Source organism: Rhodohalobacter sp. 614A (assembly GCF_021462415.1).
GTDB lineage: Bacteria > Bacteroidota > Rhodothermia > Balneolales > Balneolaceae > Rhodohalobacter.
The window spans coordinates 1-57,671 of the sequence record NZ_JAKEDS010000004.1; the positions used below are offsets into that span (position 1 = coordinate 1).

Consider the following 57,671-nt stretch of genomic DNA (forward strand, 5'->3'; position numbering starts at 1 on the left):
TGCTGGCAGGCTGCCATGGACATTACTAACAAAGCGAAAAGCAATGAGAACAGATGTTTTGATTGAATCTTCATTTTAACAATTCTTCGAGTTGTGTTTAGTTTCTAATAAGTTAAGAATAGAAAGTAAACAATTTGATTTAAGATTATATTATGAATTCTATATGGTTTCATGAACCTGTTTTTAAAAAGAAAATAATTTAGTTCGCCAAATGTGAAGAAACTTTCAACCAAACAGATCCTCGCTCAAAACCAGGAACGTACTTCGCCTATGCGGAATCGTTTCATTCTCTGGCTTCATGATATCCGAAGTCTTCATAATGTAGGCGCCGCTTTCCGTAACGCCGATGCGTTTGGAATTTCCCAGTTATGGTTTTCTGGATTTACTCCAACCCCGCCCCGGCCAGAAATCACAAAAACAGCTATTGGGGCCGAAGATCATGTAAAATGGAGAAAAATTGAACATGAAATTGAAGCCATTCATCAACTAAAAAAAGAAGGATATACAATCCTTGCCCTCGAACAAACCGACCAAAGTGTTCCGATCCACGAATATAAACTCTCCGAAAAACCCATCTGCCTGATTCTTGGAAACGAGGTTACCGGGGTTGATGAAAAACTTCTCTCTGAAATTGATACCGCTGTTGAGATTCCACAGTTTGGAATGAAGCACTCGCTGAATGTATCCGTCGCTTCGGGTGTTGCTTTGTATGCATTCTGTGAAAAGTTACTATAACCCGTCTTGATGAGTTGGCTCACGAATAACTTTAAATTTCGACCTTAATCCTGAAATCCCAAACTAACAACTGCAACTTGTCTGTTGAATTGGTAATTTTGAGGGCGCAATCATAAATTCAGCCGCTTAGAAAACTGACCGAAAATATTTTATGTCGAAACGAATTTTAGTTACTTCGGCTCTGCCTTATGCCAATGGTCCCATTCACCTTGGGCATCTTGCCGGCGCCTATCTGCCTGCTGATCTTTTTACAAGATATCAGCGTTTGAAGGGGAAGGATATCATCCACATTTGCGGATCGGATGAAAATGGCGTGCCTATTACTATTGCCGCTGAAAAAGAAGGAGTGAGTCCGCAGGAAATTGTAGACCGTTATCATACGCGAAACAAAGATGTATTCCGAAAATTCGGGATTGATTTTGACTACTACGGACGCACCAGTTCGGAGACTCACAAAAAAACCTCCCAGGATTTTTTCCTGAATTTGTATGATCAGGATATCTTCACCAAACAAAAACAGGAGCAGTTTTTTGATGAAGAAGCAAATATGTTTCTTCCCGACCGTTATGTGAAAGGAACCTGCCCAAACTGTGGCCATCCGGAAGCATATGGCGACCAATGCGAGAAATGTGGAACGTCTCTCTCTCCGACAGACCTGATTGACCCGGTCAGCGCACTCACCGGAAATAAACCGATTGTAAAAGAAACCGAACATTGGTTTATACCACTTGGAAATTACCAAGAGTGGCTGGAGGAATGGATTGGATCGCGTGAAAACTGGAAACCAAATGTTGTGGGGCAATGCAAAAGCTGGCTGGATACCGGCCTGGGCGACCGCGCCGTAACCCGGGATCTGAGTTGGGGTGTTCCCGTCCCTCTCAAAGAAGGCGAAGGCAAAGTACTTTATGTGTGGTTTGATGCGCCTATCGGTTACATCTCGGCAACAAAAGAGTGGGCCAAAATTCAGGGTGATCCCGATCGCTGGAAAACATACTGGCAGGATGAAGAGACAACGCTCATTCACTTTATCGGGAAAGATAATATCGTGTTTCACTGCATCATGTTTCCCGCTATGCTGAAACAGCATGGAGATTTTGTACTGCCGGAAAACGTTCCGGCTAATGAATTTTTAAACCTGGAGGGCCGAAAACTTTCTACTTCTAAAGGATGGGCGGTTTGGCTGGAAGAGTATCTTGAAGAATTCCAGGCCGATTTGCTTCGTTATGTTTTGGGAACCACACTTCCTGAAACCAAAGATTCCGATTTTTCCTGGAAAGATTTCCAAAGCCGGGTGAACAGCGAACTGGCAGACATCCTCGGAAATTTTGTATTCCGAACAACCAGTTTTACCCAACGATTTTTTGAAGGAGCCGTACCTGAACTTTCCAATCCCACTGACCTTGATATAAAAACGTTAGAAAAGATTTCTGATCAGAAAGAAAAAATTGAGAAAGCGTACGAATCCTTCAAATTTCGTGAAGCCATTTACGAAACCATGGAACTGGCCCGAATCGGAAACCGCTACTTTACAGAAACCGAGCCGTGGAAAACGCGCAAGGAAAATCCTGAGGCTTGTGGTAATACGCTGTATGTTTGTCTGCAAATCAGTGCGGCCCTTTCCGTGCTTTTTGAACCCATCCTTCCTCAAAAAATGCATCAGCTTCGCCAACAGCTTGGCGTGCCGGAAAGTATCGCATGGAATATGGTGGACGATCACATCCTCTCCGCAGGCCAGTTAATTGAAGAAGGAGAAATTCTTTTTGAAAAAATTGAAGACGAAACGGTAGAAAAACAGGTTGAAAAACTGAAACAACGGGCTGCCGATAAAGGATCTTCTGAAAAGAATTTCACTCCGCTTAAAGATGAAATTGAGTTTAACAATTTTGCTTCTCTTGATCTCAGGGCAGGAAAAATTATCGCCGCGAAAAAAGTTAAAAAATCAAATAAACTAATCCAGATAACCGTTGATCTTGGGTTTGAAAAACGAACCATACTCTCAGGAATCGCCGAATTTTTCGACCCGGATGAGATTGTCGGGCAGTCCGTTTGTGTGGTAGCAAATCTAGCACCTAAAAAAATGATGGGTATTGAAAGCAATGGAATGATCCTGATGGGCGAAGACACCGAAGGAACACTTCATTTCGTTGAAACCGATGCCGAACCCGGAAGTCCTGTTACCTGATGATATCAAATACAAGAAGTGGTACCCAAACTATGTTGGGGTGCGTAGTGTCCGACGACTCTACAAAATTTGGATTTTACTGCCCGAAAGCTACATCTGTTACCTGCATTATTTTCGATCATTATGATGACGAAGAAGGGGCCGAACATCCGATGAATAAGGGTGAAAACGGATCGTGGACACTTACCATTGAAGAAAATCTTTCTGAAAAGTGGTATGGATACAGGGCCAAATTCAAGAAATCGGATCAACCCAAATCACCTTACAGAGATGCATTCTTTGCCGATCCTTACAGCAAACATGTGACGGTTAAAAACACCTATCAGCAGGATGCGAAATCTTATATTTTTGATCACCATTTTGATTGGGAAGATACCGGCCATTGTTTCCCCAAAGATCCCCGAGACCTGGTTATTTATGAAACGCATCTGAAAGATCTCACAGCTCATAAGAGCAGCGGAAGTGAGGCTATGGGATCCTACAAAATGTTTATTGATTCAAATCAGCGTGGAGGCATCAATCACCTGAAGAAACTTGGCGTGAATTGCGTGGAGTTTTTACCGTTGCAGAAATTTGCTCCCGTTGAACCTCCTTATGGCGTAAAAACAGACGAGGGATTTCACAATAGCTGGAATGTGTACGAGGCCAACTATTGGGGATATATGACCTCCTTCTTTTTCGCTCCGGAAAATGCCTACGCATCCGACAGAAGCAACCGGCATTCGGGCAAAACAACAGCGGCTGTTGATGAATTCAAACAGGTCGTCAAAAAATTACACTCCGAAGGAATTACAGTTTTGATGGATGTGGTGTATAATCACACCTCATTATTTGACAAAAATCCACATACCCATCTCCTCCCGGATGTTTTTCTCCGAAGAGATGGAAACGGAAACCTTCTAAACCGAAGCGGAACCGGTAACGAGTACAAATCAGAAGAACCGGCTGCGAGGCAACTCATCATCGATTCACTTTTGTACTGGATGGATGAGTATAAAATTGACGGTTTCCGGTTTGATTTGGCTGCACTTTTGGATGAAGAAACCTGGGATATCATTAAAGCCGAAATCCAAAAGAAATACCCGAAAGCAGTATTGATTGCCGAACCGTGGGGCGGTAACTATTCGCCGCATCGTTTTTCCGATCACGGTTGGGCGTCCTGGAATGACCGGATCAGAAACAGTTTTAAGGGAGCTGATCCCCAACACGACCGGGGGTTTATTTTTTCAGACTGGCAGCACGAAACCCGTCGTCAGCGTCTCGAAAATATTCTGCGGGGTACGTTAAATCATGGCGAGGGCGGCCTGTTTCATACATCGGCCCACAGCGTAAATTACCTGGAAAGCCATGATGGATATACGCTTGGGGATTTCATACGCATTGGGCTGAATCCTGAAATTCATGACCAGGTGATCGAAAACCTGTATGAGCATAAAAAACTGAATGATGATGAAATGCGCCTTTCCAAACTGGCGGCGCTCTCTCTTTTTGTGGCACAGGGAATAACCATGATTCATGCCGGACAGGAATTTGCACGCTCAAAAGTAATTGCAAAAACGCCTGTTAACGATCCGGACGAAGGAAAAATCGATCACAACAGCTATCAAAAAAATAATGAGACAAACTGGATCAATTTTGATGATATTGATCTAAACCGCGACCTTTACGAATATTACAGGGGACTGATTGACATCCGTAAAAAATCGCCCGCATTGCGAAAGTGTAATCCCGATGAAATTCATTTTGATTACTATGGAAACCCGTTATTGTTGAGTTTTTATATAAACGGAAATTCAACCGGAGACATGTACGACTACTACGTGATATTAAATGGAAATTCGTACCCATATGAAAATCATGAACTGCCGGGCGGTGCATGGGAGGTTATTGCAGATCATGAAATCACTTCGTCTCATGTGATAAATATTGCGAGCGGAAGTATAAACATACCACCTCAAAGCGGTATATTGTTTCGAAAGTTGCGTCATTAATTTTCAGAGAATATTTTAATTGCGTTCAAATTAACCTAAAACTCTCTTTCACTTGGCTACATCAACTGCTTCGACCCGAGGTACATGGAACTCTAAACTTGGATTTATTCTTGCTGCAGCCGGATCTGCTGTTGGCCTTGGTAATATTTGGGCTTTTCCTACAAAAGTAGCAACCGAAGGAGGAGCCGCCTACCTGTTAATCTATTTGCTCTGTACATTTGCGATTGGCTTCCCGGTTATGGCTGCCGAGATAACCATTGGACGCAGGGCCGGCAAAAATCCCGTTGGCGCTTTTAAAGCCATCAGTAACAATACGTTCTTTCCATTGGTAGGTATTTGGGGAGTCATTTGTGGTGTAATGATACTCTCTTTTTACACGGTCATTGCCGGTTGGGCATTTGGTTTTGCATTCGAAGAGATTTTCTACTTTTTTGGTTGGGCTGAAGCCGCCGAATGGCTTACCGATACCGGCAACGGTTTTAAAAATGCACTCATTGCTGCCGTATTCATGCTGGGAACCATTAAAATCATTACCGGAGGCGTGAGTGAAGGTATTGAGCGGGCAACAAAAGCCATGATGCCGATGCTTATTACCATCATTGTTGTGATGATTATTTATGTTCTTTCGCAACCCGGCAGTAGTGAAGGAATCAGCGCCTACCTCCTTCCGGATTTCAGTAAAATCAATGCAGGACTGATCTTTTCTGCGATGGGTCAGGCATTTTTCTCACTGTCTTTGGGAATGGGAGCATTAATCACATATGGATCGTATCTGAGCAAAAGGGAAAACATTCCTCAGGCCGCAGCATTTGTAACCATTGCAGATGTCGGCATTGCTTTCCTGGCAGGACTTTTGATAGTTCCTGCCATGTACCTTGCCCAAAGCCAGGGGATTAATATTAATGTTGGAGGATCACTGGCCTCAAGTACCGATCTTGTATTCCAGATTCTGCCCGCACTTTTCCATTCCATTGGAGGCGGCATTGGTTTGATTCTGGGGGTTACCTTTTTCCTGCTCCTGAGTATTGCCGCACTTACCTCAACCATTTCCCTTCTGGAAGTTCCCGTTTCCTATGTGATCGATGAATTTGAAGTAAAGCGTAAAAAAGCAGCGTGGTCGGTCGGTCTGTTTATCTTTGTGATTTCTGCTGCTGTGGCTTACTTCCCGGCATTAATCGGCTGGTTTGATTACCTGTTTAGCAGTATTGGCCTGCCGTTGGGAGGATTTCTGATCTGTATTTTTGTAGGATATTTTTGGAAAACCGACCAGGCTATCGCCGAAATGGAAAACGGTTATTCCAACATCCGAAATAGCCTCTTTGCAAAAGCCTGGCCTATATTTATTAAGTTTATCTGTCCTGCTGCCATTCTGTATAATCTTCTTTCTAATTTTCTGTAATCTTTTTGTTATCAAAGCAAGCTCGTAGTATTTTTCAGTTGTCGATTAGAACACAAAAAAAAATATGTCAAAAGTATCTACCTCAGATTTCCGCACTGGATTGAATATCCTTGTAGACGGCGAAATCTACAATATTATTGATTTTCAGCATGTTAAACCGGGAAAAGGCGGCGCATTTGTCCGAACAAAACTAAAGGGCGTCGTGAATGAAAAAAATATTGAAAAGACGTACCGTTCGGGCGAAACAGTAGAAGCCGTGCGCGTGGAACGCCAACCTTACCAGTTTTTGTACGCTGATGGCGACCTTTTCTTTTTTATGCATCAGGAAACGTACGAACAGATTCCACTCGAACAGTCACGGGTTGAAAAATCCGAGTTTATCTCTGATGGAATGGTCTGCACGCTCGTGGTTGATGTGGATAATGAAAACATTCTTTACGCCGAACCACCAGATCATATTGATTCTGAAGTTATTGAAACAGATCCCGGCCTGAAGGGCGATACCGCTCAGGGCGGCAGTAAACCGGCAACCATTGCCGGGGGCGCCGTTGTACAAGTACCGCTTTTTATAAATAAAGGCGACATGATTCGAGTGGATACCCGAACCAGCGAATATGTTGAAAGAGTAAAAACCGATTAAATCGGAACACAAGCTAATACTTAAAAGTTAATAGAAGCAGGTATTTGGGGCTATAAGCCTGCATTTGAAATTAATTTTAAACCAAAATAGAGTAATGGATTTAAAACTTGTCAAAAAATTACTGGACCTGATCTCTGAAAGTGAAGTAGATGAAGTTTCAATCGAGGAAGGAGATTTTAAAATTAAGGTTAAAAAAACCTCTGATGTGCCATCACCGGCTCCCGTGCAGTATCAAATTCCTCAGCAGCCGCAAACGCCGCAACAACCGGTACCCCCTCAGGCTGGTGGGGCAGCAACTTCAGCGGCAACCGAAGAGACCAAAAAAGAAGAATCCAAGCCCGATGGAGAAGTTGTAAAATCTCCGATTGTCGGAACCTATTACGAAGCTCCCTCTCCCGATTCTGATCCGTTTTTAAAAGTGGGAGACCATGTAGATGCAGGACAGACACTTTGTATTGTGGAAGCGATGAAAATCATGAACGAAATTGAAGCTGAATTTGCAGGAACCGTTCAAAAAATTATGGTGAGCAATGCTTCTCCTGTGGAATTCGACCAGCCACTATTTATCATTAAAAAAGATTAAATCCCAGTATGTTTAAGAAGATACTGATTGCTAACCGTGGTGAAATTGCGCTCAGAGTCATTCGTACATGCAAAGAGATGGGAATTAAGTCTGTTGCGGTTTACTCGACGGCAGATGAAAACAGTCTTCATGTAAAATTTGCTGATGAGGCGGTTTGTATTGGACCGCCTGCCAGTAAAGAAAGTTACCTGAAAATTCCCTCCATTCTTGCTGCTGCAGAAATTACCAACGCCGAAGCAATTCATCCGGGTTATGGTTTTCTCGCCGAAAACGCAGAATTCAGCCGGATTTGCAGCGAGCACGACATTAAGTTTATAGGGCCATCTCCTGAAATGATCAGCACCATGGGAGACAAGGCCACTGCAAAGGCCACAATGATCAAAAACAACGTACCTGTGGTCCCCGGCTCAGATGGAATTGTTGAGTCTCTCGAAAAAGCTGAAAAGCTCGCAAAAGAAATTGGTTTTCCATTGATTATTAAAGCTACTGCAGGCGGTGGCGGACGTGGAATGAGAGTTGTAAATGATCCCGAGAACTTCAAAAATGCTTATAAAACCTGCCGAAATGAAGCAGAAGCAGCCTTTGGAAATGCCGAGGTTTACATTGAGAAGTTTATCGAAAATCCGCGCCATATTGAGATTCAGATCTTAGGTGACCAGCACGGAAATGTTGTTCATCTTGGTGAACGTGAATGTTCCTTACAGCGCCGGCATCAAAAAATTCTTGAGGAAGCTCCCTCTCCTGTTATGACACCCGAAGTACGTGAAAAAATGGGAGAAGCAGCCGTGAATGCCGGTAAAGCCATCAATTATGAAGGCGCCGGAACCGTTGAGTTTATCGTGGATAAAGACCTCAATTTCTATTTTATGGAGATGAATACCCGAATACAGGTTGAGCATCCCATAACCGAAGAAATTACCTTTACAGATCTTGTACAACACCAAATTCTTGCCGCAACCGGAGAAAAGCTCAACGCCAAATCATTCAAATTTCGTGGGCACGCCATAGAGTGCAGAATCAATGCAGAAGACCCGGAACATAACTTTCGGCCAACAGCCGGGACTATCACTACCTTTAATATTCCCGGCGGGCGAAGTGTAAGGGTTGATACACATGCCTATGCGGGATATAAAGTTCCGCCGTATTATGATTCAATGATTGCCAAATTAATCGTAAGTGCTTCGAACCGGCAAGAAGCCATTAAAAGAATGAAGCGAGCACTTGAAGAATTTGTGATTGAGGGAATCAAAACAACCATTCCCTACCATCTGCAACTAATGGAAGATCCCAATTTTATTAACGGGGACTTTAATACTCAGTACCTTGAAAAATCATTTACCTTTAATCCTGATAAAAATTAACTACGATTATGAAATTCCCCGAAGATCTGAAGTATACAAAAGAGCATGAGTGGGTCCGTGATAATGGCGACGGAACAGCAACAATCGGTATTACAGATTTTGCCCAGGGAGAGTTGGGAGACATTGTATTTGTAGAACTGGAACCAGAAGGAACCGAGTTTGAGCAAGACGAAGTCTTTGGTACCGTTGAAGCGGTAAAAACGGTTTCAGAACTTTTTTGCCCGGTGGCCGGAGAAATTACAGAACTGAACGAGGAGCTGGAAGATGATCCGGAACTGGTAAACACCGATCCTTATGGCAAAGGATGGATGGTAAAAATTAAGATTAGTGACCATTCAGAACTGGATTCCCTCCTCTCCGTTGACGAGTATAAAGAAATTGTTGAATAAAGGGGTTTAGCAGATAAAACTGCTCAGATCTTTTTATATTCACACTTCATTTAAAACCCGCGCAGTTTTTCTTAGGATAAAAAATAAGTGAAACTTCGCGGGTTTCATGTAAATGCTTATTCTAAAAATTGAAACATGTATACTCATCATGATGAGTGGATTCTCATCCTTGATTTTGGCTCTCAATACACCCAATTAATTGCCCGGCGGATTCGCGAATTAAATGTTTACTGCGAAATCCATCCTTTCAATGTCTCACCTCAACAATTTAATGATCACCCGCCTAAAGGCATCGTTCTTTCCGGCGGTCCTAAAAGTGTTTATGATGAAGACGCTCCGGTTCTAAACCTTGACTTTTTTGATTATGGAAAACCGGTTTTGGGCGTATGTTACGGACTTCAGTCACTGGCTCATTCCCTGGTTCCCGGCAGTGTAGAGCGGGCCGAAAAGAGAGAGTTTGGCCGTGCAAAACTGATAATTGATGACGATTCTGGCCTCCTCAAAAATGTACCTGATGATTCCGTTGTTTGGATGAGCCATGGCGATCATATCAATAAATTGCCGGAACCTTATAAAGTTATTGCTCACACATCGAACGCACCGGTTGCGGCTGTTCGCCATAAAGAGAAAGATATTTTTGGTGTTCAGTTTCATCCCGAAGTTGTACATACCGAAAAGGGCAAAGAGATTCTTCAAAATTTTGTGATCCACATCTGCAAATGCCAGGGTCAGTGGACGGCTTCTTCGTTCATCGAAACTGAGATCGAAAGCATTCGTGAACTCGTGGGAGACAATAAAGTTATTTGTGCTCTTTCTGGCGGGGTGGATTCCACGGTAGTTGCCACTCTCATCCATAAAGCGATTGGAGACCAGCTTCTTTGCGTTTTTGTAGATAACGGACTACTCCGAAAAAATGAATTCAATGAAGTTCTGGATACATATAAAGAGCATTTACATTTACCCGTTATTGGCGTTGACGCTTCAGAGAAATTTTTAAAAAATCTTGAAGGTGTGGCTGATCCCGAGGAAAAACGCATCATTATTGGAAATACATTTATTGAAGTATTTGATGAATCGATTTCTGATCAAGAGGATTTTAAATACCTGGCGCAGGGAACCTTATATCCGGATGTAATTGAGAGCGTTTCATTTAAAGGGCCTTCCGCTACGATCAAATCTCACCACAATGTGGGCGGTTTGCCAGAAAAAATGCATCTTGATTTAATTGAGCCTGTTCGGGAACTCTTTAAAGACGAAGTTCGAAGTGTTGGCCGTGAACTTGGTATCCCCGATTCATTTATTGGAAGACATCCATTTCCCGGTCCCGGACTCGGAATTCGCGTTTTGGGAGAACTTTCCAAAGAGAAACTCGATCTTCTGCGGGAAGCCGATTCAATTTTCATCCATGCTCTGCGGGAATACGGATTATATGATAAAGTCTGGCAAGCACTGGCTGTGCTTCTACCGGTTCAGTCTGTTGGAGTGATGGGCGATGAACGAACCTACGAATACACAATCGCACTGCGGGCCGTGACCAGTGTGGATGGAATGACAGCCGACTGGGCCCGTTTACCCTACGAATTTCTATCCGAAGTCAGTAACCGAATTATCAATGAAGTTCGGGGAGTAAACAGGGTTGTATATGATGTGAGTTCGAAACCTCCGGCAACTATTGAGTGGGAATAAAAAAGGAACAAACCGATACAGATTAGCTATATGAAAATGCATGTTACACCCGACTCTTTTATGAAAGCATTTCTAATCTCAATTTTTCTTCTTTTAACGGTCCAATCACAAATTTTTGCCCAATCTTTTAGCCAGGCAATGGAGCACTATCGAGCCGAAGAATACCAGGAAGCCGCTGAACTTTTCCTGAATTCTGACGATGAACGGTCTCAACTTTTTGCGGGAAAAAGTTTCCTGGCGCTGGCTGATTATTCAAAGGCGATCAGACATCTGCAGAGCGCCCTGGAAAGTAATCGTGAGAATGTTCGGCAGGAAGCAAAATATTCCCTGGCAATGGCGCATTTTGGCCTGCAAAACTATGATGTGAGCCTTCAACATCTCTATGATCTGGCCAATGGTTTTAATCAAACTGGGTTACGATCTGATGCACAGCGGTTTTATAACCAGATACTCAATTATCTGAGCATTAATGACCGATATGAAACCCTCTACAGGTTAACTTCAACCTCCGTTCAATACGACCTTGTAAATAGTTCAAAACCATTTTTAGATGAAGATGCCTACAGGATTCTGGTTGATGAACTTGTACGCTTAACAGGGGATACATTTTCACAAAGACAAATTGAACAGCTTCTCACCAATTTGAGATCACAAACCAGACGTGATCAGTATCCCTCTGCACCCGAAGGTATTGTATATAACATCGGCGTAATTCTGCCCACTTTTGATGAAAATGACCCCGATTTTACAATTCCCCGAAATCTTTATTACGGAATGGTTTTGGCAGCAGACGATTTTAACGGCAGAAATAGTAATCAAAAAGTAAACCTGATTTTCAGAAACTCGAATGAAAATGTAGATTCAACGGCTGCCGCTTTTTCAGAACTTGCGTGGACAAAAAAAGTGGATGCAGTTATTGGCCCTCTTTTTTCTGAGCCAGCCACTCGCATGGCCCAACTTTCCGAAGAATTCAGAATTCCCATGTTGGCTCCACTCGCCAATTCCGACAGCCTGAACCTCGATTACAATTATACATTCCAGATGAATCCTACCTTTGAAGTACATGGGAAAAAAATGGCTCAATATGCGGTTCAGGAATTGAATTTAAACTCTTTTGCAATCATTACTGAAGAGGGTTCGCTGGGGCGTACATCTGCACTGGCTTTTCGCCACGAAGCTGAACGGCTGGGCGCGAATGTTTCCTATTATATTGAAGAAGATTTTGCAGCAACAGGTTATGATTTCAATCAACTCACAGAAATTTTTTCTTCTGATGCTGCCCTTATCGATTCTTTAGGCATTGAGCCATCAGATGCAATTTATGCGCCATTTACAGGAGAAGCATCAACTACGATGATGAATCTGTTGATGAACAACCTCGAAGCCATGAATAGTGATATTACCATTTTGGGATCAGAAGAGTGGGAGTATGCTACGCTTACAGATTACCAAAGACGCTATTTTGATATTTACTACTCACAGTCGTATGTCGAAAATCCGGATACAGATGCCATCGATTATTTCATTGAGGATTATGAAACAAGATTTGGATCTCAACCCGACCAATTTTCAAGGATTGGCTACGACACTGCAAACTTCCTGCTGCAATCCCTGGAAACAGCCGGTAACCCGGATTACCTGAGCCAAGCTATGAGGAGCCGGTCTATGTATGATGGGCTCGCATTTCATGTCTACTTTAATGGAGGAAGAATCAATCAGAATGTATTCATCCGATCGCTGAGTCTTCCCTAATCAGACAGGCGAAAGTTTTTAGAACTCTTTTATCTTTACAGGTTTGATGAAGAGGAATGTTCTTCCCTTTCGCGCCGAATTCTGTACTGTTCTCTGATCCATTCTCTCCATTCTGCGCTTGCCTGCTGGTGTTCGCTATAGGTTTCTGAAAAACGGTGCCCTCCCTGAGGCGTAGCAACCATATAAATGTAATCGTGATTTTCTGGATTTAAGACCGCTCTGATTGAGTTCAAATCGGGATTTGTAATTGGCCCCGGAGGCAAGCCTTGAATCTTGTAAGTATTGTAAGGATGATCTAACTCATAATCGGCGTATAAAAGACGTCTTCTTTCACCCAAAGCATAGATCACAGTTGGATCTGCCTGTAGCAGCATACCCCGATCCAGTCGGTTTAAATACAGTCCGCTGATTTTAGGTTTCTCTTCATTAAGCTGAGCTTCCCCTTCTACAATTGAGGCAAGCGTTATGATTTCGTTCAGGCTGAGTGGGTTTTCATCAATTTCATTCTTATACGAATCAATAACGGCTGATTCAAACTCGGAATGCAATCGCCGGACTACGCTTTCGGGGGATGAAGTCCAATACATTTGATACGTGTCAGGAAGCATTCTGGCGAAGAGTTCTTCTCCACTTAAACCGAGTTCCAAAGCAACGGAAGAACTGTCTTCAAATAATTCTCTGAATGATAAGCTATCTGCCCGAAGCTGCTCGGACAATCTCTTAGCCAAACGTTCGCGATCTATTCCGGGTAATACGGTAACAGCTCCCGGATCCTGAATGCCCCGGCCCATTTTTGACAAAAACGAAGAGTACGAATCTTCACCGGTAATTACATATCGTCCGGGTTGATAATTTCTCCAGCCCAGCGTATTGGCCGCCCAAATCAATTCCTGCGTATTGTACTCAACCCTCAGGCTGTCCAGCTGATTTGTTAACCCTTCTACGTTGGTTCTCTCATAGAGTAAAAGTTCTATAGAGTCATCCGTATTCAGTGCTGTTCCCTGATAAAGCCTGGCCGTTCTGGAAAAAAATGTAGCAGTGAAAACGACAATGAACAGAAGAACCAACATTGTCATTTCTTTTTTAGAAAAATGATTCATACAGATATTTCTTTAAAAATGAACTTCGAAAATATAACGTTTACAGATCAATTTTATCTCTGAATCTATCTACCCTTATGATATTCTATTCTCCCCTTGTTTGTTCCAAATAGTAATTTCAACGGCATTTGTGGAGGATGGCGTTCGTTTTGAACTTTTCAAAATCCGCAACAAATAAAAAAAGTGGACGTATATCCTCAGGACACGATTTTTGGCGACCGAAAGGTGCCAAATGCCCTAAAGAACAGTCTCAGATCCTGACCGGTCTGAGGCTTTTTTATGGCTTAAATACAGGGATAAACTATTAAAAGGTAGGATTAAAGCGAATCCAGAAAGCGGGTGAACTGTCAAAGGTTTTTAGCGGCCATGCCAGTTCGAAACGAAAAGCACCTGAGCCAATACCAAATCCGGCATCATGCTGCATATCTGAAATCGAAAAACGGTGAAATCCTTCAAATGGATTTGTTGATTCTCTCAGCTCAGGCGTCTGTGCCACCCATCCTGAATCCAGAAATAAAAGAATGTGCAGATTGTAGTCAGTCAGCCATTCACTTGAGTAATGGGAGGGCCTTCCAAATTTCACTTCAAGATTACTCAATATCATCTGGTTCCCCTGGAAGATCTTGAACGGAGAACCTCTGAGAGTACCAATCCCCCCCAAATAGAAGTCTTTGAAATCGGGAGCATTTCCCGTGATACTTCCCGCCTGCAATCTCCATTTTAACACGGAACCAGGTTCAAAGTTGTAATACATTCTGAACTCGGAACGATATTTATTGAAGCGGTAATCTTCATCACTATCACTGTTATCCGCCAGTTCTGCTTGTATTGATCCCGCCATCGTAAACCTGTTGGCAAGAAGTACATTTCTGGGATTTAGCGAAAGTGAAAGAGTATAAATGTCTAAATCAATTTCGTCCGCGTCTGAATCTATCGCTGGATTCGGCCGGTATGTGCTCGCCTTGCCAAATAATGAATAGCTTGTATTCTGTTCCAGTGAACTAAATCTGTCACTATTGAATGAAAATCCGGTTTCCAGCCATCGGTGGGTTCGGAAAAGGGCATACGCTCCAAATCCCTCCATTTTGTAATAATCCAGAAAATCATAACCTGCAAAAAAGGATGTGATGGAAGATTCAACAAGCCCAACCCGTTTATAATCCTCCGTAGCTGTTGCATTATGATATTCACCCCCGATCAAAAAGCGTCTGTTCTCGCCAATAAGCTTCTCTAAACCAAGTGTGTATTCCCAATCTTTTGAGGCGGTTCCCCATCCTATCAATCCATGTGGCTGAATTTGTGGGATGTCGAGAAAAGAATTATATCGATGCCACTGCATCCGTTCCTTTCTAAGCCCCAAAAAGAGACCGTTTACCCTGTTAAAATGTATTGTTGGGAGATTTGGATATTGGCTATACAGATCACTGCTAAAATAAGGCCCGGCTTCAAGCCCTCCTCCTAAATCAATGCCATCCTGCGAAAGCCGGCGAACGGCTCCATCAAAATCATCATTGTAATGATCCATCTCTTCTTCCTCGTCACCGAACTCATCATCTTTTTCATTGTCGAATAATTCATCAATCGACTTGCTGAAAATGGGGTCTCTTTCAAATGGATCATCGGGATCGGATTGCTGTGCAAACAACCAGAGCGGAGCAAGCAAAAAACAGAGTAAGAGGATTAAATATTTAGCCATACCGAACAATTTCTATTCACTACGAAGTGACCTGATTTGTGTTTCAGAAATCAATAAATCTGTTAGTCAAATTTCAGCCTGAAAAAGTTATTCCTGCATTTTTAATACCATGATGGTAATGTCATCATGCGGTTCTTTTCCGCCCGACCACGTATTCATCAATTGTGTAAGCTGATTAACAATATCATTTGCGCTCAATCCGTCTGCATTCGACAATACATCTTCCACTTTCGTGAGGCCTAACATTTTTTTCTCCGAATCAAACAATTCTGTCAGACCGTCACTCATCATAAGCAGAATATCACCGGCATTAAGCTGGAAGCATTGATTTTCGTAGGGATACTGAACGCTGCTTCCTAAAGGTAACCCTTTCAGCGTAATTCGTTGAACTGAATTCGTCTCTTTTTTAAAATGGAGGGCCGGTGGCATTCCTGCAGTTGCAATATCTACTTCCTTTCCTCTGCATCGAACCAGCATCAATCCCATGTACATCATCTTCATGTTCATGTTGCGAAGACCGGATGAGATTCTTTCCAGCATGGTAAGATTATTCATTTCATGAACAAGTGTATGAAAATAACTTTTTGCCGCAGCAACCATGATACCAGCCTTCATGCCATGGCCGGTAGCATCTCCCAAAGCCAGCACTAACGTCCCATCCGGCGCCACGCTGTAGTCGTAATAATCTCCGCCTACTTCTGTAGCTGTTTCCATAAAAACAGCCATATCGTAACTGGGTAAGGAAGGCATTTTCTTCGGCAACATGGAGAGCTGAAGCGTACGTGCTTCTTCCAGTTCTTTGGTTTTTCGTTTATTCTCAACTTCAAGCAATCGCTTTTCAATCTCACGTTCTTTGTTGACTCTTTCTTGATCTAAAGACCTTTTTGAAAGATGTTTTACTTCGATCAACTTCTGTTCAAGTCTTCGTTGAGTGATTGCAAAATCCCGGGAAAGAAATACAGACATGGATAAAACCAGGAACCCGGAACCTACCATATTTGCCATTTGTACACTTCCGGAAAGAATTTCAAAATTGATCATGATATTATAGATCAACGAGAAAACATAGACCAAAACACCAACGCCCAACATCCAGACACCTCCACGGTTCCTGTAAAACATCATGATTACCGTTCGAAATATTTCTGCTACAAAAACCAGGACCGCGAGCTCTTTGAGCCACGTAAGTTTTCCGGGATAGAACCAAATCAGAATTCCAACTACAAAACCCGACAACACAAGAAGGTTCGAATAAAACGGGGTATTCTTTTTGTCAATACTATGCGTAAAACGGGTTGCAAAGGCTAAAACCAGCACTTCAATAACGAACAGAAATTTCAGAAAAAGTAATGTGCCGTTTGTATTCTCTGTCAATTCCACTTTGTACAGCAAGTAGGATAAAATGGCCAGAAACCCTACAAAAACTGCGAAATAGAGATTTCGTTTTTCAGCCGGATAAAAAATAAACAGTAGAAAATGAATGATCCCGAATGCAAGAAGTGCCCCGATGTAAAACAGATTTCTCCCGGTCCACCGGGAGAGAAATGAAAATGTTTGAGCCTGATGAGTTGCCCAGTCTCCCATCAAAAATCGGAAACCATTATAACCCATAATTAACTCCGTTTCCGAATAATTCGGATTTATGAAGCGAACCGCGATGGTTTGAATCTCCTCATCAGAAAAAACAATAGCCAACGGATTGTTGCTGTTATAACTGACAACGGATTCCGGATCGGTTGAAAAATCTCCAAGTTCGTAAATTCTTTCCCCGTTCAAATATACTTCAGAAGCCCCGAGGTGCCGTTCTACCAATAAGGCAATGGGTTTACCCCGCAAATTGGGGTGAACCTTGAATTGTTTGCGGAACCATCCGATGCCGGCCCATTCCACAAAAGAAAGATCGGCTGGAGATAAATTCGTGCTCAAATAATCCCATCCCGCATCATCATACTCCGGATTGGACCATGCCAGGCTGTCTCCTACGTGAAACTTCCACATATCCTGAATGTAGATGATCTTGCTGTCATTGAGCATCATATCCGGTGTAATTTCCTCAACCTCGGGTTCAGGAAATTGAAAAATATCTTCGTCCTGAGCTGATACCCCATCAACCCCTGCAAGTAATATGCCCCAAAAAATAATATTTAGTATTCCTAACCTATACACTTTTCTCTAAATCTATTCCTGAGATTCCGCTACCCGAACCCTGCCCGACATCGTTGTAACATGGACAGGTAATCCACCCTCTCTAATGACGACGTTCAGCTGTCGATGGTTTTGATGCCTTTCAGAAATTATTTCATCATCAAAGCCAACAAAATCATAACTCATGGCACTTCCTTCAATATTGTAACCGTCAGATCTTGGCAAAAGAAGATCAATGTCACCACTGACAGTCTCCAGGTAAATGGCTTTGGATACATTCCTGAAATCGGCAAAAATACTACCACTTGTAGTGGCAGACACCAGCGTACCATTTATATCAGAAGCAATAATATTACCGGATACCGAACGAACCCGAACCTCGCCAGAGTTGGATAGTACATTAACACTTCCATTTACTGTTTTAGCCCAAATGTTGCCGTTCAGGTTTTCCAACCCAATATTTCCCAGTGTGGATACAACCCTTATCTCCCCCGAAGCATTAATAATATTTACATTGCCGGATTGATTTTGAACGTAATGATACCCTTCTACATTTTCGAGAAAAATATCTCCATCTAAAGTGCGAAGGTTGCTTGAAATATTAGCCGGGGTCTGAACTACAAAGTGAAATTTGATATCACTGTTTACGGAAACCGAGCCTGATTTTTTGTCCTCTACAGAGGCGATAATATGATCTCCCTGCTGTTGTAAAATAATGCGGTAGTTGTCGAGACTTCTTCTGCCCGACCAAAGTGAAAAGCTACGCTCCAGGTACAAATCCACCATCACGCCATCGATCTCTGAATTTTGAAAAACCTCGATATTTCCGGTTGTGGTGTGAACGGTAACTTTGGGCGTGCCCCTGACATGGAAAAACTCAGATTTATAGGGTTTATCCTGAGTTTTTTCAAGGGTTGAACTCGATTTGCTAACCACGCTATACGCCGCCTGTTGAGCAATAACCGGGCGTGAAATGCCTGTTATCAGCAAGAACAGAACGATAAGAGAAGATATGGATTTAAATACTTTCATACGCTGCAAATGGTTACGGTAATTCATCAATAAAACAGTCGATGGCTACATTTCGGAGTAGCTACACCATTTACTTTCATTACGCCTGTAAAACGGCCCGGGTTGCAAATTCCTAATAACTTTTATCTTTAAACACTTCAATCAAAAAAAGTATATGATCAGACAATTCTTTATTGATTAACTCAACTCCTTTTTGAATATCGTCCCGGGACACATTTGCAGCAAACCGCTTATCCTTTAGTTTTTTTCTCACGGATTTTACTTTCATATCTGCAAATCCATTCGGTCTCATCAAGGAAACTGCATTCAAAAATCCTGAAATTTCATCGCAGGCAAATAGATAACGCTCTATTTCGCTTTCGGGCTCTTTGCCGGTTCTCTCCGGTGCATGAGCTTTTATAGCGGATATAACATCTGCGGGATATCCCATAGGTGGTAATATTGTTGTAACTGCCCTGTTGGGATGTTCATCCGGAAACTTTTCCCAATCAAGATCATGCAGTAATCCTGCCGTCCACCAATCCTCCGTTTCATTGTCTGGCTTGCTCAGCTTATTTGCATATGCTTCCATTGCATCAGCAACCATACGCGAGTGTATTCTCAGGCTCTCTGATTCTATATACTCTTTGAGGAGTTCTTCGGATTTTTCCCGGTTTGGTTTTGCATTCACCATCAGTTGAAATCCTTTAGAAGGTCTTGAGCAATTTTTCTGTTATACTCAAAAGCGAAATTTTTGTAGTTAATCATATCCACAATTGTACCGATAAAGCAAAGTCCGCACGTCAATAAATAAAGAATTCCCATGCCGATATGGCCTACAAAAAACCTGTGGATTCCGGCAACTCCAAAAAGTCCGATCAGTGCCAATACCAAAAGAAGAATGGGATCCTTTCTCCTGGATCTATAGATATTTGAAAACATTTTAGCTTCCTCTTCGGGCATATCTTCAATAATGCGGCCAATATATTCGGATTCATCTCCTTCAAGCTCGGGCAGATATTCAAATATTTTCTTCATTTTTCTCAGTTCTTTTGAATTCATAATTTCGACGAAGAATTGAACCTATTCTCGCCAGAATGATCAGTATTGCAAACAATCCTAACGGGTGCGATTGAAAGGATGCCGACAGATTACCGCGTGCAGCAAATGCTATCGACTTACCCAATCCGCATCCCGGACAAAAATCAAATCCAAGTCTGTCAATCGGACATATAGATGGTGCTTGACTGAAAGGATCCAAAAAAGCCATTAATAACAAGCCGGATATTAGTGCTATCCATTCAAAATGCAAAAAAAAGTAATATTTGAATGGTTCTCTGCCAGACATGATTATATTTAATGCGCAATATTTTTATTTAAAATAATACAGGATTAATGCATTCTTCAATACGAATTACAAACAGAATTGTTTGTCTTATTTTTTTAATCATTTTGGCTTCACCCTATGTTAGTGTCGCACAAATAGTATCGAGTGATACTTTATCTGCAGAGCTTGAGGAAATTCGTGTTGAAGCTGCCCACTCTTCCATCACAATCGGGAAAGCTCCGATGGCTCTTTCATACCTGATTCGAGGCTCGGGCGATCTTGCCTCCAGACCGGCCGCCACGATGGACGAACTCACGCATACCATTCCGGGAATTTTCATCAGCAACCGGGAAAATTATGCTTTAGGTGAACGCCTGACAATTCGTGGTTTAGGCTGGAGAACCCAATTTGGAGTACGCGGAACCCAGGTTATTTTGGATAACATTCCACTCACCGTTGCCGACGGACAGACAATTATGAACATGATTGATCCATCCATGGTTCAGAGAATTGAATTACTCCGCGGACCTGCAGCAACTTTTTGGGGAAACTCCAGCGGTGGAGTCCTTGCATTATCAACAAAACCGCCGGCTGACGCACCCTCCGTTCGATATCGGGGATATGGCGGGTCCTTCAGCACGATTAAACAAGAGCTGGAACTAAACAGTACAATTGGAAATACCCGTGTGTATGGATATGGTACTTATTTCGAAACCAACGGCTATCGAAACCACAGCGCAGCCCGACTTTACCGTGGCAGTTTGGGTTTTGAAAGGCCAATTTCTGATAACGGAAATTTTACTCTCCGGGTAGCATATACCGGAATGCCAAAAGCTCAGCACCCAGGATCGCTGACTAAAGAGGATGCCGAAGACACTCCACGCAATGCAACCCCTAATTTTGTTGAGAATAAAGCGGGAAAACAGTTCGATCAGGCAATGATCGGCACATCCTATATTCACCAATTCAGTTCCGGTATTCTGGATGTTTCTGCCCATGGAACTTACCGCGATCTTCAAAATCCGCTGACTTTCGGAGTCGTCAATCTGGAGCGGTATGCAGGTGGTATACGGTCTACTTACCAGTTTAACACGCTGCCGTTTGATTTTCAGATTGGCGCTGAGATGAAAATTCAAAATGATGACCGGCTCGAAACAAACAATGTGAATGGGGAGTCCGGCAATGAGATAACACTTCAACAAGAAGAGCAGGTATTTAACCGGGCTTTATCAACAAGAGTTTCCATTCCTTTGAGTGAAGTCTTTTCAGTAAGTGCAGGGGCACGCGCGGATTGGCTGGATTTTGAAACGCCAAAATCTCTTGATGATGACCAAACAGGGTCACGTACTTTCTTTGCGATCAATCCAAGTATAGGACTGTTGTACTACCAGAATAATACTTCTCTTTATGCTAATTTGAGTACCTCTTTTGAATCACCAACCACTACAGAATTGGTCAACCGGCCCGAGGGAGGAGCCGGTTTTAATCAATCTATAGAGCCGGAAAAAACAATAAGCCTGGAATCGGGTATTCGCGGAAGGACGCCCCGCTTAAGCTACGATGTGGCTATGTATGGAATGAGAGTGGATAATATTTTGGTACCCAGCGAACTCCCAAACGGGGCTGTTTACTATCAAAATGAAGGGCAAACCATTCATTATGGTACGGAAATGGGGCTCGCATATAATAGCAATAAGAACATTGGCGTACGTCTCATGCTTAATTTATTGACAGCCACATTTGACGGCGGCGAATATGACGGCAATCAGCTTCCCGGTGTTGCACCATTCCGCGCTGGCGTAACGTTGAATTATACTCCGGGTGATCATCATTTCAGCATTGACAGCGAATGGGTAAGCAAATACTATGCAGACAGTGGGAATACTTCTTCTAATAGTGGATATGGTCTGTTCCATTTTCGCTGGACGTTGCAGGTCCCACAAGTCTTTGAATCGGGAACCATCCGGCCATTTATCGCTGTCAACAACATATTGAATACGCGATATAACAGCTCTGTTTTTGTGAATGCATTTGGCAGCAGATACTTTGAACCGGGCAGCAGCCGTAACTTCAGAGCTGGTATCCAGTTAAGCTTTAATTAAAAAATGCCGGACTGGTCCATCTATCGATACTTCATTTTCAATCATAAATCCCTTTTTTTCCGCTCAAAGTCCATCAAAACAACTGCAAAAATTTACCTATTTTAACACTTACTTTACATCAATTTAACTCATTTCTCATTGTATTTTCTGAACTTACGATGATTATTGCGAAATAGGTTCTAACAAAGTATTTTAGCGATTGATGGTTTTGGTTTCACAAAATGAAATCAAGCTGTTGTAACTATCAATGGGAACTTAGTTAGATGGGATTTATTTATGGAAAACCGTGAAGTAGGAACTGTTAAATGGTTTCATAATGGTAAAGGTTATGGGTTCATAACCAGGGAAGATGGTGAAGACGTATTCGTGCACTATTCAGAGATCCAAAGCGATGGATTCAGAAAGCTGACCGAAGGAGAAAAAGTTGAATTTACAATTGCTGATGGCGAGAAAGGCCTGCAGGCTAAAGAAGTTATTCAACTCCAACAGTAGTTTTTTGAAGATACGCCTGTTATTTGATTTTATTCTCACCTATTTGTGATGCAGTGGCTTAAACACATTACTGTAGATTTGATTGCCACAATAGTCATTGCTATTGTTGTTTTTTTTGAAGAAACAATTGCGTTGGAATATGTGCTGTATGTATATACCGGCCTAATGGTACTGGCTCGTGCATTTACATTATTTAATCAAAATTTCAGGTCTATTACGAAAAGAAAAACCGAAAGTGCACCGGCGTGGATGTATCACGTACTCTATTTTTTAAATGTTGCATTCCTGGCCTATGGGATGTATTACATCACCGCCGGTGGATGGGTTTTTATATGGGGTGTTGCCTATTATGTTAATAGGCAACAATCTTAATGGTTAGCATTCTTTTCTTTCTGCAAATCATAACAAGTCTGTAACATTTATCGCGCAAGCGTACGATTCTGCCTATAAATAAGTTCATAATCAGTAGATTAGTCACGCGTTGAATTAACAGACAATCTTTCCCTCGTGAATGCAATTTAAACCGGTTTTGTTCTGGCCGCAACAAACGTCAAACATCGAATTATGAAATTACCTCACATATTCTTTCTCTCATTTCTTGTTCTCCTCTTTTTTCTTTCCTGGACCTCATTGGGGCAAAGTCAGGAAGTAAATGAGGAAGGACACAAACATTTTTTGAATAGCATAACATATACCGAAGCGATGAGCGAATCATACGACAAAGATAAAGTGGTACGATCGGAAGATGAATGGAAAAATAGACTCTCTTCAGAAGAATTCAGAATATTACGGAAAAAAGGTACCGAAATTCCCTTCATTAATGAACATAACGGCAATTACGAAACCGGAGTTTATCTTTGCAAGGCTTGTGGACAACCTCTTTTTCACTCCGAAACCAAATACAAAAGCGGAACCGGCTGGCCAAGCTTTTACGCCCCTGTTGAGGAAGATGCGGTTGAGGAAAAAGAAGACAACAGCTTTTTTATGACGCGAACTGAAATTGTCTGTAGTCGTTGCGATTCACATATCGGTCATGTTTTTGACGATGGCCCCAAACCAACAGGCCTTCGATATTGCATGAATTCAGCTGCTTTACATTTTGTGCCGAAAGACTCAGAAAAAACAGCTCAGAGCAACCACTAATCTGATTCTCGATTACTACAGCTTAGAAAATAATTCAAGGCTATCGAGCATTATCGGTAGCCTTTTTTGTTGTACTTGTCTACAAGATTCTATTCTTTTGATGGACATCAAATAACATTGATATAAATTTTATGGACAAACAATTATCCAATGTAAAGGCCCGAACTCTTGTAGAAGCTCAATTCAATCCGCGGATCAAAACATATATCAATATCTCGGTTATCCTGATCTGCTGTCTGACCATCATTGGGATTATCATTATTCCTTTTTGGCTGATCTTTGGAAGAATGTATTTGAAACGCTATTTCAACAGCCTTTTTTGTGAACTGACCACCCGGTCTTTGAAGTTCAAGAAAGGAGTCCTTTTCCAGGTAGAACGCACTATTCCTCTCGATAAAATCCAGGATTTAACCTTTCGCGAAGGTCCTCTTCTCCGATACTTTGGTTTGAGTACTTTGAAAATAGAAACAGCGGGACAAAGTGCCCAGGGAGGCACAGACATGTCTCTGATTGGCATTGTGGATGCGAGGGAATTCAGAGAACAAGTGATTGATCAGCGGGACAGAATTACCGATTTGGGATCGTCTTCATCATCAAAAAAATTAACCACTACTCCGAAGGACAGCGACTCAGATGATACCCTGAAAGCCATTCTCGAAACGCTTCAAAGAATAGAGAAGAAAATTCAGTAAGCTTAGCCAACCAATGCGTAGATATGATTAAAGGATGACTACTTTAATTCAGAATCGTTTTATCAGCAATTTTTGAATTGTAAAGTTTGAATAGAAGCATCACTACTCCCCACTGAACAAAAACGGTAGCTACTGAAAACGGACTGAGCGGATTGTACCAGGTATCCGGCGCATATACGGCCGCACTTAGATAAATCCACCAAACAAGAAGCGTTACCACTTCCACAGGTATCACATATTTGATAATGAAGGTCCACCAATACCCCAGTTTCACTCGGCTTTCCGCGGTATTAACAAGTGTATTTCTGAATTCATTAGCCCCAAAGCGGATCACGGCAAACGAAATAAATCCGCCGGAAATCATCAAACCTACGCCCCAAACAAAGTCTTGATTGGCGAGAATATCTACAGAAATGGCTGAAGGCAATCCAAATAAAAATCCTACAATACATACTCCAATTGTAGCTTTTTTCCGTGTTATACCCATATCGATAAACACTTTTGTGGCGAGTTCAATCATTGAAATGAGTGAACTGAATGCCGCGAACGTGAGCCCAAGAAAAAAGAGAATCGCAAAAATACGCCCGCCAGTCATTTCATTAAAAAGCTGTGGCATCCACATGAACGTAAGACCTGTTGAAGCTGGTCCCGACGTTCTCATGACTTCCAGAATTTCTCCGTCACTCATTTGAGATCCCAGTGTGCCGAAAACTGTTGAAAATATAATGACAGCAGCCATCAATGATATCAGGTTGTTCCCGATACCGGTTTGAAAAGCGCTAATGGTAATATCATCCTGTTTCCGCATATAGGCCCCGTACGTAAGGATTAATCCCCAGGCGGCACCGGTATCCCAGGCATTTTGTGTAAGAGCCTCAAGCCAAACACCGGGTTCTTTCAATGTTGACCAATCGGGCGTAAACAGATAAGCAATCCCGGCACCACTTCCTGATAATGTGAGAGCTTTAATCAAAGAAATGATTAATACCACCAGAAGAGACGGAATCAAAATCATGTTAATTCGCTCAATGCTCTTCACTCCTTTTAAAATGACCAGTCCTCCCAGAAATATCATCAGTGCATGCAAAATGGATGGAAGTGTTGAGCTTTGAAAACCCGACCAAACCATATCCGCATGTTCAACAGAGTCCGGAAGTACAGAGAAAACGGATTCGATCAGGTAATAGACACACCATCCGGCAACTACGCTGTAGTAAAACATAATGGCTGTGGCTACAAACCCAATAAAACTTCCCATCCAGGCAGAGTTCTTGCCAACCATTTTAATATAGGATCCGATAACTCCTTTCCGTCCATTTCTACCCATTCCATATTCGGCAATGATCAGAGGAATCGACCAGATGAAAAGAAATGTAATCCAGGCAATCAGGAAGGCACCGGCTCCGGTATCGCCCCCATTTTGAGCTGCAATGCGGGGAAATCGCCAAATATTACCCGTACCAACTGCGATTCCCAAAACGCTTAAAATCAGTCCCCATTTAGTGGAAAAACGTTCTTTCGGAAGATTACTGCCCTTTGCTTGCAAATCCATGTAAATTTATAAAATTAAGTAACACGATTGGGTTGATAATCATTTTTTAAGTCTTTGGCAAATGGCGGCCGATTATTGTTAAAAAATTATGCAAACCGAGCAAGATTCTATCAAAAAAATCATCAGATGAGTGTTGAAACCCGTTATCATATTCTCAGCACATCTACTTATCCGCTGACTGGATTTGGAATTTTCAATTGTGCTTTCAAGAGTTGATTCGGTATCTTTGCCAGTTCAGTCAATCGTTTAAAGTTTTAATGTAAGATATTTACAATTATCGTGTTGGCTGTCTCGTTATGACTTATTCAAAAAAATGCAGATCGTAAAACTAAAGCAACCATAAATCAGTCTATGGATTTCTCTTCAATTTTCGCTACTCACAGAAAGCGAAACATTTTCTTTGCATCTATCAGCTTTATCTATGCTTTTTTTGTCTACTTCCTGACTGTGGCACCTACCACGTCATTTTGGGATCCCGCTGAATATATTGCCATTGCACATACATTGCAGGTAGCCCATCCTCCGGGTTCACCCTTCTTTGCCCTTGTGGGACGAATTGTATCGATGTTCATGCCTACGGAGTATGTCGCTTTAAGCATCAATATGATCAGCGTGGTTGCATCGGCATTTACAATCATGCTTCTTTATCTGATTATTGTTCGCTTGATTGAAGAGTGGCGCGGCCCTGCTGAAGAGATGGATTTTATGGACCAGGTGAGTACTTACGGGGGGGCACTTCTGGGAGCACTCACCTTCACAGTGAGCCACACACAATGGTTTAATGCGGTTGAGGCAGAAATGTATGCCTCGTCCATGTGTTTAACTGCACTTGTGGTTTGGCTTTCTTTGAAATGGTCTGCTAACCACGATCAACCTTATGCCGAACGCTGGCTGATACTCATTGCATATCTTTTCGGAATTGGAATCGGTGTTCACCTTCTCAACTTACTCGCTTTGTTCTTTGTAGCAATGATTATTTACTACAAGAAAGTCGAGTTTTCTATTCCTTCTTTTTTAATGATGGCCGGGATTGCCGTTCTCGGATTTTTATCGGTTTATCCAGGCATTGTTATCTGGCTTCCTAATCTTGCCGGACAGATTGGCCCGGCCACCTATGACCTGATTGGACCGATCACTTTTATTGTGATTGTTGTAGCAGCACTGGCATATGGCATTTATTATACGCATACACACGGTCATCGCCTGATAAATATGATTCTCCTGGCATATGCCATGATTATTATCGGCTATTCCAGTTATGCACTGGTTATTATCCGTTCGCAGGCCGGTCCGCCTATTGATGAAAATGACCCCTCAACCGTTGAAGCATTTGTGAGTTATCTCAGCCGGGATCAGTATGGGCAGTCTCCCCTTTTGATGGGTAATACTTTCGACAATTCCATCGGAGCGATCGACCGTGAAGATGAAGTGCTCTTCCCACGACGGCATTCAGCACAGCCGCAGCACATGCAGTACTACTCCAATTTTGATTCCGACCTGGACTATTTCCTCGGTTACCAGGTTAACCACATGTATGTGCGATACTTTAACTGGAATTTCATTGGGCGCGAAGCCGATATTCAGGATACCGGTTGGTACTCGGGATTTTCAGAAACCAGGCATTCCAACAATCCCGCTAACTCCGGCTATTTCTATCTGCCGCTCCTGATTGGCCTTTTCGGCTTCCTTTATCATTTCCGGAATGACTGGAAACGGGCGCTCTCCATTCTCGCACTGTTTCTGCTTACGGGCCTAGCGATCATTTTTTATCTAAATCAAACGCCTTATGAACCGCGCGAGCGGGACTACGCATATGTAGGTTCGTTTTTTGCATTTACAATATGGGTAGGGTTGGGAGCCGCCGGGATCATCGAAATGATTAAAGACGCTGTCGGGAACAGTAAACCTGTTGTTTTTCTTTCTATTGGAGTGATGTTTCTGGCCGTTCCCGGCTGGATGCTTGTTGAAAACTGGCCGAGCCATGACCGAAGTGAACTTTATGTGGCACGGGATTACGCTTACAATCTTCTGCAATCTCTTGAAGAAAATGCCATCGTTTTTACAAACGGAGACAACGACACCTTCCCTCTTTGGTACTTACAGGAAGTGGAAGGGGTTCGTACGGATGTACGGGTTGTTAACCTGAGCCTCCTCAATACCGATTGGTACATCAAACAACTTCGCGACCGGCAAACACACGAATCTCTGCCTCTCCCAATTAATCTTTCCGATCAGGAAATTGAAGAGATGACATCTCAGCTTGAACTTTTCAATCCACAGGAGATTGTCATCCCGGTAGATAAGGATTTGCTATCCTCCGTATTTGAAGCCAATCCCGACCAGCTTGAGGATTCAACCAGCCAGTTCTTCAGAGGTGGTGGACTGCCTGAGGATGTTGAACTCACTCCCATGCTGTATAATCAGTTGAGGATGGCAAAAGACTATTCCATCTCCGTTGATGAAATGGATGATGAAGTTCGATGGTATTTGGAAGGACGCTCCGCCGGACGCGACAGCCAAGGCAACGAACGGTTTTACCTGCAAACGCAGGATAAAATGATCCTCCACATTTTACAAAATAACCAATGGATACGACCAGTTTACTTTGCGAATACAGTTTCGAATTCGGGACAGTTAGGACTCCAGAATTTCTTTCAGTTTGAAGGAAAAGCATTCCGGATTGTACCAAAACAAAGGGAAGTCGGACCGTTCGGTTATGTTGATCCCGAAGTACATGCCGACAGGCTTGAAAAATTCCGGTTTGAAAACTGGGATTCTCCCGACGCCTATTTCAATGAGAATATTCGCCGGATGCTTGGAAACTATCGCTATGGATTTACACAGCTTGCCGATGCATATATGGAACGCGGTGATACAACCAGCGCCGCCCAGTGGCTGAAGTTTGGAGAAGATAAAATTCCGGTGCGCGAAATCGAGCATGACTGGACAATTCCAACGCTCTATGCTTACAGGTATATGCGAACCGGCGAAACAGATCGGGCCAACGATCTTTCAATGTTTATAAGCGATCAGCTTCAGCGCGAACTTCGCTATGACATGCAGGAACTCGACGACCTTGAAAGCCAGTTAACCAGTCTTGAACAAGATATACAAATGGCACGCTCCAGAGCCCGAACAGACGAAGCCCAACAGCTGCGAAGCAGGCTCCAAAGGCTGGCTAACACACGGGAATCACTCGTTCAGAATATCAGCTTTTCGGTAAGCAGGCTAACAATTCTTCAGAATATTTTTTATGAAAATGATGAACTTGAAGCAGCCGATTTACTGCGAATGGAGGTAAATTCAATTACAGATGGACGGTTGGCATTGCCCGATTCCATAGGAGAAAGCCGTCAGCGAATAAGCCAGTTTGGTCTGAATTGATCATAAAATTTAAAATGATTCTTTCAGATCGTATATTACGTGATAAATCAGGTTACAATTGAGCATTTTATGATACACGAATTTACGGAAGAAAATATCTTATCGATTGGGAAAGTACTTGAGTCCACTCCCAAAAAACTGGGTGCTGATGTATACCGGCTTGAAATGGAAAACCAGGAAGATAACCGGAAACTGGCATTTGAAATTCACCTTGGTCTTGAGGTGAATCATAAACGAATGAACATGGTATCCGTTTATTCCGGCAGCACATTTATGCAACTCCATAATTGCACAGCGTTCATTGCCAGTGATATTTTAAAACAGGTAACCTTTTTCGGGAAACAAAACGGCATCACTTCTGGCTTGATCATTGAGCAAGGCGCCGGATGCAGCCTGTATTCTAATGTGGATGATTCCGTTCTGACTGGCGATTTCACAAAACTTCCGGAAGATATGATGATGTGCGGTGTTGCACTTTCACTGACCGACACACTGGATATCGACGACTTTTCTTTCGACGATGACAACGTTTCCTGATTTCCCGGCCAAATCGAACGAGTCGGTTTTATCTGTTCATAATCCTTCCCAATTTAATCTTCCGGTCAACGAACCGGCTCTTGAGAGGCTTCTTCAAATCATAGAGAAGGAAGAGAATAGCAGTTTTTCCTTCGTAGAAGTTGTTTATGTTGATGAGGAAGGAATTATCGAAATCAACAAAGAGTATTTAGACAGAGATTATGTAACCGATATCATTTCGTTCAATTACGAGGATGATCCCGAAGAAGGAATTGAAGGTACGCTCTATTGCTGTGCTCCCAGAATCGCCGAACAAAGCAGGGAATTGGAATCTGATCCGGAGCAAGAATTTTATCGTATATTTATCCATGGTTTACTCCATCTTGTGGGGTATGAAGACTCGACAACCGAAGAGAAAGAAGCCATGACAAAGCTCGAAAATCACTACCTGGAATATTTGAGCAACTGATTATGGACACATCTGTCTATACACTGCTCATTGTTGAATCTCCTACAATTGCCGGCATTATTCAGAAAATGTGTCCGCCATCGGTCTATGTAATCTCCACAGATGGATTCTGCTGGCGGCCCAGGTACGATGTTCATGAACATCAAATAAAAGCCATTGCCGATCCCGATAAATTACCGATCAGAAATGAACTGAAGGAACAGGCAAAAATAGCCGGTACCATTGTTATTGCCGTAGACTCGGATGCTTCCGGTGATTTTATCGCATGGTCGGTTAACCGATTCATTCAATCATCCAACATTAAACGTGGACAACTGCAAAGCCTCAGCAAAAAGAGTATCTATACTATGCTGAGTGAAACTACCGAACTGGATGAAGCACACCTCGAAGCACGTTTAAAAAACCAATTTCTCATTCAGAAATTATGGTCGAAATATGCTGAAATTCCTGATATGCAGCTTGCAGGATTGATTTCCATTCTTGGAGCCAACACACATTTTCATTCTTTTTTGGATGAAAATCATTCCCTTTATCGCAGCAACAAACCGGTTCAATCTCATTTTGATGAATGGATCAATTTGAGGCCGGCCCAGAATCATGATCAGTTTCGGGTTCAAAAACCACTTTCTACATTTGATGTTTTAGAGTTTATCCAATCTGAAAAGCTTTCTCCCACTTTCCATGATGGTCAGTTGTTGCTAAATCAGCTATTCCAGACTGTGCTTCCCTTTTCAGAGGAATCACTTATCAGTTATCCGAGAACATCCGCCCAGGCATTTTATAGCGACACCTGGGCACACATGCGTCAGCAGTATCTTAATATCGGTTCGGTTAATCATTTGAAGCCGACCTATTTGCAGGAAATTGCAGACAATGAGGATCCCCATGAAAGCATCCATCCTATTGATCTTTCCATTGAACCGGATTCCGTTGCCGGTGAGCTTCCAAAAAACATCGGCAAACTCTACCGCTGGATATACAATCAAACTCTTGAAAGCCTTTCTATGCCAAAGCTCCTGGAAAAGAGTTTGATAAGTGATCTGAATCCGGATGTGATTTTTTATCCTGATTCAGACAATATTTTCAACAGCATTCAATCTATTTATCCGTGCTTAACTTTGAGTGAGCTTGGAATTAAAATGAATGAACTGGGCATCGCAAAATCCTCAAAGTTTGGAAAAACGGTTGACGAATGGATTTCTAAAGGATGGATACATCTGAACAATCGCACCGTTACACCCGGAAAGAAAGTTGTAAAATACCTGGACGAGGCAAATTCACTTCACAAAAAATTACTGGAAGTAAATCGCCTGAAAGAAAATCGCACCCTCAAACCTGAAACCGTAAAGGAGATCATAACGTCTTAAAGAATGATCATTCCTTCTTTGCAAGGAGTAACCTGAATTCAACGGTTGTTAATTGAAGTTTGAAAATCCATGGAAATAGAAGAAAAAGAACCACTGACTCCCAAAACCGTGGGCAAAAAAAGCGAAGAAAGTCACTTCAAAAAACTTGGGCAAATTCTTTCTAAATACCTGGAGTTCGATTCTGACGGAGACTCCAAAAAGGTACAAGTTCAGGCCGCTCCAGAAATTTCAAAGCTGCCGATTCTTCAATTTCTCAAACCCATTCCATGGATTTTATGTGTCCTGTTTCTGTTCTCATTTCTCTGGGATTTTGAGGGAATGGGAGTCGAAATTTTTGGAATGTCTCTTCAGTTTGATGGATTAATACGAATCATTTCTGTAAGCGGATTGATTGGCTACCTGACGAACTGGATTGCCATAACAATGCTTTTCAAGCCGGTAAAAAAACGTCCTCTATTGGGACAAGGACTTGTTCCTGCTCACAAAAACCGCATCGCTTACAGGCTTTCTCATGCCGTATCCGACGATCTTATCAATCCCGAATTAATCAAACAAAAAATCCGGGAATCGAAAGCCATCAGCCGTTACCGGTTGCAGGCTATTGAGCACATGCAGGAGATTACCGAGCGTGAAGATTTTCGTGAAGATCTGAAAGAGTGGATTTTAAATTATGTGGATTCGATTGTCCAAAACCCGGAATTCAGAAAGAAAGTCTCCGATCATATCCTGCTGGAAATTGAGGATGCTCTTCAAAACAAGGCTTTTGAAAAAGTAGCTTTAAAAACCTATTCATTTCTCAGCGGCCAGACGCTCCAGGAATTCATTGAAAATCTTCTGGAGAGATTACCGGTTACGGCTGAGAGAAATATCGGATACATTGAAGAATATCTGGATGAATTTCCCGATAAAATTCACCGAAACAGTGACAAAATTGACGAGCTGATTACACAGCTTCTTTACAAACTTATCAACCAATTGAATGTTCAGACACTGGTTGAAGAAAATTTGAAGAAGTACGATGAGCAGCGCCTCGAATCCATGATCCGGAACGCAACAAACGAACAGCTCAAAACGATTCAGTATCTTGGAGCTGTTCTGGGAACAATAGGCGGATTTGTAATTTGGGAACCGATCCTGAGCCTGATTGGCCTCACACTCATTTTTGGAACGATTTACTTGATCGACCGGCAGTTGTATCAGCAGTAAGACTGAAGAAATCCGCGAAATCTTTAAAGATCTCGCGGATCTAAACTATTCTTCTATAATTCGAATTTTCTCAATCCGGTCTCCCTGCCTGATCTCATCAATTACATCCAAGCCCTTCACAACTTTACCAAAAACAGTATGATTCCTGTCTAGATGAGCCGTATTCTTCCGACTGTGACAAATAAAAAACTGAGAGCCTCCCGTGTTTCTACCGGCATGGGCCATCGATAAAACTCCGCGATCGTGGTATTGGTTGTCGCCATCCAGCTCGCAATCAATTTTATAACCGGGTCCACCACTTCCGTCTCCTTTTGGACAACCGCCCTGAATCACAAAATCAGGAATCACCCGGTGAAAAGTCAGTCCGTCATAAAACCCTTTTTTAGAGAGTGATAAAAAATTATCAACGGTGTTTGGAGCATCCTCTGAAAAGAATTCAACTTCCATATTCCCTTTTTCGGTCTCAATAATTGCTTTTTCCATTACGATATGAATCTTTACTTTAATTTCGTTTTATTTTTGCGGTTGAAAATATACATCAATTAATCGAATTAATTCGTTGTGATTTCTCCAAACACATCAGATGAACGAAACAGAGTTTTATCAAATTTACTTCTATTCCATTGGTTTATACATCTCGTTTTATTGGGAACTGAATTTCATAACTGCCGTACAAATACAATTGGCAGGCTTCATTTATCTACAGCTTTGTAATGGAACAACTCAAACATATTCTTAGAAAAATAAAGAACAACATCACCAAAACGCATATTTGGATTTTAATATGTGTATTCCCCTTTATTTTAGCCTATCTCTTTATTATTTCAGTATGGCTCGGTTTTTGGGGACCTGTTCCCGGTACGGATGAATTGACGACGATTCAAAATCACGAAGCGTCCCAGCTATATTCCTCTGATGGAAAACTTCTGGGAACGTATTACCTGCAGAATCGAAATGAAGTCACACTGGATGAAATTAATCCGGCTATGACGCGCGCGCTCATTGCCGTTGAAGACGCCCGCTTTTATGAACATAACGGTGTGGATACAAGAGCTCTTGTACGGGTGGCTGTTAAGACCATTCTCTTAGGACAGGACACCGGGGGTGGAAGTACTATTACTCAACAGCTTGCCAAGAATATTTATCCGCGGGAAGGAAGCGGCTTGATACATTTAGTAGCCGATAAATTACGGGAAATGATGATCGCCCGGCGGCTTGAACGCGCATATGATAAAGACAAAATCCTTGAACTTTACCTGAATAGTGTTTCGTTTGGCGAGGAAGTTTTTGGGGTTGAAATGGCCGCTCAAAGATTTTTCAGCAAAGATGCTTCCGAATTGAATATCCAGGAAGCCGCAACCCTTGCCGGCATGTTGAAAGCCACTTCATGGTACAATCCCAGAAACCATCCCGAACGCGCAAAACAGAGACGAAATGTGGTACTACTTCAAATGGAACGGTTTGGAAGCATGCAGGCCGGTGTTGCGGACTCCGTGATGGCTTTACCATTAGAAGTCAACTACAACCGGTTATCGGCTGATAATGGCCCGGCCTCCTATTTTAGTGAGCATATCCGGCAGGAAATGTTGAATCTTTTAAAGTCCGAACCCTCTCTTGATGGAAATCAATATAATCTCTATACGGATGGACTCATTATTAATACCAGCGTTGATTCCAGGGTACAAAATGCAGCCGAAAAAGCTGTATCAGCTCAGATGAAGGAATTACAGGCGGCTCTTGATCGTCAAATTGAACGAGTTCCAATTTTTGATGATAAGAACGATTCAGACATCCAATACGCCTGGCGACAATCCGGCCACTATAAAAAGTTAAAGAATTCAGGGATGTCTGAAGCCAAAATCGACAGCATTCTCCATCAACCTGTAGAAATGGAATTGTTTACCTGGGATGGATATGAACAAAAATCCGTCACACCTTACGATTCGCTCCGCCACTACCTTACATTCTTAAATTCCGGATTCATAGCGATGAATCCGCACGATGGTCAGGTCCTTGCCTGGGTTGGCGGTATCAATCATAAACACTTCAAGTACGACCATGTAAAATCAAAACGCCAGGTCGGTTCTGCTTTTAAACCGATTGTTTATGCTGCCGCACTTGAGTCCGGAATGAGGCCCTGCGATTACCGCAGAAATGTACTGACAACCTATGAGCAATACGAAGAGTGGACGCCCAGAAACCACGCCGATGAATACGGCGGACGGTATTCTCTTTCTGCTGCTCTGGCTCATTCTTACAATACCATTGCTGTAGATCTGCTTATGGAGACAGGCATTTCCAGGGTACAGGAAACAGCTTACAGAATGGGAATTGAATCTAACATACCGGCAGAACCCTCCATTGCTTTGGGAACAGCCGAAGTTTCTTTGATAGAATTGGTTACAGCTTACTCCTCTTTTTTAAATGAAGGAAAACCGGCAAAACCGCAATTAATTACCACTGTTTACAACTCGAGTGGTGAATTAATTTATGATTTCCGTCCTGAAGAATCTGAGTCACCTGAAAGTGTAGAGGCGCAGGAATCCATCTCGCCTCGTACCGCATCAACAATGGTGAAAATGCTGGAAAAAGTAGTAAACGAAGGTACGGGATACCGGCTTCGGACAATTTATGGCATTAATCACGCCCTTGCAGGTAAAACAGGAACCACCCAGGATTATACGGATGGCTGGTTTGTTGGAATGACACCGGACATGGTTTTCGGATCATGGGTCGGCGGTTGGAACTACCGCATCCGGTTTACAGGAAATATGGGATACGCTTCTCAAACAGCACTCCCGATTGTTGGGCGCTTCCTTCAAAATCTTCAGCAATATCCTGCTTATGAACAGCCTACCCGTTTTCATGATAATCAAACGAATCTTTCATACCGCTTAAATTGTCCTGACTTCAGGCCCGACAAATTTAGTGACCGGCTCCGCGATTTCTTCTCCGGAAGAGATGACGACGAAGCAGAAATGGAAAACGGAGACCGCGAAAAGGAAGGTCTTTTTGGTCGGATCCGAAGTATTTTTTCAAGAGAGAGAAATAACGACAATGATGACAATCAGGATAACTGATTTTAGCGCCTAACCTACTATTTTAATTGCCTTTCCGTCAGGATCTGTTAAATTGGAACAGACAGTACCGGTTATCATTGGTAGGATCGTGAGAGTGTAACTATATCCCAATTCTTTAGAACAAACTTCCTGAATCTGATTTGAGTTGAGATATAAAAAACTTCGGATAAGCCTTCAGGGTATTCTCACTTTAGTTCTGAAGCGTAAGACGATATTCTTACTTTGATATGAACTCCGTTTTCTTCATGTTATCCTCATTATTTTAAGAATAACGTGAAGAAAACTTGTGTACGAAGTAATGATAACCTGAATAGCATTGGTCATATGCCAATGTTGTGTGCAAGCTGAAAAACGAAAACTAAACAATGAATAAAATTATAACTTTCTTGACCATTTCCGTAATCTTGACAAGTTGTCAAACACAAAAACAAAGTTCGAATATTGTTACTTCAGATATAAAAAACTTTTGGGAAGCCTACGACAAAGTCACTTCGACACAAGATTCGATTTTGCAAAACAAATATCTCGACAGTCTGTATCTTAAAAAAGGAACTGATGGATTAAAAGCAATCCGACAAGCAAGAAATTATACGCCCCAAGAGTACATTTCTGCAATCAATAATTATCCTAAATTTTGGACTTCAATTAGAGAAAATACATTGAAAGCAGACCAATACAGTTCCGAATTGGAGAAAGGAATTAAAAACTTAAAAGAAATTTACCCAAACATAAAACCTGCTAAAATATATTTTACGATTGGTGCTTTAAGAACAAACGGTACAACTTTAGACAGTTTAGTTCTAATTGGTTCGGAATTGGCTCTGGCAGATAAGAAAACGCCAACAAATGAATTTCCTGAAAATTTATCGCACTTACGGAATTATTTTGATTCTGAACCCAGCAAGAACATTGTATTTTTAAATATTCACGAATATGTTCACACGCAACAAAAAACAACTATTGGAAATAGCTTATTAGCACAAACCGTTTTGGAAGGCGTTGCAGAGTTCGTTGCTGAAAAGGCATTGGAAACAAAGTCACCAAACCCGCAAATTGAATTTGGCAGAAACAACGATGCTAAAATTAAAGCCAAATTTGAATTGGAAATGTTCTCACCAAATCTATACAACTGGATTTGGAACAGTTCGGATAACGAGTTTGGAATGCGTGATTTGGCATACTACGTTGGTTATAAGATTTGTGAAGATTATTACAACATATCAACGGACAAACAACAAGCAATTAAGGAAATGATAGAACTTGATTACAATAATGAACGTGAGCTAATCAAATTCGTAGAAAAATCAGAGCATTTTGACAAACCTTTAAACTCATATAAAGAAGCATTTGAAAGAAGCAGACCTAAAGTTGAAAGTGTAGATAAAATTCAAAACAAAAGCACCAACGTACAAACTGACATTGATGTATTGACAATTCATTTTTCTCAAAAAATGGATACACGTTTTCGTAATTTTCAATTAGGTTCTCTTGGAGAAGAAAACGTTATTCGAATTAAAGATTTTCAAGGTTTTTCAGAAGACGGAAAATCCGTAAGTTTTGGCATAGAAAAATTAGAACCATCAAAAAAATATCAAATTGTTGTTGGTTCTGGATTTAGAAATACAGAAGGTATTCCATTAATCCCATATTTGATTGAATTTGAAACAACTGAATAATAAAAGCCTGCACACAACAATGGCTATAAACAATTGGGGCTAAAGTGGTAAAACGGAAATATAAACATAAAACAAAGGTCGGTGCCAAACCGAACAGTTAGGGCATAAAATCCCCAACTGTTCATACCCGAAACCGTTGAACTAACTACTCTGTGACCGATTAATCACATTTCCATCTTCATCCCATTCTGCCAGGATGTACCTCTCTTCTTCTTTGATATATTTATCCATCATTTCTTCATCATAAGAAAGGCCGTGCTTATCAAGGACTTCCTGTGGAACGCCATCCCAAAAACCGGGATTATTTCCTTCGTATCCAAGATAGTCAACTCCCATTCTGGTTGTGAAGAAACCGGTTGCCGTCAGATCCCGCATCCGGTTAAAGAAGCGAACACCGTACATCATATCCGGTTCAGCATTATCCGGCCAGGCGATCAGTTCTACCATTTCAATTCGCTCTTCTTCTGAACAATCCACGAAATTTTTACCAAAGCGTTTATTGCATTGGCCATCCAGCCACATCAGTCCACCGCGTGTAGGATCCTGAAACGGAGGATAATCTTTCATCATAAACTCTATGAAGTCGGGAACGCCGGCATCGGTTGCACTTCCTGATTCTTCATCAGCCGGAATAATGATATCTGCCAGTACAGCCACCGTTGCCAGTTCATGCTCCGTAAAAAACGTTTGGGATCGTAATTGGGCATCGCGGGCTGTCTCTTCTTCGGTTCGACCATAGCCATAGGTGGGTTCACCGCCATTTTCCGCAATAATATTCTCGCTTTGTTTGCGATCTTCCTCCGTACATCCGGTTGAAAGAAAAAGGGCCGCTCCGGCTCCACCTGCCAATAATAATTTAAGATGTTCTCTTCTGTCCATATTCGTAGTCTTTTTAGAGGTTTCCTTTTTCCATTTGATCAACGATGTAATCCGATGTACGCCATGAAAGCGCCATAATTGTCCATGTAGGGTTTTTATCTGCCTGAGACACAAAACTTCCGGCATCCACCACAAAGAGGTTTTCGCATTCGTGAGCCTGTGAATAACTGTTTAATACGGAAGTAGACGGATCATCACCCATTCGCGTGGTTCCCACCTCGTGGATAATTCTTCCCGGTGCTGCCAATCCATAATCCGTATCCGGCCCCGGTTTGTCTCCGAGTAAAATGGCTCCCATATTTGTCAGGATTTCTTCAAATGTATCCTGCATATGTTTCGCCTGATTTATTTCGTGCTCGCTCCAGGTATAGTTAAATCGCAGTACCGGAATTCCATACTTGTCCACCGTATCGGGATCGATTTCACAGTAGTTATCGTATCGAGCGATACACTCACCCCGTCCGGACATACCCACCGAAGAGCCGTATAATCTTCTGATATCCTGCTTCAGGCTTTTTCCATATCCTCCATTGGGCGATGGATTTCCAAACTCATCTTTGACGTACTGACGGGCGCTGTCCATTCCAAAACCTGTTCCGTACATCGGCATACCCATCCCTCCCCAATATTCTATGTGATACCCTCGGGGAAAATCGAGCTTGGAATTATCGCCCCACCAGGGCGTATAAACGTGAAGGCCGCCAACGCCATCTTCATTATACCTCTGGCGGTCAATCATCTCAGGCATAATTGCAGATCTTGAAGCACCCGTTGAATCATGAAGATAACGCCCTACAACGCCGCTGCCATTTGCCAGTCCATCCGGATGTTGGGTTGATTTAGAGTTCAATAAAATTCGAGCGGTCTCACATGCAGAAGCTCCCAGAACAACAGTTCGGGCTTTTACCTGATACTCCTTCATGTCTTCCTTGTTGATGTAGATCACACCCGTAGCCAGTCCGTCACCGTTTGTGGTTACTTCGCGGACCATAGCATTTGTGTAGAGCTCTACTTTGCCACGTTCCATTGCAGGCTGAACAAGACACGTTCCTGCAGAAAAATCGGCATATGCATTGCAAGCCCGGTTACACTGACTGCAATAAAAACAAGCTCCCCTTCTGTCACTTACACGCCGGGTAAGTATCGACAATCGTGAAGGAATAACCGGTATACCTACCCCTCGTGCGGCTTTTTGTACATACAATTCATGAAGCCTCGGTTTTGGCGGAGGGAGAAAAAACCCATCCGGGTCATTTGGAAGACCTTCGTTTGTACCAAAAACCCCGATCATTTTATCTACCTGGTCATAATACGGACTAATATCATCGTAGCTGATCGGCCAGTTTTCGCCCAATCCGTCAACGTCTTTCTTTTTGAAATCCATCGGGCCAAAACGGAGTGAAATTCTTCCCCAGTGATTTGTTCTTCCTCCCAGCATCCGGGACCGGAACCAATCGAATTGAGTTCCATTTTTCCGGGTATAAGGTTCCCCGTCAATTTCCCATCCACCCCAGGCTGCATCAAAATCGCCAAAATCACGAACAGTGCTGGCTCCCCGCCGGGGAGATTCCCACGGCCATCTCAATTGTGTTCTGTATTCTTCCTGGGCGGGATCAAAATAACCGCCGGCTTCCAAAACGGCGACAGACAGTCCGGCCTCGGCTAAAATTCGCGCGGCCATCCCTCCTCCGGCCCCCGATCCTACTATTGCTACATCATATTTATCTCCGGAAGACTGGATTTGAAAACTCATAAGAACTGTCCTTGAATTAATTTCTGATAACAATATCTGACACGCCCGACACATTACAATTTTTTCGCTAAAAACTGAAACCGTTTTCAGAAAAATGGAAGCGGTACCTGTTTGGAGTTGTCGCAAAGATGTTTTGCAGCTTTTTTCCTAAGACTATTGACTCATCACAATATGATCTCTATTTTTAATCGTAAAATTACGATATACGATTATGGCGATTACAAAAGCACAACTTTTTAACGAAAACCAGATTAAAACGGCCGAGTTTGCAAAAGCTCTCGGGCATCCAGCCCGAATTGCTATACTTGAAATACTTGCCAAACGCGATACTTGTATTTGCGGCGATATCACCGATCAACTTCCCCTCGCCCAATCTACAGTGTCCCAACATCTGAAAGCACTGAAATCTGCCGGCATTATTAAGGGTGAAATTGATGGCGTACGAACCTGTTATTGTTTGGATGAAGAAAACCTGGCCGGACTAAAAACCATTTTAGAAACTTTTTTAACAAATTTAACCACTCAAAATTCAAGCTGCTGTTAATATGAAAACAAGACCCAAATCTCCGGAAGAACTCAAAGAAACCGTTCGACAAAAGTACAGTCAGATCAGTGATCAGGGGAAAGACTACAACGCCCGAAGCTGTTGTGGTGCAGGCGGTGAATCTACAAAAGTGTACAACATCATGACGGATGATTACAGTGAACTGGAGGGATATAATGCCGATGCTGATCTTGGCCTTGGATGCGGACTCCCGACCCAGTTTGCAAAAATCAAAAAGGGAGATACGGTCATAGATCTTGGATCAGGAGCCGGTAATGATTGCTTTGTAGCCCGGCACGAAACAGGCTCTGAGGGAAAAGTTATCGGGATTGATTTCACAGAACCGATGATTCATAAAGCCCGGCAAAATGCCGAAAAGCTTGGCTTTAACAACGTGGAGTTTCGCTTTGGGGATATTGAAGACATGCCGGTTTCTGATAACATAGCTGATGTTATTGTAAGTAATTGTGTGCTGAACCTGGTACCTAATAAGCCGAAGGTATTCTCTGAAATGCACCGTGTGTTAAAGCCCGGCGGACATTTCAGCATCTCCGATATTGTATTGGAAGGAGATCTTCCCGCAGCCCTGCAAAATGATGCAGAAATGTACGCCGGATGTGTGGCCGGAGCGATTCAAAAAGACGAGTATCTTGGGCTTATCCGTAATGCAGGTTTTGAAAATATCACCCTTCAAAAAGAGAAACCGATTGAACTTCCGGAGGATATTCTCAGCCAATACCTGGATGAAGATGAAATCGCGGAGTTTAATACGGGCAGTGTTGGCATCTACAGTATCACCGTGTTTGCACAAAAATCCGGATCATCGGAGCGATTCGCCCTAAAAGATGAGGCTGAGGTTTCGGCGGATTCAGAATCAGGCTGCTGTACTCCCGGTTCCGGTTGCTGCTAAAATCCAATCCACAAAACATTCCGATATGGCAGGGACAATTCATGGATTGCCCCTGCCATGAATTGCTTCCAACACAAACATGTATCAAAAATTAAAAGCATATATCTCAGAATTGGAATCCGGTTTTGATTCCATTCCAACATCCCGGAAGGAAGAATTGAAGAAAACGGCTGATTATATCCACAGCAAATTAGAAGATCATAAAACCGCAAAACTTAACTTTATCTGTACCCATAACAGCCGGAGGAGTCACCTCGCCCAGATTTGGACAGCTGTTGCGGCATCTCAATACGGCATTGGAAATGTTGAAACATTCTCCGGGGGAACGGAAGCCACTGCCTTTAACCCGAGAGCTGTGGCGGCTTTGGAACGCGCCGGCTTCAGGGTAGAAAACCCGGGAGGAGACAATCCTGAATACCAAGTGTATTTTCACGAAAAAGCTGAACCGTTGACCTGTTTTTCCAAGACATTTGACGATCCGCTAAATCCCCAAAAAGAATTTGCCGCTGTGATGACCTGCTCCGATGCCGACGAGAATTGTCCGTTTGTGCCGGGAGCAGAATTTCGAATTCCGATTACTTACCGAGATCCCAAAGAATCAGACGGAACAGAACAGGAAACAGACATCTATGATGAACGCTGTAAACAGATTGCGGCAGAAATGTTTTATATGATGAGCCTGGTCAACTGAATTAAAACCGATAGTTTACAAGCCAAGTATGAATATCAAGAATGAATTGGTTCCCTGCGGTTAAACAATTGTAACAAACGTGAATACTTTATCGAGCTTTTAAATATTTATGATGGCTGAATCAAAAAAACGGATGGACTTTTTTGAAAGGTATCTCACGCTATGGGTGCTTCTCTGTATCGGAATTGGAATTGGAGTGGGTTTTTTAGCGGAAGATTCCATTGAATTCATCAGCCACTGGGAGATCTACAGAGTCAATATTCCGGTAGCCATTCTAATCTGGCTGATGATTTACCCGATGATGTTACAGGTCGATTTCGCCTCCTTAAAGGAGATTGGAAAATCTCCAAAAGGAGTTGTCTGGACCGTAATTATCAACTGGGCTATCAAGCCTTTTACAATGGCCTTTTTTGCATGGATCTTTTTTCAGCAAATCTATTCGGCCTGGCTGAGCCCTGAAATGGCCGATCAGTATATTGCAGGAGCCATTTTATTGGGCGCCGCACCTTGTACAGCCATGGTGTTCGTCTGGTCATATTTATCGGACGGCGACCCCAACTACACGCTTGTCCAAGTATCGGTTAATGACTTATTAATTCTTATTCTGTTTATCCCGATTGTAGGATTACTATTGGGCATCACAGATATTACCATTCCCTACGAAACCCTGGCGGTTTCAGTCATTGTCTTTGTGGTAATTCCGCTTGTAGCCGGGTATATCACACACAAAATTGCCATAAACCGTAAAGGCGAGGAGTGGTATACAAAAACATTTCTGCCCAAATTTAAGCCGGTTTCCATTTCTGCATTACTCATCACCCTGATCCTTCTGTTTGCATACCAGGGCGAACGTATTATTGCTCAGCCTATGGATATTGTACTGATTGCCATCCCTCTCATGATTCAGACGTATTTCATATTTGTCTTAGCCTGGTATGGCGGACGATGGATTGGGTTGCCCTACCAAGTGTGTGCCCCGGGTTCTATGATTGGGGCCAGCAACTTTTTCGAGCTTGCCGTTGCCGTGGCTATTGCACTGTTCGGGCTACAATCGGGAGCCGCGTTGGTAACCGTGGTTGGAGTGCTAATTGAAGTCCCGGTGATGCTTTCTCTTGTCCGATTCGCTAATCATCAGAGAGCATCTTACAATTAAAAAAGAAGGTACAATCCCGCGGCAAGAGCGGCACCCACAATCGGCGCTATAACCGGAACCCATGCATAGGCCCAATCGCTGTTTCCTTTATGAGGAAGCGGCAGAATGGCGTGGGCAATGCGCGGCCCGAGATCCCGTGCCGGATTGATGGCATAGCCTGTGGGACCTCCCAAAGCCAAACCTATTCCCAACACCAGGAGCCCCACCGGAAGTGCAGAAAGAGCGCCGAGTCCAAAACCAACTTCTTGTCCCTCAATCACAATTGAAGAGAGTAACTCTCCATTCACATCCACAAAACCGGGAGATGCCAGATAAAGTATTGCGTAAATAAGAATGAATGTTCCGATAACCTCCGTTACAAAATTCCAGGAGTAATTCCTGATTTCAGGAGCCGTGGAAAAAACAGCCAGGTTCAGGCCTTCATCATCGGTAGCCGCAAAATGATCTTTGTAAGCCAGCCAAACCAATACAGCGCCTAAAAAAGCGCCCACAGTTTGTGCAAGGATGTAGGGGATGACCAATCCCCACTCAAATAATCCCGCAATAGCCAAACCAACCGTAACTGCCGGATTGATATGAGCTCCGCTGAATTGCCCCATGGTAAATACGGCGATAAAAACTCCCATACCCCAACCCCAGGTGATGACAATCCAGCCGCTGCCGTTTCCCTTTGTTTTGTTGAGTATTACATTGGCAACAACACCGCCTCCAAATAATATGAGTATTGCCGTTCCGATAATTTCTGCAATGATAGGTGACATAGTCGATTCATTAAGTTTTGTGGTCCATCAAACCGGAGCAACCATTCTATAACATTCAAAAAACTTGTTATCAGTCATCATTCAGAAAATCCTTTCTGATCGGCTCCTTGTTCTGTTATGGTATTTTTGAACATGAAATAAAAAAGCAGAAAAAACCGTGAATAGCAATAGAGGAAGTGACCTAAATCCCTCCCTATTTCATTGAAAAAGAACCAATGAACAAGGAGGGACTTCTAATACTCCCCTTCTTTATGTCGATCTTTTACGGCATAGGGAAGAGGCCGGGGGATGGGTCCTTACCTTTAATTTTAGTCATCAAATCATCCAGTTCATGTTGATGAATCAGATGGGATTTCGGATTCGGGATTGATTCACGCATCATTCGATATCTTTCAAGATTTCGTTGAAAAAATCCGGACAAAATTTCTGTACTCTCATCTAAAAATGTTTTTGTAAAAAGAGAATCATCTGCTATGGAAATCCTTGTCCGTAAATAATCGACAATTTCGAATGAATCTCCCAGGAACCAATCATTCAGCATATCTGTCAGTTGATCTTTTTTCAGGGATGATTTCTCAGAAACAGGAAAATAAAACCGCATCGGAGTCAGATTTCTACTTAACTGGACCGGAAGATAATGGGGTGAGACGGATTCATATTCTGCCATCCAAAGTAGTTGGAGCAATGCTCCCAAAGAGGTTCGGACAATTCTGTGGCCTTTAAAACAGCCATAAATCTTCTTCTCCACATTTTGTTCAAAAGGTGGATGCAGTTCCCGATAAAGTGGTTTATCAGAATCAGGGTAAAGATTACCCGACGGATTCATAGAAAGCCCAAACGTCAATCCAGATTGATGTTCCTGAATTGTAATGAAATAGTAGGTTTCCGTATGCTTATTGGCATAATTGAATTCCGGACGATGTTCGCGAATCCAGTAATTTTCGCACAGAATTGCTTCGTGTTCTGACTCCAGGATGTCATATTCAATCCGATGAATCTTGCTGATCATGGCCGCTTCTTTCCGGGAGGTTTTACCAGGTTTGGCCCGTTTATAGGAGAATAGCCGCCGTCTGAGATTTTTGGCTTTGCCCACGTACAGAAGCAACTCATTCTCATCATAGAATCGATAAATGCCAGGCTCCTGCGGAATATCCTCAAAAATTTCTGGTCCTAGTTTTCGCTCCAGGAAAGGAAAGGTGTCAAAAAGGTCAGAAATATGCATGCATTATGAATTTGTTCGAGCTTTCTGAGAATAATAAAAGAGAATCATGACACCATGGTGACATCAATAATTTTTGGACTCAGACTTTTAAAAACCGCTAAGTGCGCTAAGATTCGCGAAGCTTTTTTAGATGTCTTTGCGGTTGTCCCAAACTCTATAAATTGTTGACGACTCTTCTAATTCCATTCTTAATGAGCGGAACATTAAAATGAATCAGAAATCCCAGTTTATTTCCTGATAGTTTAAGGTAGGTCAGAATTTGTGCTAAATGGATATCATTTAAACTATCGACAGCTTTAATTTCTATAATGACATTTCTTTCAATCCACAGATCAATTCTATATCCACAGTCCAGCTTTACTTCCTCATAAACTACTGGCAATCCAACCTCAGACTCAACAAAAAGATCTGATTTTCTTAGTTCGTATTTCAAACAAGCCTGATATGCAGACTCCAATAGTCCGGCACCCAAGTTTCTATGAACATGAAGTGCCGAATTGACAATTATCTTTCCAATTTCATTTTCTGTCATACAGTAAACTTTTATAAGTATTAGCTATCTGTATGAACTAACAATATCAAATACCTTACAGAATTTGTTTTAACCGCTAAGGGCGCAACGTTTTTGGTAGACGCCTTTGCGATTCTTAGCGCTCTTTGCGGTTTATCAAAAATCTACTCACTGATATGCGCCACAATCCTCAATGGCCCACCACTGCCGTCTTTGATTTTCATGGGGAGAGCAATGATGTAAGCACCGGTTGTGGGCAGTTGATCCAGATTCGCCACGTTTTCAAATCCGGGAATATCGTGTTCAAAAAGAGTTTGATGGGTTTCGTAGAGCTCTGACTGACCATAATCCAAACTTGGTGTATCCAATCCAACTGCTTTTACATTTCGGTTTTCTACAATCCATTGCGCCGCATCAGGGTGAATGCCCGGAAAACTAAGTTCAGAAAGGGCCTCCTCTCCCCTGTTGGCCGTTCCAAGATAGGCTTCCGCATCCGGCCAGTAGGCTCCCATTCCGGTATAAAAAAGCAGAATGGATCCTTCAGGAATCTGCCCGTGCTCCTGCTCCCATTCGGTGATATCCGAAGGCTGAATTTGATAATCCCGATTTTGTGCTACAGGCTCAGTCACATCAATCACAACGGCATAACCGGTTAACTGGTCGATGCCGATCTCGTCCACCGTCTTACCCGTTTCGTAAAAATGAATGGGTGCATCCAGATGGGTCCCACCATGTTCGGCTGTAGATACTGTGAAAGCTTCGTAATAATATCCACCCTCCGTTTCTCCCACAAAAACAGTATCTACCTTAAAGAGAGCTGATGTTGGCCAATAGAGTGTTTCATCGGAGTATTCATAGGTCAGATCAATCCAGGTTCCATCCTCCCAATTCATCTGTTCTACTTTTGTGCAGGAAGCAAAAATCAAAAGAGCGACCAATAAAGAACAAGAAAATTTCATATAAGTTATCCATTCATTTGAGGTTGATTCAATTAAGCAGAATGCCAGGAAAGAGTAAAGCAGTTCTTTTAAATTTGTTCGGGAGTTGTTCTAAGACATTTTTTTCCTGGTGATGGATTCCTTTAGAATCCGCATGATATTGGCTTTATGATCTTTGACCAGAATCCACGATAAATTTGATCCGTGGAAACGTCTCCGAACCAATTTCTTTTCAATCTTTATTATGAGAATATTCGCATCTTTTGCCCGCCAAATCCATTCCACATCTTCACTTGACTGATAGTCGGGTGAATAATTTCCAATCTTATCGAAAACCGACCTGTGTGCGACCATGGTACTGGGAATGTTTTCCTCCATAGTTTGCCAGTCATCTTTTTGCTTGAGATGATCCGGCAATTCAGTTCCTGCTTCAAGAAAATTGATCTTATCTGTGGTTGTGATCTGGTAATCAGGGTTTTTGAGCATAAAGTCAATTTGAACCAAAAGCTTCTCCGGAAGCCATATATCATCGGCATCCAGGAAAGCAATATATTCTCCACCGGCTTTGGATATTCCCGTGTTTCGTGCCACCGAAACTCCCTGATTTTCCTGGTAAGTGTAATTTACACCGGAATAACTTTGTGCAATTTCAGCGCTATCGTCGGTTGAACCATCATCAACAACAATAATTTCAATGGCTGGATAGGTCTGATCATACACACTCTGCAGTGTTTCTTCTAAAAATTTAGCACTATTGTAAACAGGAATAATAACTGAAACCAATGGGTAGTTTTGTACCACTACAGATTGAATTTAATCCACGTGTTTTTTTATCAGCCAAAATATACATATAAAGATTCCAATGTCTTTTAACAAGCCAACTGCATTTTTTAACTATATTGAAGACAGATTTTCATAATGAATACTTCCATAACATAATGCAAAACCAATGAAATCAAATAAAAGCCATTTTTTTCTGATTGCCCTCCTTGCCGCTTCTTTTCTGTGGATGAATGTATCATCCTATACGGCTGAGGCACCCGAACAAGCCCATACCGATCACGATAAAGTTTATGAACTCAGAACCTATACCACTCACGAAGGAAAACTGGATGATCTCAACAGAAGATTTGCCGATCATACCATGGCTCTCTTTGAAAAGCATGGTATGAAAAATATTGGATACTGGACGCCGACAGATAAAGAAAATACACTGATATATATTTTAGCTCACGAAAGCCGGGAAGCCGCCGAAAAAAGCTGGGAGGCATTTGTAAACGATCCTGATTGGCAGAAGGTTTATGCCGCATCCCGTCAAGACGGACCCATTGTTGAGAATATTGTTTCGGTGTTTATGACGAGCACAGAATTCTCTCCGATAAAATAAAGGAAGTGCGAACAGCTGAGTAGAGAATGCAAAGTTAAGAAGTATTTTACCTCTGACTTTCCCGAGGCCTCGGGGTTCGCTAATCCATTGTTGGCAATTTCAATCATCCCAATAAAATTGTAAGGCGTTCGATTTTCCCGGTTCATACAGTTATAAAACTTTTAATCAATAACTGTTAAATCAGAAATGGGAAAATCAGACCTCGAAGACCGGCTCATTGAATTTGCCGTATCGATTATTGAAATCATCAATGAAATTCCAAAATCAAAAGCAGGCCAACATCTTTCAGGACAATTGGTTCGATCAGGAACATCTCCGGCTTTGAATTATGGAGAAGCTAAACGAGCAGAATCAAGAAGAGACTTCATTCATAAAATTCAAATTGTGCTCAAAGAACTTGGCGAAACGTTGGTAATACTCAAAATACTTCATCGCACAAATATGTATACATCTGAGAAAAAATTTCTTCGAATACTTAAAGAGTGTGATGAACTTATAGCCATTTTTGTAAAAAGCGTTCATACAGCAAAAAGTAAACAAAAAAGAAATGCGAACAGCTGATTGCAGAATGCAGATTTAAGAAGTGCTTTACATCTGACTTCAATTATTCGCTAATCCATTGTTCGCAATTTATTAGATTTCTTCGAATACTTAAAGAGTTTGATGAACTTATAGCCATTTTTGTAAAAAGCGTTCATACAGCAAAAAATAAACAGAAAAGAAATGCGAACAGCTGATTGCAGAATGCAAATTTAAGAAGTGCTTTACATCTGACTTTCCCGAGGCCTCGGGATTCGCTAATCCATTGTTCGCAATTCAATCAGTCTTTCCGAACACGACTTGCCAAGCCCTTAAAAAAATACCGCAGAACCTGGTCGCCTGCCTTCATGTAATTCGAGTGTTTTTCTTTTTGGAAAAGAGCGTTTACTTCAGACTTCGAAATAGAAAAACCGGTTGATCTCAGAATGTCAAGAATATCATCGTCCCGGAGTTTAAAAGCCACCCGGAGTTTTTTCAAAACCATGTTATTGGTGACCGGTGTTCGGATTGGCCGCGGAGGATGCTTATCACTCTTACCGCGTTTGTAATAAATCAATCCATCCAGGAAATAAGCCGTTAGCTCGTGTGTGGTATCCACCTTTTGATCCTCGGGAATCGAATCATCAAAAATGTAGGAGATTTCCTCCCGTTTTGGCTGATAATCAGCCAGTTTCAAAATGTTGGCAATTTCACCTTCGCCTGCATCTAAAATATACCTGATACTTTGAATGATATCGTCGTTTCTCATAAAGAGATACTACACTGTTTTAAAAATTATTTTTTTGATTGGATGAAAGGTACGGGAAAGACAGGAGAAATATGAATAACGAACATCTAAATGCAGAGTTTAGAAGTGCTTTATTTCTGACTCCACTGGATCCCTATTCAAATAATCGTACTTAAAATATCACCATCCTTATTCAAACTTTCCTGAAATCATCTTATTTTTCAAGGCTGGTTGATTATTGAAAACCAACCGGAGGGATGGCAGAGTGGACGAATGCGGCGGTCTCGCCCCAAAGGGATCCCTTCGGGAAAAACCGTCATGGCTTTACAAATGGGAAGTACAAACAAAAAAATACGTTTTGTTTTCTGTATACATTCTTAGGAGCACGAAAACCGGAAACCATTATTATGGTCACACAAAAAATCTCGAAAAAAGATTAAAAGCACATAATGATGGAAAAGTACGAAGTACCAAAGCCTACAGGCCGTGGAAAATCATTTACACTGAAAAATTTTTAACTACATCCGAAGCCTTCAGACGTGAACTCTTCTTCAAATCTATAGAAGGCTATCAATATCTTAAGAAGGAAAAAATTATATGAATGCACGGAGGGATGGCAGAGCGGACGAATGCGGCGGTCTCGCCCCAAAGGGATCCCTTCGGGAAAAACCGTCACGGCTTTATAAATGGGAAGTAGAAACAAAAAAATACGTTTTGTTTTCTGTATACATTCTTAGGAGCACGAAAACCGGAAACCATTATTATGGTCACACAAAAAATCTCGAAAAAAGATTAAAAGCACATAATGATGGAAAAGTACGAAGTACCAAAGCCTACAGGCCGTGGAAAATCATTTACACTGAAAAATTTTTAACTACATCCGAAGCCTTCAGACGTGAACTCTTCTTCAAATCTATAGAAGGCTATCAATATCTTAAGAAGGAAAAAATTATATGAATGCACGGAGGGATGGCAGAGCGGTCGAATGCGGCGGTCTCGAAAACCGTTGAGGCTTTTTTAAGTCTCCGGGGGTTCGAATCCCCCTCCCTCCGCTTCTTTAGAAGTCAAAGTTCAGAATGCCCCAAAGGGATGCCTTCGGCACAGATTTCAGAAGTTTTTTACTTCTGACTTTCCCAAGGCTTCGGGATTCGCTATTCATCAGCACTTAATTCTGTAATTGGCGTCAGCTCCACTTTTCGAAATTCCACTTCAGCACCTTCGGCCTGGAGTGCGATGTGTCCGCTTTGGGCAGTCGCATCATAACCAAAATTAACCAGGTCTCCATTCACCCAAACTTTCACAGAGTCGCCAAGTGTTTCTATGGTCATCTGATTCCATTCTCCCAATGGATGTTCGGAATCATCTGTCAAATTTAAAATGCGCCGGTTCTCTCCTTCACGAATGCCCCACTCCTCTTCAGGTCCGCGGCGTTCCACCATATTCGGCACAGTAATATCTTCCACAATCACCCAAAAATCCCCGGCATCACTATGCTGCATTTGTACCTCGATGGACTGTGGAAACATCTCATAAAGCGCTCTTGGCGTTGAGGCGTGAACAAGTACTCCACAATTCCCTGGTTCTCCCGGAAAACGATACTCCACTTCCAGCCGGTAATCGGAATATTCCTCGTCTGTAATCAGGTGCCCGCGCGGATCGCCAAGGCTGACCAGCATTCCATTTCGCACAATAAATGCTTCTGTCGTATCAGGATTTTCATCCATTGCGGGGACATCCACATGCCAGCCCGTGAGATCTTCGCCATTAAAAAGTTGGATCGTTTCGGATTCCTGGCCGGCCTGAATCTGGGATTGTGGTTCAGATTGACAAGAAATCAGAGTAAAAAAAAGGAGTGATAAGAGGAATGGAGATTTCGCCATGGGTTATTCATTTTGGAGGTTATTTATTCTAAAATAGAATTTTCCCACAGAAGAACTAATACTATTATCGAGGAAAGACGTTAAAAATTGTTGCTTTGGATGGGCTTTTGCTTCAAGCAACTCCTAATAATATAACAGGGTTTGTCTCTCATTACCAAATCGATTTTGTGATGTATAAGTAATGTTAGGTGGTGTTGAGTAATCAGTAAGTAAGAGTTAATAAAGAGGTTCTATCAGTTGATTGAACAAGACAAAATTGAATTGGTTTCGAAATAATTCTCACCGATTTAGACGTAAATGGAATATTGAAGAGTGATGTATTTATATTAATAGTATCAACTACAAATTGTGGACAATTTGATATATGACATTTAAAAGATGGATAAGTATAACGGGGCTCACCGAAGCATCAGCTAAGAAGTACTCAAGTGCAATATTCGGATCGATTTCAAATTGGGCGAGAGAGGCCGGATTAGTTGATTCCTCTTTACTTGAAATATCCGATCCTGATGAGTTTGAGAGGCTTGCCGACAAAATTAAACAACTTTCCATTTTTCAGGAACGAAATGATAAAGGAAATAACATGTATAGTAGTGCTCTAAACAAATACCATGAGTACTTAAAAGATGACTCCGAGGAATTAGAAAAAGACATCGAGAATATCATTCAGGATGACACTTACACGAATACAGATAAATTAAGGCTTATTAAATCCAGGGTCGGTCAAGGGGAGTTTAGAAAAAATTTACTTTTATATTGGAAAGGTTGTGCTGTTACAGGTTATAAAACAGGCTCCATGTTAATTGCTTCCCATATAAAACCTTGGAGAGATTCAAACAATAATGAGAGACTTGATAGTTTTAACGGTTTACTGCTTACTCCAAATCTTGATAAGGCCTTCGATAGGGGTTTTGTAACTTTTGGGACTAACGGAAAGATTTTAATCTCTGATATTCTCGAAAAACCGGATGTTTTAGGAATTGATGATAATATGAATATTAAGTTGGAATCTGCTCATTTCAAATATTTAGAATATCATCGAGAGATGGTTTTTTTGAATTTTTAGCCGACCCTTTTTATTTCTTGGACTAGTTTTTCCAATCGTTCAAACCGATCCGACTTGTTTTTTATCTCACATCCCCAAACTGTAAGAACTTGCCAACCTTGTTCTTGAAGAGCTTCTTTATTTTGTTTGTCTCGTTGTTTATTGCCGGTGATTTTCTTTTCCCAAAATTCTTTTCGCGTTTCAGGCAATGTTCCTCTCTTACAATCGTGGCCGTGCCAAAAGCAACCGTGAACAAAAACAACGACCTTATACTTCGGAAGAACGATGTCCGGTGTACCGGGATATCGTTTGTCATTCTTTAAATAGCGAAAGCCTTTTGAGAAAAGATATTTCCGAACAATGATTTCCGGTTTGGTTTCCTTCCCGGAAATTTTGGACATAATTTTACTTCGCTTTGATTTGCTAAATATATCAGCCAAGATGTTGATCCAGATGTTCTTTTATATTCTTAGATTGAACATAACTGAAACGTGGCGGCAATGCATTTCCTATTAATAATGCAAGAGAACCTTTAGAAATATCGGTTGGAAATTTGTAATCCTCCGGAAAAGACTGAAGCAAAGCAGCTTCGCGAGGTGTAATCACACGATCCTGTTCGGGGTGCAAAAAACGGCCTTTGGAAGGATTTAAACACCCACCGGTAATTGTAGTTGAATAATCATCCCATCTTAAACGTCCATAAACATCATTAAATCCTATGTTTTTCTTACTGTGGCAATCTAAAAGATATTCATCCGGTAAATCTTTTCGGCTGCCGCCGTCTTTTGGCGTTAATCGAATTCTCTCCATTATTCTTTCGGTATGATTCGCAACGATTTGTTGTAATGGATCGTCAGACTCTTCAGGTGTTGATAGGTGCTCTATCTCACTTCTTACCGTTCTTTTTTCTCCGGTTCCCGGAGCAATTTCTAAATTACCCAGAAGAGAACCCACCATTATCAATCGTTTTCGGTTCTGGGGCACACCATAATCTTTAACATTAACAATATCGACTTTAGGGTTGTAGCCCAAATCCTCAAGTTTCTTTACAATCTCTTTGAATAGATAGTAATCTTTTAAACCCGGCACATTTTCCATCATAATGGTAAGTGGTTTTAGTTCCTTCACCATTCTGAAGTATTCTTCCACCAGGCTATTTCTTTTGTCCCTCACATTGGCTTTTCTATTCAATTTTCGAACTCTTGAAAAACCTTGACAAGGTGGGCACCCAGCAAGAAGATATAGAGGTCCATCTCTCAAGTGATCTTTTATTTCTTTAACATCTATTTCACGGATGTCCTTAGGTATGACTTCCGTATCTGGAAAGTTCATTTTGTAGCCTTTGGCAGCATCTTCTTCAAGTTCAATTGCTATCTTAGTTTTAAAACCAGCATTATGCATACCAGCAGTAAGTCCACCAACTCCTGAAAATAAATCAATCGAATTATATTTTATTGCTTTATGAGACAATAGATTAACTTTGTTTTATTAAGTTGTATTCTTTACCTAATCTCTATATTTAAAACTATATCTAAGAAAATAATTTCTCAATGGCTGATATACAACAAATCTTAAGAGACAATCTAACATCAGAACAACTTGAAGCCGCTACAGACGAAACAAAGGAAATATTATGCCTTGCATGTGCTGGGTCAGGAAAATCAAGAACCCTAGCTTATAGAATTGCTAGGTTAGTCGCTGAAGGTGAAAAACCAGAAAGTATTGTTGCTTTCACTTTTACAAATAAAGCAGCTGAATCAATAAAAATTAGAGTGGCCGATGCTTTGATATCAAGTGGTGTTGATCCAAAAATTCTTGGTGCAATGTATTTAGGTACAATAGATTCATACTGTGGATTTATTTTGGGAGAAATAAATGCGGATTATAGACAATTTGATATGTTGGACTCTAACCGCTTAACAATGTTTATAATGTCAAGAGCAGCGGAATTAGACATTTATCAACTTATAAATAGCCGAAACTCAAAATATTTTAAAACTATACAAAATGTTGTAGAGTCTTGGAATATTGTAAATAATGAAATGTTAGAGCTGAATTCCATTGCGGAACTTGATGATAGGTTAGGAAATACTCTTATCAATCTTAGACAGTTACTTCATAGAGATAAATTTATGGATTTCTCTTATGCTCAAAGGTTAGCGATTGAAGAATTGAATGCTGGACATCGATCCGAAGATGTCTTGCATCATGTAAAACACCTTATGGTTGATGAATATCAAGATGTGAATCCGGCACAAGAACAGTTAATCTCTAATATATATGAACATGCTGAATCTTTATTCGTAGTTGGTGATGATGATCAGTCCATCTATTCCTGGCGAGGTGCAGACGTAAGAAATATTCTAGAATTTCCTGATAGATATCCAGAGAGTTCTCAACATGAGCTTTCAACTAATTTTAGAAGTACTCCCAATATAATTAATGCCTCCACGAATTTTATTGAAAACCAACTTGGTGCAAGTAGATTCCCTAAAACTCCTACACCATCCGAGGGAAACACTAACCATCCTAGCCAAATTGGTAAATTCTGGTTTGATAATCGTAATGAAGAGGCAATATGGGTTGCTAAAAGAATACAGTATATGTTAGGAAAATCTTTTTTTGATAATGAAATGAATGAAATCAGAGGCCTTACACCTGGTGACTTCGCAATTCTAATGAGATCTACTCATGGTAGCGGTGACGTCCTCCGACATGAACCTTTTACGAATTCATTAGACAATCTTAATTTACCATATTTTATTGAGACAGAGGGTTCAATTTTTTCACATCCACCAGTAAATGTTTTACACCAGACATTTTCACTCTTAAGAGATTCAAATCCTGATCGTACAACTGTTAGAAATCTATACAATGATTTAGTTATATCAGTATTTCCACAAACAAATTTTACTGATTATGCGGATCTAATCGCTCAATGGGGTAGATTAATTCATGGCTCAAGAGCAAGTGTACGTAGAAAAGTTTATCCTCAAGAATTTGTACATCAGTTACTTGAAGTATTTAAATATGATGAGTCAAATTTTGACTACATGGACAATAAAGCTCTTGGAGTTTTTAGCTCAATAATGTTAGATGTTGAATCAGTTTACATGAGTATTGATTCAACTGCTCGCTTTCATCAAGTGCTCAATTTTTTAGATAACGTTGCTGAAGGTGGTTATGAAACAAGTCAAGATATTGTACTTCAGAGACCAGACAGGGTATTTGTTTCAACAATTCACAAAGCTAAAGGATTAGAGTTTCCTGTTACTTTTATTGTAGATATGGAACAAGCTAGATTTCCTGGACCAGTTGATCGAACATACAAAAAATGGCTGCCTGAAGAATTGATGGCGAATGCTTTCACCTCTGGAAGATATGCTAATACGCTAGAAAACGATATAAGATTATTTTATACAGCCGTTACTCGATCGGAACGTTACTTATATTTGTCGGGGTGTAAGAGTTTGCCAACCGGCACAAAAGTTTGGAAAAGATCAAATTTTATGAATGAATTTATCTATGATGAAATCGAGGAAAACTCAGAAGAACTTCCACCAAATCTCTCTGAGGCTGAACCAAAATCAAGAGTTGATGATAGCATCAAACCTACGAGTTTTACTGAGGTTCAGTATTATTTAAGATGTCCCAAAGAATATCAATTCAGGAAACAGTATGGTTTTAATCCATCTGTACCCGAAATGTTTGGATTTGGTCAAACTACTCATGTAACGATAGGCAAATTGCACGAACTGTATAAAAATCATCGACCTTCAGATGAACAAATTGATGAGACTGTTGAAGAGATATTTCATCTAAAACATGTACCCCAAAGTAGAAACCCTCAGGAAAATCCAGGGCCCTATGAAAGAGCAAAAGAAAAAACACGTGATATTATAAAAAGTTATGTTGATAAGCATGATGATGATTTTACTCAAGAGAAAAGAGTCGAGGCCAGATTTGAAATCCCTGCTGAAAATACAGTCATCTCTGGGGCAATTGATTTAATGATAAAAGAAAATTCAGAAGGAGAAATTGAAAGCGCTACGGTAATTGATTTTAAATCAATGGAATTAGGAGAGGATGGTGATGAGTTTAATGAGGAGCTTGACTGGATTTCACTTTCATTACAAGTTCAACTCTATGCACTAGCAGCCACTCAAGTTTTAGGAGAAAATGCAAAAACTGGTAAAATCCATTTTTTAAAGGATAATAAAAGAGTAGAAATACCAGTTGACGATCAATCTTTAGAAAATGCATTAAAAAATGTTGAGTGGGCAGTAAAACAAATCATTAATAGGGACTATCCAATGCGTCCAGCTACTGACAAATGTGATAAATGCGATTTTAAAAGATTGTGTAAAAAGGAGTTACAAGATTTTCGTGATGATGACGTACCTCCTCCTATTAAAACTCCTCATGGTGAGATGTTAATTACTTGTTTTAGTCAAATAGAAACATAAATAATTTTTTCATTAGTGATACATAGTAAAATTACGCTATAACCTTATTACTGGCAGATTATTTTAAAGATTACTGAACTTCCTTAAATCTTAAATAATGATTTTCCAACGCCTCCCGGGCAGGTTGGTACCCAATCGCCTCAGGCAGGAGTATACTTTCTTTGTTCAAATCCCACAAGTTCCCAACGTTATTATTTTCTTCTTTTAACCATTTGGAGAGCCGGATGGTATAATCCGGGGTTACGGTCAGCATATACTCATCGAACATCCAGTGGTGTGATTTGCAGAGGGCGAGGCCGTTGCGCGGGTCGTCGTTATTGCTTTGGCTTCTCGGAATAATGTGTGCACCGTCCACAAGCGTGCTGCCGCCCTGTGTAATCACTTTGGAACGGCAAACCGCGCAGGTGTAATTGTAGACTGACCGGACGGTTTTACTGAATCCGGCATCGCGTACTTGTGTTTGGGTTGTTCTGTATTTCACGCTCTCTTCTTGTGTGTGATCCTTTCTGAACGGCTCCGCTGCGAAAGCCTCCAATTGCCTGGAATAATCGTAGGACTGGTAGTTAAATGAACGGATGGCAGCGAGTT

53 protein-coding genes and 1 tRNA gene (1 of these 54 running past the window's edge) are annotated in these 57,671 nt (G+C 41.6%); 33 read left to right on the plus strand and 21 right to left on the minus strand.

Features of this window, described 5'->3' with window-relative positions:
- Nucleotides 1-213: 213 nt before the first annotated feature.
- The 10 genes from L0B18_RS16945 to L0B18_RS16990 all read left to right on the plus strand — a co-directional run bounded on the left by L0B18_RS16945 (nt 214) and on the right by L0B18_RS16990 (nt 12,718).
- The gene (locus L0B18_RS16945) at nt 214-735 is read left to right on the plus strand and encodes an RNA methyltransferase (RefSeq protein ID WP_234572999.1); all 522 of its coding nucleotides are present in this window, start codon (nt 214-216) and stop codon (nt 733-735) included.
- Nucleotides 736-886: 151 nt separating this feature from the next.
- Nucleotides 887-2,917, plus strand: a complete 2,031-nt coding sequence (metG, locus tag L0B18_RS16950; protein ID WP_234573000.1) for a methionine--tRNA ligase — start codon at nt 887-889, stop codon at nt 2,915-2,917.
- Nucleotides 2,918-2,964: 47 nt separating this feature from the next.
- On the plus strand, nt 2,965-4,908 hold the full coding sequence (locus L0B18_RS16955; RefSeq protein ID WP_234573001.1) for an alpha-amylase family glycosyl hydrolase: 1,944 nt from the start codon (nt 2,965-2,967) through the stop codon (nt 4,906-4,908).
- Between the two features lie 52 nt (nt 4,909-4,960).
- The gene (locus L0B18_RS16960; RefSeq protein WP_234573002.1) at nt 4,961-6,307 is read left to right on the plus strand and encodes a sodium-dependent transporter; all 1,347 of its coding nucleotides are present in this window, start codon (nt 4,961-4,963) and stop codon (nt 6,305-6,307) included.
- 64 nt (nt 6,308-6,371) lie between these two features.
- Nucleotides 6,372-6,947, plus strand: coding sequence for an elongation factor P (gene efp, locus L0B18_RS16965; RefSeq protein WP_234573003.1), 576 nt, complete (start codon nt 6,372-6,374; stop codon nt 6,945-6,947).
- 94 nt (nt 6,948-7,041) lie between these two features.
- Nucleotides 7,042-7,530 (plus strand): acetyl-CoA carboxylase biotin carboxyl carrier protein, encoded by a 489-nt coding sequence (accB, locus tag L0B18_RS16970; protein WP_234573004.1) that lies wholly within the window; start codon nt 7,042-7,044, stop codon nt 7,528-7,530.
- A gap of 8 nt (nt 7,531-7,538) precedes the next feature.
- Nucleotides 7,539-8,891 (plus strand): acetyl-CoA carboxylase biotin carboxylase subunit, encoded by a 1,353-nt coding sequence (gene accC, locus L0B18_RS16975; protein WP_234573005.1) that lies wholly within the window; start codon nt 7,539-7,541, stop codon nt 8,889-8,891.
- An 8-nt stretch (nt 8,892-8,899) separates the two neighbouring features.
- A complete protein-coding gene (gene gcvH / locus L0B18_RS16980; RefSeq protein WP_234573006.1) occupies nt 8,900-9,280 on the plus strand; it encodes a glycine cleavage system protein GcvH in 381 nt (126 codons plus the stop codon).
- A 135-nt stretch (nt 9,281-9,415) separates the two neighbouring features.
- Nucleotides 9,416-10,966 (plus strand): glutamine-hydrolyzing GMP synthase, encoded by a 1,551-nt coding sequence (gene guaA, locus L0B18_RS16985; protein WP_234573007.1) that lies wholly within the window; start codon nt 9,416-9,418, stop codon nt 10,964-10,966.
- Between the two features lie 60 nt (nt 10,967-11,026).
- Entirely contained in the window at nt 11,027-12,718 is a 1,692-nt protein-coding gene (locus tag L0B18_RS16990; protein ID WP_234573008.1) for an ABC transporter substrate-binding protein, read from the plus strand.
- A gap of 35 nt (nt 12,719-12,753) precedes the next feature.
- Here L0B18_RS16990 and mltG read toward each other — a convergent pair whose 3' ends face one another.
- The 7 genes from mltG to L0B18_RS17025 all read right to left on the minus strand — a co-directional run bounded on the left by mltG (nt 12,754) and on the right by L0B18_RS17025 (nt 20,018).
- Nucleotides 12,754-13,818: an endolytic transglycosylase MltG gene (gene mltG, locus L0B18_RS16995; protein ID WP_234573009.1), complete on the minus strand. Its 1,065-nt coding sequence runs from the start codon at nt 13,816-13,818 to the stop codon at nt 12,754-12,756.
- A 304-nt stretch (nt 13,819-14,122) separates the two neighbouring features.
- Nucleotides 14,123-15,514 (minus strand): hypothetical protein, encoded by a 1,392-nt coding sequence (locus tag L0B18_RS17000; RefSeq protein WP_234573010.1) that lies wholly within the window; start codon nt 15,512-15,514, stop codon nt 14,123-14,125.
- An 87-nt stretch (nt 15,515-15,601) separates the two neighbouring features.
- Nucleotides 15,602-17,680, minus strand: a complete 2,079-nt coding sequence (locus L0B18_RS17005) for a SpoIIE family protein phosphatase (RefSeq protein WP_234573011.1) — start codon at nt 17,678-17,680, stop codon at nt 15,602-15,604.
- Nucleotides 17,681-17,692: 12 nt separating this feature from the next.
- Entirely contained in the window at nt 17,693-18,691 is a 999-nt protein-coding gene (locus L0B18_RS17010; RefSeq protein WP_234573012.1) for a DUF4097 family beta strand repeat-containing protein, read from the minus strand.
- A 112-nt stretch (nt 18,692-18,803) separates the two neighbouring features.
- Nucleotides 18,804-19,364 carry an HD domain-containing protein gene (locus L0B18_RS17015; RefSeq protein ID WP_234573013.1) on the minus strand — a complete coding sequence of 187 codons (561 nt, stop codon included), beginning with the start codon at nt 19,362-19,364 and terminating at the stop codon, nt 18,804-18,806.
- Complete coding sequence (locus L0B18_RS17020; RefSeq protein ID WP_234573014.1) at nt 19,364-19,708, minus strand: TM2 domain-containing protein; 345 nt, start codon at nt 19,706-19,708, stop codon at nt 19,364-19,366. Before L0B18_RS17020 ends, L0B18_RS17015 begins: the two co-directional genes overlap by 1 nt.
- Nucleotides 19,692-20,018, minus strand: a complete 327-nt coding sequence (locus L0B18_RS17025) for a DUF2752 domain-containing protein (RefSeq protein ID WP_370647604.1) — start codon at nt 20,016-20,018, stop codon at nt 19,692-19,694. Before L0B18_RS17025 ends, L0B18_RS17020 begins: the two co-directional genes overlap by 17 nt.
- Nucleotides 20,019-20,065: 47 nt before the next feature.
- Here L0B18_RS17025 and L0B18_RS17030 point away from each other — a divergent pair, with 47 nt between their 5' ends.
- From L0B18_RS17030 to L0B18_RS17050, 5 genes are all read left to right on the plus strand, one after another.
- Nucleotides 20,066-22,099 carry a TonB-dependent receptor family protein gene (locus L0B18_RS17030; RefSeq protein ID WP_234573015.1) on the plus strand — a complete coding sequence of 678 codons (2,034 nt, stop codon included), beginning with the start codon at nt 20,066-20,068 and terminating at the stop codon, nt 22,097-22,099.
- 276 nt (nt 22,100-22,375) lie between these two features.
- A complete protein-coding gene (locus L0B18_RS17035; protein WP_234573016.1) occupies nt 22,376-22,591 on the plus strand; it encodes a cold-shock protein in 216 nt (71 codons plus the stop codon).
- Nucleotides 22,592-22,639: 48 nt separating this feature from the next.
- Nucleotides 22,640-22,963, plus strand: coding sequence for a hypothetical protein (locus tag L0B18_RS17040; protein ID WP_234573017.1), 324 nt, complete (start codon nt 22,640-22,642; stop codon nt 22,961-22,963).
- A 192-nt stretch (nt 22,964-23,155) separates the two neighbouring features.
- Nucleotides 23,156-23,734 (plus strand): peptide-methionine (R)-S-oxide reductase MsrB, encoded by a 579-nt coding sequence (gene msrB, locus L0B18_RS17045; protein ID WP_234573018.1) that lies wholly within the window; start codon nt 23,156-23,158, stop codon nt 23,732-23,734.
- A gap of 131 nt (nt 23,735-23,865) precedes the next feature.
- Nucleotides 23,866-24,426: a PH domain-containing protein gene (locus L0B18_RS17050; RefSeq protein ID WP_234573019.1), complete on the plus strand. Its 561-nt coding sequence runs from the start codon at nt 23,866-23,868 to the stop codon at nt 24,424-24,426.
- Nucleotides 24,427-24,469: 43 nt separating this feature from the next.
- Here L0B18_RS17050 and L0B18_RS17055 read toward each other — a convergent pair whose 3' ends face one another.
- A complete protein-coding gene (locus tag L0B18_RS17055) occupies nt 24,470-25,978 on the minus strand; it encodes a sodium-dependent transporter (protein ID WP_234573020.1) in 1,509 nt (502 codons plus the stop codon).
- 351 nt (nt 25,979-26,329) lie between these two features.
- On the opposite strand from L0B18_RS17055, the gene L0B18_RS17060 reads away from it, so the two are divergent.
- The 5 genes from L0B18_RS17060 (at nt 26,330) to L0B18_RS17080 (ending at nt 32,920) form a co-directional block, all read left to right on the plus strand.
- Nucleotides 26,330-29,362, plus strand: coding sequence for a protein O-mannosyl-transferase family (locus tag L0B18_RS17060; RefSeq protein ID WP_234573021.1), 3,033 nt, complete (start codon nt 26,330-26,332; stop codon nt 29,360-29,362).
- 69 nt (nt 29,363-29,431) lie between these two features.
- Complete coding sequence (locus tag L0B18_RS17065; RefSeq protein ID WP_234573022.1) at nt 29,432-29,899, plus strand: hypothetical protein; 468 nt, start codon at nt 29,432-29,434, stop codon at nt 29,897-29,899.
- Complete coding sequence (ybeY, locus tag L0B18_RS17070) at nt 29,883-30,347, plus strand: rRNA maturation RNase YbeY (RefSeq protein ID WP_234573023.1); 465 nt, start codon at nt 29,883-29,885, stop codon at nt 30,345-30,347. Before L0B18_RS17065 ends, ybeY begins: the two co-directional genes overlap by 17 nt.
- A 2-nt stretch (nt 30,348-30,349) precedes the next feature.
- Nucleotides 30,350-31,714 carry a toprim domain-containing protein gene (locus tag L0B18_RS17075; protein ID WP_234573024.1) on the plus strand — a complete coding sequence of 455 codons (1,365 nt, stop codon included), beginning with the start codon at nt 30,350-30,352 and terminating at the stop codon, nt 31,712-31,714.
- A 69-nt stretch (nt 31,715-31,783) separates the two neighbouring features.
- Nucleotides 31,784-32,920 carry a DUF445 domain-containing protein gene (locus tag L0B18_RS17080; protein WP_234573025.1) on the plus strand — a complete coding sequence of 379 codons (1,137 nt, stop codon included), beginning with the start codon at nt 31,784-31,786 and terminating at the stop codon, nt 32,918-32,920.
- A 45-nt stretch (nt 32,921-32,965) separates the two neighbouring features.
- Here L0B18_RS17080 and L0B18_RS17085 read toward each other — a convergent pair whose 3' ends face one another.
- Complete coding sequence (locus L0B18_RS17085) at nt 32,966-33,403, minus strand: peptidylprolyl isomerase (RefSeq protein WP_234573026.1); 438 nt, start codon at nt 33,401-33,403, stop codon at nt 32,966-32,968.
- A 230-nt stretch (nt 33,404-33,633) separates the two neighbouring features.
- Between L0B18_RS17085 and L0B18_RS17090 the strand changes: the two genes are divergently transcribed.
- On the plus strand, nt 33,634-36,000 hold the full coding sequence (locus L0B18_RS17090; protein ID WP_234573027.1) for a penicillin-binding protein 1A: 2,367 nt from the start codon (nt 33,634-33,636) through the stop codon (nt 35,998-36,000).
- 365 nt (nt 36,001-36,365) lie between these two features.
- Nucleotides 36,366-37,676 (plus strand): gliding motility protein GldB-related protein, encoded by a 1,311-nt coding sequence (locus tag L0B18_RS17095; RefSeq protein ID WP_234573028.1) that lies wholly within the window; start codon nt 36,366-36,368, stop codon nt 37,674-37,676.
- Nucleotides 37,677-37,817: 141 nt separating this feature from the next.
- Here L0B18_RS17095 and L0B18_RS17100 read toward each other — a convergent pair whose 3' ends face one another.
- Both L0B18_RS17100 and L0B18_RS17105 read right to left on the minus strand, forming a co-directional pair.
- Nucleotides 37,818-38,555, minus strand: a complete 738-nt coding sequence (locus L0B18_RS17100) for a gluconate 2-dehydrogenase subunit 3 family protein (protein WP_234573029.1) — start codon at nt 38,553-38,555, stop codon at nt 37,818-37,820.
- A gap of 13 nt (nt 38,556-38,568) precedes the next feature.
- Nucleotides 38,569-40,308, minus strand: a complete 1,740-nt coding sequence (locus L0B18_RS17105; RefSeq protein ID WP_234573030.1) for a GMC oxidoreductase — start codon at nt 40,306-40,308, stop codon at nt 38,569-38,571.
- A 211-nt stretch (nt 40,309-40,519) separates the two neighbouring features.
- Here L0B18_RS17105 and L0B18_RS17110 point away from each other — a divergent pair, with 211 nt between their 5' ends.
- The 4 genes from L0B18_RS17110 (at nt 40,520) to arsB (ending at nt 43,606) form a co-directional block, all read left to right on the plus strand.
- A complete protein-coding gene (locus tag L0B18_RS17110) occupies nt 40,520-40,852 on the plus strand; it encodes an ArsR/SmtB family transcription factor (RefSeq protein WP_234573031.1) in 333 nt (110 codons plus the stop codon).
- 1 nt (nt 40,853) lies between these two features.
- Entirely contained in the window at nt 40,854-41,762 is a 909-nt protein-coding gene (locus L0B18_RS17115) for an arsenite methyltransferase (protein WP_234573032.1), read from the plus strand.
- A 79-nt stretch (nt 41,763-41,841) separates the two neighbouring features.
- Complete coding sequence (locus L0B18_RS17120; protein WP_234573034.1) at nt 41,842-42,453, plus strand: protein-tyrosine-phosphatase; 612 nt, start codon at nt 41,842-41,844, stop codon at nt 42,451-42,453.
- Between the two features lie 112 nt (nt 42,454-42,565).
- Entirely contained in the window at nt 42,566-43,606 is a 1,041-nt protein-coding gene (arsB, locus tag L0B18_RS17125) for an ACR3 family arsenite efflux transporter (protein WP_370647607.1), read from the plus strand.
- On the opposite strand, the gene L0B18_RS17130 is transcribed toward arsB, so the two are convergent.
- The 5 genes from L0B18_RS17130 to L0B18_RS17150 all read right to left on the minus strand — a co-directional run bounded on the left by L0B18_RS17130 (nt 43,603) and on the right by L0B18_RS17150 (nt 47,839).
- Complete coding sequence (locus tag L0B18_RS17130) at nt 43,603-44,367, minus strand: MIP/aquaporin family protein (RefSeq protein WP_234573037.1); 765 nt, start codon at nt 44,365-44,367, stop codon at nt 43,603-43,605. The two genes, arsB and L0B18_RS17130, sit on opposite strands and share 4 nt — an antisense overlap.
- A gap of 262 nt (nt 44,368-44,629) precedes the next feature.
- Complete coding sequence (locus L0B18_RS17135; protein WP_234573039.1) at nt 44,630-45,589, minus strand: nucleotide excision repair endonuclease; 960 nt, start codon at nt 45,587-45,589, stop codon at nt 44,630-44,632.
- Between the two features lie 154 nt (nt 45,590-45,743).
- Nucleotides 45,744-46,121 carry a GxxExxY protein gene (locus L0B18_RS17140; protein WP_234573041.1) on the minus strand — a complete coding sequence of 126 codons (378 nt, stop codon included), beginning with the start codon at nt 46,119-46,121 and terminating at the stop codon, nt 45,744-45,746.
- Nucleotides 46,122-46,264: 143 nt separating this feature from the next.
- On the minus strand, nt 46,265-47,059 hold the full coding sequence (locus L0B18_RS17145) for a cyclase family protein (RefSeq protein WP_234573042.1): 795 nt from the start codon (nt 47,057-47,059) through the stop codon (nt 46,265-46,267).
- Nucleotides 47,060-47,149: 90 nt separating this feature from the next.
- Nucleotides 47,150-47,839, minus strand: coding sequence for a glycosyltransferase family 2 protein (locus L0B18_RS17150; RefSeq protein ID WP_234573044.1), 690 nt, complete (start codon nt 47,837-47,839; stop codon nt 47,150-47,152).
- A 148-nt stretch (nt 47,840-47,987) separates the two neighbouring features.
- Here L0B18_RS17150 and L0B18_RS17155 point away from each other — a divergent pair, with 148 nt between their 5' ends.
- Nucleotides 47,988-48,425 (plus strand): NIPSNAP family protein, encoded by a 438-nt coding sequence (locus tag L0B18_RS17155; RefSeq protein ID WP_234573045.1) that lies wholly within the window; start codon nt 47,988-47,990, stop codon nt 48,423-48,425.
- Nucleotides 48,426-48,611: 186 nt separating this feature from the next.
- Nucleotides 48,612-48,986, plus strand: coding sequence for a four helix bundle protein (locus L0B18_RS17160; RefSeq protein WP_234573047.1), 375 nt, complete (start codon nt 48,612-48,614; stop codon nt 48,984-48,986).
- Nucleotides 48,987-49,245: 259 nt separating this feature from the next.
- On the opposite strand, the gene L0B18_RS17165 is transcribed toward L0B18_RS17160, so the two are convergent.
- Nucleotides 49,246-49,713, minus strand: coding sequence for a DUF1456 family protein (locus L0B18_RS17165; protein WP_234573049.1), 468 nt, complete (start codon nt 49,711-49,713; stop codon nt 49,246-49,248).
- A 217-nt stretch (nt 49,714-49,930) separates the two neighbouring features.
- Here L0B18_RS17165 and L0B18_RS17170 point away from each other — a divergent pair, with 217 nt between their 5' ends.
- The 3 genes from L0B18_RS17170 (at nt 49,931) to L0B18_RS17180 (ending at nt 50,744) form a co-directional block, all read left to right on the plus strand.
- Nucleotides 49,931-50,293: a GIY-YIG nuclease family protein gene (locus L0B18_RS17170; RefSeq protein WP_234573051.1), complete on the plus strand. Its 363-nt coding sequence runs from the start codon at nt 49,931-49,933 to the stop codon at nt 50,291-50,293.
- The gene (locus L0B18_RS17175) at nt 50,290-50,649 is read left to right on the plus strand and encodes a GIY-YIG nuclease family protein (protein ID WP_234573052.1); all 360 of its coding nucleotides are present in this window, start codon (nt 50,290-50,292) and stop codon (nt 50,647-50,649) included. The genes L0B18_RS17170 and L0B18_RS17175 overlap by 4 nt, the downstream gene beginning before the upstream one ends.
- A gap of 6 nt (nt 50,650-50,655) precedes the next feature.
- Nucleotides 50,656-50,744 (plus strand) — tRNA-Ser (locus L0B18_RS17180).
- A 99-nt stretch (nt 50,745-50,843) separates the two neighbouring features.
- Here L0B18_RS17180 and L0B18_RS17185 read toward each other — a convergent pair.
- Nucleotides 50,844-51,572 (minus strand): 3-keto-disaccharide hydrolase, encoded by a 729-nt coding sequence (locus tag L0B18_RS17185; protein WP_234573053.1) that lies wholly within the window; start codon nt 51,570-51,572, stop codon nt 50,844-50,846.
- Between the two features lie 364 nt (nt 51,573-51,936).
- On the opposite strand from L0B18_RS17185, the gene L0B18_RS17190 reads away from it, so the two are divergent.
- Nucleotides 51,937-52,638: an HNH endonuclease gene (locus tag L0B18_RS17190; protein ID WP_234573056.1), complete on the plus strand. Its 702-nt coding sequence runs from the start codon at nt 51,937-51,939 to the stop codon at nt 52,636-52,638.
- Here L0B18_RS17190 and L0B18_RS17195 read toward each other — a convergent pair.
- Complete coding sequence (locus L0B18_RS17195; RefSeq protein ID WP_370647605.1) at nt 52,635-53,057, minus strand: very short patch repair endonuclease; 423 nt, start codon at nt 53,055-53,057, stop codon at nt 52,635-52,637. The two genes, L0B18_RS17190 and L0B18_RS17195, sit on opposite strands and share 4 nt — an antisense overlap.
- On the minus strand, nt 53,050-54,087 hold the full coding sequence (locus tag L0B18_RS17200; protein ID WP_234573058.1) for a DNA cytosine methyltransferase: 1,038 nt from the start codon (nt 54,085-54,087) through the stop codon (nt 53,050-53,052). Before L0B18_RS17200 ends, L0B18_RS17195 begins: the two co-directional genes overlap by 8 nt.
- Nucleotides 54,088-54,167: 80 nt before the next feature.
- On the opposite strand from L0B18_RS17200, the gene L0B18_RS17205 reads away from it, so the two are divergent.
- Nucleotides 54,168-57,083: an ATP-dependent helicase gene (locus L0B18_RS17205; protein ID WP_234573059.1), complete on the plus strand. Its 2,916-nt coding sequence runs from the start codon at nt 54,168-54,170 to the stop codon at nt 57,081-57,083.
- 70 nt (nt 57,084-57,153) lie between these two features.
- Here the strand turns inward: L0B18_RS17205 and L0B18_RS17210 are convergent, their stop codons facing one another.
- Nucleotides 57,154-57,671, minus strand: the 3' portion of a protein-coding gene (locus tag L0B18_RS17210) for an HNH endonuclease (protein ID WP_234573061.1). 463 nt of this gene lie beyond the right edge of the window; only the last 518 of its 981 coding nucleotides appear in the window; its start codon lies off the right edge, out of view; it ends in the stop codon at nt 57,154-57,156.

Coding starts and splice junctions, on each gene's coding strand:
- efp (WP_234573003.1), top strand. CDS start 6,372: ATGTCAAAAGTATCTACCTCAGATTTCCGCACTGGATTGAATATCCTT.
- L0B18_RS17190 (WP_234573056.1), top strand. CDS start 51,937: ATGACATTTAAAAGATGGATAAGTATAACGGGGCTCACCGAAGCATCA.
- L0B18_RS17185 (WP_234573053.1), bottom strand. CDS start 51,572: ATGGCGAAATCTCCATTCCTCTTATCACTCCTTTTTTTTACTCTGATT.
- L0B18_RS17035 (WP_234573016.1), top strand. CDS start 22,376: ATGGAAAACCGTGAAGTAGGAACTGTTAAATGGTTTCATAATGGTAAA.
- L0B18_RS17020 (WP_234573014.1), bottom strand. CDS start 19,708: ATGAAGAAAATATTTGAATATCTGCCCGAGCTTGAAGGAGATGAATCC.
- L0B18_RS17055 (WP_234573020.1), bottom strand. CDS start 25,978: ATGGATTTGCAAGCAAAGGGCAGTAATCTTCCGAAAGAACGTTTTTCC.
- L0B18_RS17060 (WP_234573021.1), top strand. CDS start 26,330: ATGGATTTCTCTTCAATTTTCGCTACTCACAGAAAGCGAAACATTTTC.
- L0B18_RS17120 (WP_234573034.1), top strand. CDS start 41,842: ATGTATCAAAAATTAAAAGCATATATCTCAGAATTGGAATCCGGTTTT.
- L0B18_RS17165 (WP_234573049.1), bottom strand. CDS start 49,713: ATGAGAAACGACGATATCATTCAAAGTATCAGGTATATTTTAGATGCA.
- L0B18_RS17080 (WP_234573025.1), top strand. CDS start 31,784: ATGGAAATAGAAGAAAAAGAACCACTGACTCCCAAAACCGTGGGCAAA.
- accB (WP_234573004.1), top strand. CDS start 7,042: ATGGATTTAAAACTTGTCAAAAAATTACTGGACCTGATCTCTGAAAGT.
- guaA (WP_234573007.1), top strand. CDS start 9,416: ATGTATACTCATCATGATGAGTGGATTCTCATCCTTGATTTTGGCTCT.
- accC (WP_234573005.1), top strand. CDS start 7,539: ATGTTTAAGAAGATACTGATTGCTAACCGTGGTGAAATTGCGCTCAGA.
- L0B18_RS17050 (WP_234573019.1), top strand. CDS start 23,866: ATGGACAAACAATTATCCAATGTAAAGGCCCGAACTCTTGTAGAAGCT.
- L0B18_RS17095 (WP_234573028.1), top strand. CDS start 36,366: ATGAATAAAATTATAACTTTCTTGACCATTTCCGTAATCTTGACAAGT.
- L0B18_RS17090 (WP_234573027.1), top strand. CDS start 33,634: ATGGAACAACTCAAACATATTCTTAGAAAAATAAAGAACAACATCACC.
- L0B18_RS16990 (WP_234573008.1), top strand. CDS start 11,027: ATGAAAGCATTTCTAATCTCAATTTTTCTTCTTTTAACGGTCCAATCA.
- L0B18_RS17110 (WP_234573031.1), top strand. CDS start 40,520: ATGGCGATTACAAAAGCACAACTTTTTAACGAAAACCAGATTAAAACG.
- L0B18_RS17100 (WP_234573029.1), bottom strand. CDS start 38,555: ATGGACAGAAGAGAACATCTTAAATTATTATTGGCAGGTGGAGCCGGA.
- L0B18_RS17155 (WP_234573045.1), top strand. CDS start 47,988: ATGAAATCAAATAAAAGCCATTTTTTTCTGATTGCCCTCCTTGCCGCT.
- L0B18_RS17010 (WP_234573012.1), bottom strand. CDS start 18,691: ATGAAAGTATTTAAATCCATATCTTCTCTTATCGTTCTGTTCTTGCTG.
- L0B18_RS17130 (WP_234573037.1), bottom strand. CDS start 44,367: ATGTCACCTATCATTGCAGAAATTATCGGAACGGCAATACTCATATTA.
- L0B18_RS17075 (WP_234573024.1), top strand. CDS start 30,350: ATGGACACATCTGTCTATACACTGCTCATTGTTGAATCTCCTACAATT.
- L0B18_RS17145 (WP_234573042.1), bottom strand. CDS start 47,059: ATGAAATTTTCTTGTTCTTTATTGGTCGCTCTTTTGATTTTTGCTTCC.
- gcvH (WP_234573006.1), top strand. CDS start 8,900: ATGAAATTCCCCGAAGATCTGAAGTATACAAAAGAGCATGAGTGGGTC.
- msrB (WP_234573018.1), top strand. CDS start 23,156: ATGAAATTACCTCACATATTCTTTCTCTCATTTCTTGTTCTCCTCTTT.
- L0B18_RS17160 (WP_234573047.1), top strand. CDS start 48,612: ATGGGAAAATCAGACCTCGAAGACCGGCTCATTGAATTTGCCGTATCG.
- L0B18_RS17000 (WP_234573010.1), bottom strand. CDS start 15,514: ATGGCTAAATATTTAATCCTCTTACTCTGTTTTTTGCTTGCTCCGCTC.
- L0B18_RS17140 (WP_234573041.1), bottom strand. CDS start 46,121: ATGACAGAAAATGAAATTGGAAAGATAATTGTCAATTCGGCACTTCAT.
- L0B18_RS17205 (WP_234573059.1), top strand. CDS start 54,168: ATGGCTGATATACAACAAATCTTAAGAGACAATCTAACATCAGAACAA.
- L0B18_RS17085 (WP_234573026.1), bottom strand. CDS start 33,403: ATGGAAAAAGCAATTATTGAGACCGAAAAAGGGAATATGGAAGTTGAA.
- L0B18_RS17175 (WP_234573052.1), top strand. CDS start 50,290: ATGAATGCACGGAGGGATGGCAGAGCGGACGAATGCGGCGGTCTCGCC.
- metG (WP_234573000.1), top strand. CDS start 887: ATGTCGAAACGAATTTTAGTTACTTCGGCTCTGCCTTATGCCAATGGT.
- L0B18_RS17135 (WP_234573039.1), bottom strand. CDS start 45,589: ATGCATATTTCTGACCTTTTTGACACCTTTCCTTTCCTGGAGCGAAAA.
- L0B18_RS17040 (WP_234573017.1), top strand. CDS start 22,640: ATGCAGTGGCTTAAACACATTACTGTAGATTTGATTGCCACAATAGTC.
- L0B18_RS17025 (WP_370647604.1), bottom strand. CDS start 20,018: ATGTCTGGCAGAGAACCATTCAAATATTACTTTTTTTTGCATTTTGAA.
- L0B18_RS17105 (WP_234573030.1), bottom strand. CDS start 40,308: ATGAGTTTTCAAATCCAGTCTTCCGGAGATAAATATGATGTAGCAATA.
- L0B18_RS17065 (WP_234573022.1), top strand. CDS start 29,432: ATGATACACGAATTTACGGAAGAAAATATCTTATCGATTGGGAAAGTA.
- L0B18_RS17030 (WP_234573015.1), top strand. CDS start 20,066: ATGCATTCTTCAATACGAATTACAAACAGAATTGTTTGTCTTATTTTT.
- L0B18_RS17015 (WP_234573013.1), bottom strand. CDS start 19,364: ATGGTGAATGCAAAACCAAACCGGGAAAAATCCGAAGAACTCCTCAAA.
- arsB (WP_370647607.1), top strand. CDS start 42,566: ATGGCTGAATCAAAAAAACGGATGGACTTTTTTGAAAGGTATCTCACG.
- L0B18_RS17115 (WP_234573032.1), top strand. CDS start 40,854: ATGAAAACAAGACCCAAATCTCCGGAAGAACTCAAAGAAACCGTTCGA.
- mltG (WP_234573009.1), bottom strand. CDS start 13,818: ATGAATCATTTTTCTAAAAAAGAAATGACAATGTTGGTTCTTCTGTTC.
- ybeY (WP_234573023.1), top strand. CDS start 29,883: ATGACAACGTTTCCTGATTTCCCGGCCAAATCGAACGAGTCGGTTTTA.